The organism is Acidobacteriota bacterium (assembly GCA_020349885.1).
GTDB lineage: Bacteria > Acidobacteriota.
In genome coordinates this window covers 2,238,938-2,294,370 of the sequence record CP070701.1, presented here as the reverse complement: position 1 = coordinate 2,294,370, position 55,433 = coordinate 2,238,938, and the positions used below count along the sequence as shown (strand labels likewise).

The window sequence follows — 55,433 nt, the reverse complement described above, 5'->3', positions numbered from 1 at the left end:
GCGAGACTCGAAGGGAAAATCTTGACGGCCGTCTCGTAGAGGTTGATGGCCTCGCGGTACATGCGCTGGCTGATGAATTTGTTCGCGAGCGCGCAGAAGTCCTCCACCGTGATGCGGGACTCGACCGGGGAAGGCGCTTTGGCGCCCTCGGCAATGGGCACGACGTCGGCGTCGGGTTGCTTGGGTTCCGTTTGATTGGCCACGGCGTCTCTTGCTCCGGCAAAAGCGTGTCAAACAGGCTTCCCCTATGCTAACGCAAACCGCCGACGGGTGTCAACGCGGCGCGTCTATCCCCTAATCCCGACTTAGGAAAGAGGAACGAGAAGGCAATGCCTCATAAGATAAGGATTTTTAGAACAAGACACGCTACGCACTCGTCGAGGGGTGGGGCGAGGCGCGTTTCTATGCCGGGATCAGGGACTGGTTTGCTTGCTTTTCTCGTGTCGGCTATCATGCGCCGCCGTGACCGAGTCCCACGGATTTCTGCTAACAACGGCGTTTGCCACGGCGGGTATCCATAGTCTTATCCCGGAGCACTGGCTGCCGGTGGTGCTGGTGGGTCGAAGGGAGGGCTGGACGCTCGCTCGAACCATGGAGGTCGCGGGACTTTCGGGCCTTCTGCACATCGTGCTTTCGCTCGGCCTCGGTGCGGGGGCCTTTTTCCTGGGTGAAAAGACGGCGCACAGCCTCGGCTCGAAGATTGAGCCGCTGAGCCACCTGTTTCTCATCGTGTTCGGCCTCGGATACATCCTCTACGACTGGACGGCGGGCCACGGCCGCAAGCTCATGCGTGCGCCTGACCACGACGAGACCGAACACCTGCCCCCTCGCTTTCGAGGGGGCGCCGTGCCGTGGGTTTTGGCCTCGGTGGTGGGCTTCCATCCGTGCGTGCTCGCGGTGCCGGTGCTTGCTGCGGCCATGGCCGTGGAGGGCCTTCTATGGGTTGCGGTGCTCGCCGTCTTTTCGCTCACCACGGTGGCCACGCTGCTTCTCGCCGTCGCCCTAGGCCATAAGGGCGCCGAGCGGCTGCATTTTCTCTGGCTCGAACGCTACGGCGGCCTTCTCTCAGGAGGCCTCATCGCGGCGGCCGGCCTTGTGCTTTGGCTGCGATGATAAGAGGTTTACTTCGTATGGCGTGTGGTGTATATTGCATGCGGTCGAATGCACAACACACTGTACGCAACTTGCTCGTGCCATTTCCCGGCCGATTTGACTGAAAGGCCCCCTAGGAACTGGCTGGCGAGGCGGGTGAGCACGGAATACGCATAAAGGAGCACTACTATGGGAAAATTGCTTTATGGCGCCAAGGTCGCGGAGGCACTTCGGGAAGAAACGCGCGTCGAGGTGGGGACCCTCAGTGAGCAGCATGGCATCGTGCCCAAGCTCGTGGCCATCCTCGTGGGCGACAATCCCGCCTCGCGGACTTACGTTGGGGCGAAGCGCCGCGCCTGCGAGGCTGTGGGAATTGCAAGCGAGACCGTCCAGCTTGCCAGCGACATCACGACGGAGACGCTCCTTGAGGTCGTCCAGAACCTCAATCGCGACCCCGTGGTGGACGCCATCCTGGTGCAGCTGCCCCTTCCGTCGCATGTGGACAAGGTGGCCGTTCTCAACGCCGTGGAGCCCGCAAAGGACGTGGACGGATTTCATCCAGTCAACGTCGGGCGCACGTGCATCAATTCCGCGGGCGTCGCGCCCTGCACGCCGGCGGGCATAGTGGAGCTTCTCAAGCGCTATCGCGTCCGCATCGCGGGCGCCCGCGCCGTCATCGTGGGTCGAAGCGACATCGTGGGGAAGCCGCTTGCCTTGCTTCTTCTTCATGAACACGCCACCGTCACCGTCTGCCACTCCAAAACCAAGGACCTGCCCAAGCAGACCCAGCGCGCCGACATTTTGGTGGGCGCCATGGGGAAGCCGGCCTTCATCCGCGGTAAGCACATCCGCAAGGGCGCGGTCGTGGTGGACGTGGGCGTCAACCGCGTCGACTCGCGCAAGGAGGTCTTGAAATTGTTCGGCAAGCAGGGAAAGGAGTCGCGGGAGCGATTGAAGAGATTCGACGAGAAGGGCTACGTCCTAGTGGGCGACGTTCACCCCCGTGAGGGAAAGGCCAAGGCGCGCTCCATCACGCCCGTTCCTGGTGGCGTGGGGCCGCTCACCGTGGCGATGCTTGTGCGCAACACGCTGACCCTGGCGAAGATGCGCCGCGGCCCGGGGCAGGCGGCCGCGGCCCGTCGTTAGGAATCAGGGGCCAGCAGCCAGGGATTAGGGGCTAGGGTTTAGGGATTAGCAAGAATTCCTTTTGCTAACCACTGACGGCTGATCCCTAACCCCTTCTTATTTCTGGCCTCCGGCCGCCTTCTCGTCCCGCCGGCTCTCCTCCACCTCGCGCGCGAGGGCCTCGGCCTCCCGGACGAATTCTTCCACCACCTTGTCGGCCTCGACGCGGCGCAGTTTCTCGCCGTGCTTGAAAAGGTAGCCGTAATCCCTTCCGAGCGAGATGCCCAGGTCGGCCGCCTTGCTCTCGCCGGGGCCGTTCACCTCGCAGCCCATGACGGCCAGGTTGAGCGGCACCTTGATGTGGGTGACGCGGCGCTCGATCTCCTGCGCCATCTCGATCATGTCGGGCACCTGAAGGCGGCCGCAGGTGGGGCATGCGACGATGTTCGGGCGCTGGTTTCGCAGCCCGAGCGACTCGAGAATGTCCTGCCCGACGCGCACCTCGTCCACGGGCGAGCCGGCGAGGGAGACGCGGATGGTGTCGCCCAGCCCCTCCGCGAGGAGAATGCCCAGGCCGGCGGCCGACTTCACCGAGCCCGTGCCCAGCGTTCCCGCTTCGGTTATGCCCAGGTGGAACGGATAGTCCACCTTGTCGGCGAGCAGCCGGTAGGCCGCCACGGTGCGGGCGATGTCGGTCGCCTTGACGGAAACCTTGATGTCGAAGAAGCCGAGGTCTTCCAGAATGCGTATGTGGTGGAGGGCGCTCTCGACCATGGCCTCGGGCGTCGGATGGCCGTGCTTCATCAAAAGCTCGGGCTCCAGCGAGCCGGCGTTCACGCCGATCCGGATGGGCACGCCGCGCGACTTGGCCTCGTGCACGACGACGCGCACCTTCTCGTCCCCCGGCATTTCGATGTTGTCCGACGTGGGCATGCCGATGTTTCCGGGATTGAGCCGCAGGCAGGCGACGCCCGCCTCGAGGGCCGTGAGCGCCAGGCGGTAGTCGTAGTGGATGTCGGCCACGACGGGGATGGGGGAGTGCAGAACAATTTCCCTGAGGGCCTCGGCGTCCCCGGAGCGGGGCGCGGCGCAGCGCACGATGTCGCAGCCGACCGCGGCGACTTCCTCGATCTGCCGCAGCGTCGCGCGCGCGTTGTGCGTCTCGGTCTTGGTCATCGTCTGCACCGAGACTGGCGCGCCGCCCCCCACCGCGACGTTTCCCACGGTGAGGCGGCGGGTCTTGCGGCGTGGCTTCAGAAACGAGCCGTTCGTTGGCATGCCCTTCTCCCAAGCGCCCTTGCTTTGCCGGGGAGCATCAGCGTTTCAAACCTTTTTCGAGCGCCGTGTCCCAGCGGGCCATGCGCGCCAGGCTCTGGTAGTGTGTCAAGTCGTGGTGGATGGGCGTGATGGATATGTAGCCCTCGCGGACGACATGGTCATCGGCGGTGCCGTCCTTGTTCGGGTGCTGCATTTCGCCCGCCTGCCAGTAGTAGACGGCGCCGTGCGGGTCGCGCCGCTTGTCGAATTTCTCGATGAAGACCGACTCGGCCTGCCGCGTGACGCGCACGCCGCGCACGGGGGGCCGGGGGACGTTGACGTTGAGGAGCGTGCCGGGTGCGAGGCCCTCCCGGAGGACGAACCGGACCAGGCGACGCGTGAAGCGCGCCGCAAAGCGGAAATCGGCCGCGTCGCTTGGACGCAGCTCGGCGCCCGCGAGCGAGACGGCGATCGAAGGAATGCCCAGAATCGCGCCTTCGGTCGCGGCGGAAACCGTGCCCGAATAGATGAGGTTGCGGGCGATGTTCGCGCCGCGGTTGACGCCCGAGACGACGACATGGGGATGCGCGCCCTTCATGAGGGCGCGCACGGCCAGCTTGACGCAGTCGGCCGGAGTGCCAGTCACGGAATAGGCGCGCGCTCTGGGATGAAGCTGCTCCCCGCGAACTCGAAGCGGGTCCTCAATGGTTATGGCGTGGCCCGTGGCGCTCATCTCGCGCTCCGGCGCCACCGTCCACACCTCGCCCAGGCGCACCATCTCGCTCGTGAGCGCCCGGAGCCCTATCGCATGGATCCCGTCGTCGTTCGAGAGAAGGATGCGCAGGCCGCCCGCTCCGGGCCTGCTGGTCGGCCTGGTCGGGCGACGGGGGCGTTTCGCCTTCTTCACGACGTCGGGCCGCCTTTGGAGGCGGTGCCCAGCACGCTCACGACCACATCCCTCTTGCGGGGGCGGTTGTCGAAATCCACGAGCACAATCTGCTGCCACGTGCCGTGGAGGAGTTTCCTCTGCTCAAATGGCACGGTGAGCGAAGGGCCGAGCATCGCGGCGCGCACGTGGGAAAAGCCGTTGCCGTCCCCCCAGCGGTTGTTGTGTTCGTAGTCGTCGTTCTGGGGAGCGACGCGCTCGAACGCGCGCTTCAGATCCTCGAGCGCCCCCGACTCGTATTCAACGGTCGTCACGCCGGCCGTCGAGCCCGGCACGAACACGTTGACCAGGCCGCTCGATGCGTTCGACGCGGCCACGACGCGCTGCACCTTCTCCGTGAGGTCCAGGATGTCCGCAAAGCCGCGCGTGGAAACCACAAAGCGTTCGTTGTACATGGGCAGGTTCGGAGTTCCTCTAAGAAGCTTTCGCAGTGGGCAGAACAATAACCTGGGGGGCCTCCCCCTCGGGCTGCTCCTCTTCTTCCACGGGCTGTTCCTCTTCTTCCACTGGCTGCTCCTCTTCTTCCACTGGCTGTTCCCCTTCTTCCACTGGCTGTTCCCATTCTTCCACGGGCTGTTCCCCTTCTTCCACGGGCTGTTCCCCTTCTTCCACGGGCTCCACAGGCGCTCCGAATTCATAGTAGACCCGAAGCGAAGAGTCGAGCTCGCTGGCTTCGTTCCGACCGAGGACGAGATAGGCCGCCTCCGTGAGCGTGTATTCGTAAGGGCGGCCCCAAGGGTCCGTGAGGTCGGAGGCTCCGACGAAGTCGCGTTCGTAGAGCGACTCAAGCTCGTCCGGATACCGCTGGTAGTTCAGGTAGAAAGCCTTGAGGGCCCAGTCAATCTTTTCCAGCCGGTTCCGGCTTACGCCGTAGTTTGCTTCATTAAAAAGGCTGCGGTAGCGCTGCGCGAAGTAGAACGTATTGAGCGGGTTGAGCCACGAGGTGGCCAGGGAGGCCGCAACGATCAGAACGCCCATGGCCGCGGCGATGCGCACCAGAACGGGACTTTCTTCATCGCCTCCCTTCTTCCGCTTCAATCCAACGCCGGGGGCAAGCTGGTCGAGTTTTTCCTCAATGACGCCGCGCTCGAGGAGAGCATAGAGCACGTGGCAGACCTCGAACTCCGTAAGCGGCACACGGTCGATGATGTCCCGCACCGAGTTTACGCCGTCGACGCGTGCCAGAACCAACGCCTCCTCACGGGGCAGGTTCCCGGCGCCCGAAGCTCCCTCGGCAGATTCGGAAAAGTCGAAGCCGCCCGCGGGCGTCATCGGCGGGGCCGCCTCCCCGCCTTCGAGCAGCGCGTCGTCGTCGGCCGCTTTCCGAAACACTTTTTTGAAATTGGGAATCTTTTTCTCAATCTGCGGCCACTCATCGAGCATTCGCATCCCTTCCATCAGAATGTGGTCGGAACGGATGGGATCGAAGTTTTCGCGGTCGTAGTCGATTTCCTCCTCCTGCAGGAACTTGAACTCGCCCTCGCTCCAGCGGAAGAGACGGTAAATGATTTGCAGGACCTGCGTCCGCAGCGCCTCCCGGAGCGCCTTCTGATTCACGAACTGGTGCTCGATGAGCACGGCGCCCAGGCGCTGGAGCGTTTGCTTCTGGAGCTCAAGCGCCTCCCGGAGGCGCGCTTCCGTGAGGGCGCCGGAGCGCACAAGCACGTAGCCCAGCCGATCCTCGACCTTCTTGGGCTGGGTGTCGGCCCAAACGACCTGGCCTTGAATGAATGAAATTTTAATTCTCTCGTCCTGGGCGCTCTCGAGGGTCAGAACACCCGTGTTGCGGTTGTTGGCGATAAGCTGAAAGATGGCGTCCAGCCCGAAATCCCTTAAATTGCCTTCGAGCGCCATCGTTCTACTCCTCGCTCCCCGCTAGCCAGCTCCACGGGTTCGCCACAAGCCACGGCAGGGCCATCACGGCTGCGCCCACATAAAGCGTAGGAACCTGAAGCGCCGCAACAAGCGCCATCGGATCGCTCAGAAACCACGGCCGGGCCGCGATCATGGCCGCTCCTACGCTCCAAAACACAAGCAGCGTCACGCCTCTGCCAAACGCGCCGACATACAGGGCGCCGCCTCCTGGAATCAACAGGTTGAGCGCAAATCGCAGCATGCGCTGCCGGCGCTGATAACGCTCCGCTTCGTACATCTTGCGGCTGCGGATGGTGGGCGAAACCCCTTCCTTCTTGATAAAAAGATGCGCGCACTGCGAACAGTACGTCTCCGACTCAAGCCCTACGCGGCACCGGTCGCAGTAGGGTCGTCCGCATTTGATGCAGGAGCGCGCCTCGGGGTTCAGGCGGTTGAACATGGCGTAAAGCGCAATCGCCGCGGCGGTTACGAGCGCGAGCAACATAAAGAGATTCAGAAAGGCGGTCCCCGTGAAGGCCGCCGACGCGGTCTGCTGTCCGTTGCCGGCAGGGCGGCGGACCCTCAGGAACTGAGAAAATAAATCGCGGGACTTTGGATAGGCGTCCACCACCAGCTCCTGGGGGCTTGTGCCCTTGTACTGCGCGTAGACGGCGACTTCTCCGCTGTCGAGAAGCGTGGCCTGGTCGAGGGCGTCCACGGCTTCGGTGAATTTAAACATGCTGTTGTAGACCTGGTGCATGTTGTAGTAGGCGAGCGCGGTCGGCATAATCTCGTTGGCCACTTTGTAGTGGTGGATGGCTTCCCCGGGCTCCTGTGCCTGGAAGCGCACGTTCCCCAGATTGATGCGGGCTTGAACAAAATCCGGCTCAAGCTCAATGGCGTGCTCGAAGTGGCGCTTGGCCTCGTCCGAGAAGCCGCCGTTTTTGTATAGCATGCCGAGCGTAAACGCGAGCCATGGACTGTCGGGATCCTGTTCCATGAGCTCTCGGAGGAATTTAATGCGCGACGCGTCGAAATTGCCGGTGATGGCCGAGATGGAGGAATGCACGTAGGGATCGGTGGCCGTCAGGGTGAGGTGCTTGACAACGCCAAGGGCCGGCACGAAGCACCCCAGCACCACAAGGAGAGCCCCCGTTGCGATCCGCTCGACCACGTTAAAATACCGCCAGAAGAGCACCGCCCAAAAGAGAGCAAGCCACAGCGGCCCGAGCCACAGAAAGGCCGGCAGGAAAACAATGCCGCCTGCAAGGAGCACGGAAGCCCCCGGGGGAAGGATGCGGCGGCATTTTTCTTTCGTTTCGTGATAGACGAGCCGCATGTTGCGCAACACGCCCACGGCCATGGTTGCGAGCGCCCAAATTCCCGCGGCCACGTAGAGGACGATAAGCACGTTGCTTGCCAGGTAATACGCGCTCCAGAAGTTTTGCAAGCGGCCGCCCAAGGCGCGCAGCACCTCCAACGTATAGGCGAACAGGTTGTAAGGACTCTGCCGAAAATAGACGTGCGCTTTGCCCAGGTGGGCCATGTAGAGCGCCGGGTTGAAATCGAGCGCCCGGTCGAAGGCATGGAGCGCCGCCTCCGCGTTGCCGATCTCGTATAACATATAGCCTTCGTATAGAAGGGCCTGCGCAAGCAGGGGCGATTCGTCCACCATGGCGGTGTGGCTCAATTCCTTGATGTCCTTGAGCGCCTGTTCGGCGCCCTCCATGCGTTTCTCCTGAAGGTGAAGGCGATGCTGGAACCAGAGGCTCACGATTTCATTGCGCGCCTGCGTGACCTCTTCCTTGCGCCCGCCGACCTGCATGACGAGCGCCTGTTCGCGCAGCTGCTCGGGATCAAGCTCGATCACGACCTGCGCGCCCGCCGGCTCCGCGAGCAGCAGCGCCGCGCCTACGACAACCGTTGCGAAGCGTAGGCGGTGCGAGAGAACCTTGCGTGGAACGGGATGCCTGCTCACGTGCGCGGCGCGAGGATTTCCTGCTGGCGCGCGACGTAACGCATGTGGAGCTCGTAGAGGACCGAGCGCAGAATGCGGTCCTCGTCCGGCGTCAGGCGGCCTTCGGTTTTCCGCTGCAGGTCTTCGAGCATGTCAATGTAGCCGTGCGCCTCCTCGATGTTCACGTAGCGGTCGCCTCCGGAAGGACTCTCAACGTCGCCCAGGGCGATCTGGGCGGACGTGGCAAGCGAGAGGATGAGCGAGAGAAGGGGCGTGGGGCGCACCGAATCCGCCGCCTGTTCTTTGGAGGAGGGTTCCGACGTCGAGTCCACTGCCTGTTCTTCGGGAGAGGATTCCGGCGCCGAGTCCTTTTTCGACGGCTCGGGCTGCGAGGCCTCGGAGGACGGGCGCTCCGCTTCGGCTTCCCCGCCGGGCGCTTTGGCACCGTCATTCCGGCGGAAGGAGCCGTCGCTGTTAAACTTGCGGCGGTCCACCACCTTGATGCCCGCGTCATGGGAGAATCCTTCGCCGTGCTCTTCCATCTCTCGTTCGGCCTCAAAATTGTCCGGTAAACAACCCAGTATAGCCTCCGTGTGCGGCAAAAGCAATATGCCTTCTGCCTGAGGTAACGGAAGGTGCGGAGGGTTCGGAAGGTGCGGAAGATGCAGACACCGTCACGCACCTTCTGCACCTTCCGCACGCGGTTCACGCGCGCGGATGGTGCGCTTCGTACACGCGGCGCAGGCGCTCGCGCGCCACATGGGTGTAGATTTGGGTCGTCGTGAGGTTGGCGTGCCCGAGCATCATCTGGATCGAGCGCAGGTCGGCGTCGCGCTCCAGAAGATGCGTCGCGAACGAATGGCGCAGCACGTGCGGCGAAATTTTCTCCTTCGCAATTCCCGCCTCCCGCGCATGGAGCTTCAGGCGGTGCCAGAACTGGACGCGCGTTATGGCCGCGCCGCGATTGGAGAGAAAAAGGGCCGGCTCGCCCTCGCGCCCCTTTTTGAGTAGCGCGGGGCGCGCGTGCTCGACGTAATCTCTCAGCCTCCCAAGCGCCGTCTCGCCAGTGGGCACCATGCGCTCCTTCGCGCGCTTTCCCACGACGCGTGCGACTCCCGCTCGCCAGTCCACCTGGTCGAGCCGAAGGCCCACGAGCTCCGAGGCGCGAACGCCAGTTGCGTAGAGGAACTCGATCATCGCGCGGTCGCGCAGGCCGAGGGGCGTCGCCGGGTCGGGCGCGTCGATCAATTTCTCGACTTCGTCGAGCGAGAGCGTGCGTGGAAGCGCGCTCCAGCTTCGCGGCGACTCGATCTCCGCCAGGGGATCGGAAGAAACTTCCTTTTCGAGAAGGAGGAATTTCCAGAGCGTGCGCAGCGCGCTCAGGCGCCGGGCCTGCGTGCGCGGCGAGAGGCGGTCGTGCTCCGCCCGGAGGAACGCCTCGACGTCCTCGGCCTTTACATCTTTGGGAAACTCCGTCTCGCGGCGCGCGAGACATTCCAAAAATTTCTCCACATCGCGCCGGTAGGCGCTCACCGTGTTTTCGGAAAGCCCCCGCTCGACGCGCAGGTGCTCGAGGAAGCGGACGACGCGCGGTTCCACGGGGACATGATACTATGATGAAGGATACGGTGCTCCGTACCCCTCTAAGCCGAGGAGGCGCGGCGGCGGGAGGGATTTCTACTGGAGCGTGAACCAGACAACCGCCGTGAACGACAGGCTGATGGGCATGCCGTGAAGGGTGCTGGGTTCGTATTTCCACTTCCAGACGGCTTCGACGGCCTTTTCGGTCATACCGAGCGGCCCTCCCTCGATGACGGCCACATCGGCGACGTTTCCCCTTTCGTCAACGGTGACATTCAGGATGACGTTGCCCTCCAGGCCCACCCGCTTGGCCTCTTCGGGGTATTCCGGCTCGACGTAGTGAACGCGCATCGGTTGCGTGGTACCCGCTACGCCCGCGGTGAGGGGGCGTACGGGCGCGGGCGGACCTTTGGGTATGCCGATGACGACGTCCACGCCCGGCGGGATGATAATTTCCGGAGGCTCCGGCTCGCGGATGGGCTCCGGCTCGTCCGGCGTGGGGTCGGGAACGGGCCTGCGATCTTTATTCACCTTCTCTTGGGGAGGAGGGGGAATCTTGGGCGGGGGAATGATCTTGATGAGGGTTATCACGTGCTTAATGGGTTCCTTCGTTTCTTGAACCACCTCTTTACTCTCAATGAGGAAAAACAGGGGGAGCAGAAGATGGAACAGGAGGGCGACTATGGTAACGCGCCTGATGCGTTTGGGCGTCTTGGGGTCGATCGCGAGAAGGAGCGAAAGGTCAACCCTCGAGGTGGGTGACGTCTTGTCTCCGGCCTGGGGCCGGGAAGTGTCGCCGGTCTTTTCTTTGTCGGCCATCGATGCCGTCGGTATTTCGGAATAGACGAATCTTTTTTTCTTGAGGCTCATGGGTTTAACTCCAGTCATTTTCCGAAAGCTTCTTTTTCCGCCGGCACGACTACGGGTCCATTCTCCGCTTCGAGGAGCTTGTGCGCCTTGGCAACCAGACTGGCAAGCTCGATGACCTTGGCGTCGTGCTTAAAGGGCGCTTCCGCGGCCTGCACCGTGTCGAGCACCGCACCCAGATCGCTCTCCCTGGCCCAATAGCTTCGGCGCAGAATCTCGGCAAACTCCGCGGACGAGGCGGCAATGCGGAGAGCGGGCGAAGCGGCGTCGAACGAGTCGCGGAAGTCGGCGGCGGTAATATCTTGCGAAAACTCGCGTACCGAATTTTCCCGGTCCACGTCCTTGTAGCGCACATAGACCGTGGCGAGGCGGCCCTTGGGCGCGTCCTCGTGGAGCTTGAGCTCATAGAGCGCCGTGACCGTGTGCCCGGCGCCGACTTCGCCGCCGTCCACCCGGTCGTTTCGGAAGTCCTTGTCGGCCACATCGCGGTTTTCATAACCAAGCAGACGATAGCTCCGCACCCTCTGCGGGTTGAAATCCACCTGGATCTTCACGTCCCTGGCGATGACTTGCAGCGTGCCAGTGAGGTTCTCGACAAAGATGCGCTTCGCCTCGCCGAGCGTATCCACGTAGGCGTAGTGACCGTCGCCCTTGTCGCCGAGTTTTTCCAGCAGAACGTCGTTGTAGTTGCCCATGCCGAAGCCCACGGACGTAAGGGTGATGCCTTTTTCGGCGTACGCCTTAATCTTTTCGAGAATCTGCTCGGCGCCGGTCTGGCCCACGTTGGCCACTCCGTCAGAGCAGAGGATGACGCGGTTGACGGTGTTTTCCCGGAAAGCCTTTGCCGCAAGCTCGTAGCCGAGCCGCAGGCCGGCCTCGGCGTTTGTGGCACCCTGCGGCGCGAGCCACTCGATGGCCGTGAGAATCTTCCCGCGCTCCTGGAGTCCGGTGTGCTCCAGAACGACGCGCGCGTCGCTGCCGTAGACGACGATTCCGACGCGGTCGCGCTCGGTGAGCTCGTCGAGCAGGAGACGCAGCGCCTTTTTGACGAGCTCGAGCCGGTTCTCGCGATCCATCGAGCCCGAGACGTCTATTACAAAGGTCAACACCGCGTCCTTGCGGTTTTCGGGGATTATCTTCTTGCCCTGGACGCCGATGCGCAGGAGCTTGTGGCGCGGCCCGCCGAACCTCGAGGGCGCCCCCTCGGCGTAGACGGCGAACGTCTTCCCGCTGGGCGGTTCGTAGCCGTAGTCGAAGAAATTCACGAATTCCTCGACGCGCACCGCTTCCTTGGGCGGCAGAACCCCCTCCGTGAGATAACGCCGCGTCACCGTGTAGGATGCCGTGTCCACGTCCGTGGCGAACGTGGAGAGGCGGTCGTCCTCGGTGTCGATGAAGGGGTTGACGCCGTACGTCTCAAAAAACATCGCGTCAAAGGCCGCGTTGTTCGGCGGACGTGTTCCGCCGTGCGCGGGAGGGTAGCGGCAGCCGGTTGTTCCGACTGTTAAGCCTCCCACGTATCCGAGGCTATTCAGCGTCTGCACGCCGGAATAATGTTGACCAGGCGTCGGATCGGGTACGGCAATTCGGAGCTTCTTGATGTGGGGGCTTGCCGGTATCGGTTGCCCCGTGGACTGCAATTCGTAGCTCCGGACGGACAGTTTTTTCTCCATTTCGGGCGAGGCCCTCGTGGCCGCTTTGCGGCTTTCCTCGACGGGCTTGCGCCGGGGCGCAGCGGCCGCTTCGGCGCTCTTTTCCGGCTGGAGCATGACGTCGTGTTTGGTGCTCTCGCCGCTCAAGACACGGACGTCCGCTTTCAAGGGAGAGAATTTCGGAATTTCCACTTCCAACGTGTAGCGGCCCGGCTCGAGGTTCGTGAATCGATACAGGCCGTCTTGCCGTGTGGTTTGCGGCCCGATGCGCTCCACGAATCCCGGATGCTTAAGGTACAAGCAGCACGCGCCCGGAAGCGGCGTTCCATCGGGTGTTGTTACCGTGCCTTCGAGTGTGCCGCGTTCGAAAGCGGCGCCTCTGACCGTATCGGTTGAGGCGTTCATCATCCAGAGCCCGCTTCCTATGAGCGCCGCGAGCACAAGACACGCCGACGCCGTACGAATGCTTTGTCGTTTCATCGCTTTTCCTCCGGTTTCTTGCCTGTTTGTCTCACGTCTCTGTCTCATACCTGCATTACGCAGGAGGAGGAAAAACGTTTATCGGGAATTTCCGAAAGAAACCCGCTTTTTCGCCGGGCAGAACCTATCTGAAGAGGCGCGGGGCCAAGGGGGCGTGATACGCCTTAGGGTGGGATGATGCACCCCACCGCCTGGCTTTGGTGGCACAGACCCCTGGCGTGTCCGTCAGGACAAGCTTGGCTGCCGCCAGGCAAGCTTTAGTCTGTGGTGATGAAGTGGCACAGGCTGAATGTCCCGATAAATCGTGGATCCTCGCTTCGCGGGACCTGTGCCACCGCAGGAGATGTCCCCCTCTACCCCCTGAGTTTCTTGATCTCCTCCGTGAGCGCCGGCACCACCTCGAACAGGTCGGCCACGATGCCGTAGTCGGCAACCTTGAAGATGGGGGCTTCGGGGTCCTTGTTGATGGCGACGATACACTTCGAGGTGCCTATGCCGACGAGGTGCTGGATGGCGCCCGAGAGGCCGCAGGCGATGTAGAGCGATGGCGAGACGACCTTGCCCGTCTGCCCGACCTGGTGCCCGTGGCCGATCCAGCCGGCGTCCACGACGGCGCGCGACGCCCCGACGGCGGCCCCGAGGGCGTCCGCCAGCTCGAAGAGCATCTCGAAGTTCTTGGGCTCCTTGAGGCCGCGGCCGCCAGAGACGATGATGTCGGCCTCCGAGACGTCCAAGGTTTTCTTTTCCGACTCCGTGAACGCCTTCGCGTGCGCCTTGATCTCCGGCAGCTCCGGCGTGTAGGTCTCGACCTCCGGAGCAAAGCCCGCGCGCGGGGGGTCGAGAAGGGGAAAAACGTTTTTGCGAAGCGCGGCCATCTGGGGCGAGCCAGTGAATTTGACCGCCGCTATGACTTTGCCTGAATAAATGGGGCGCTTCGCATGAAGGGCGTCCCCCTCGACCCAGACTTCCGTGCAGTCGGAGGCGAGGCCGGCCCGGAGTTTCCCCGAAACGCGCGCGGCCACGTCCTTGCCCTGAAGCGTCGCGGGGAAAAGGACGATGTCCGCTTCGGCTTTTTTCACCGCGTCGGCCACGATGCCTGCATAGGCGTCGCTTGAATATTTTTCGAGGTTCTCGCCCACGGCGCAAAGGACGCGGTCCGAGCCGAACTCGCCGAGGCGCGCGGCATGCGACTCGACGCCTTTTCCGCCGATGACGACGCTCAGCACCCGGCCGCCCGTTTCTTCCGAAAGCCGGTGGCCGCAGGAGGTGACTTCGAGCGAGGATTTCTTTACGCTGCCGTCGCGGTGCTCAACGAAGGTAAGTATGTTTTTCGCCACTAGATAAATTTCCGCTCTTCATGAAGGATGCGTGCGAGCTCCCGGGCAGCCTCTTTGGGCTCGCCTTCGAGAATGCGCCCCGGCTCCTTGGGCGGCTGGAGTTCGAGTCTGACGATTCTGGTTTTTGCGCTGGCTTCGCCCGCCTCGTCCGGCGAGAGGCCGATGTCGGCGAGCGATTTCTCGGTGATTTCTTTCTTCTTTGCGGCCATAATGCCCTTGAGCGAAGGATAGCGCGGCTCGTTCAATCCTTTCTGGGTGATGACGACAGCTGGCATCTTGCATTCGATGACCTCGTGGCCGCCCTCGATTTCGCTCTCCGTCTTCAGCGTGTTCCCCTCGATCTCGAGCTTTACGACCCAATTAATATGCGGCAAATTGAGGAACTCGGCGACGAGCGCCCCGACCTGCGACTGGTCGGTGCCGACGCCCTGCTGGCCGAATAACAGCAGATCGTAAGGCTGCCCTTCGATGGCTTTCGAAAGCGCACGCGCCGTCGTAAGCGGATCGCTCCCCGCCCGGGCGGTGTCTTTGACGAGCACGGCCTTGTCGGCGCCCGTTGCGAGCGCCTTGCGAAGCGATTCCTTGGCGCTGTCATACCCCAGCGAGACGACGGTGACATCGCCCGAGCCGGCTTTTTCCTTGAGGCGCAGCGCCTCCTCGAGGGCTATCTCATCGTAGGGGCTGATGACGTAATTGAGCCCCTCCTGCACCACGGACTTGCCATCGTCGGCGATGCTAATCCTGCTGTCGGTTGCGGGAACGTGCTTGAGGAAGACTATGAGGTTCATGGTGCGGATGGCGAGGGGCAGGCGGTGGACCCAAAGGCGCTTTTATCGTTCATGGGTCACTTTAAACCTTTTTCAGCAAAAGGCACGCGTTCGTGCCTCCAAAGCCGAATGAGTTGTTTAGCGCGACTCGGATGTCGCGCTGCACGCTTTCATGGGGCACGTAGTTCAGGTCGCAGCCTTCGTCGGGATGGTCGAGGTTCGTGGTCGGGGGCACGGTGCCGCGGTGAAGCGCAAGGGCACAGACGGACGTTTCGATGCCGCCCGCGGCTCCAAGCGCATGTCCCATCATGGACTTCGTCGAGCTTACGAGCAGCTTCTTGGCGTGGTCTCCAAAGACGCGCTTGATGGCCATGGCTTCGACCGTGTCGCCCTGGGGCGTGGAGGTGCCGTGGGCGTTGACGTAGTCCACCTTGTCGGTCGTGATTTGCGCGTCGCGGAGGGCGGCCTCCATGGCGCGCACGGCTCCGTTTCCGTCCTCGTCGGGGGCTGTCAGATGGTAAGCGTCGGCCGACATACCGTAGCCCGCCACCTCGGCGTAGACGCGGGCGCCGCGGGCCTTGGCCGCCTCGCGCTCTTCCAGCACGACCACGCCCGCGCCCTCGGCGATGACGAATCCGTCGCGGTCGCGATCGAAGGGGCGACTCGCGCGCTCGGGCTCGTCGTTCCGGCGCGAGAGCGCCCGGAGCGAGGCGAAGCCCGCCACCGAGAGCGGCGAGACCGCGGCCTCCGCGCCTCCCGCCAACATGGCGTCGACTTCCCCGCGCTCAATGAGCTTCGCCGCGTCGCCGATGCAGTGTGCGCCCGTCGAGCAGGCCGTGCAGACGGCGGAGTTGGGCCCTCGCAGGCCGTGCTTGATGGAAACCTGCCCCGAGGCAAGGTTGACGATGATGGCCGGGATGAAGAAAGGAGAGACGCGGTCGGGGCCGCGTTCGAGGAGAATTTTGTGCTGGTCTTCGATCATCGGAAGGCCCCCGATGCCCGAGCCGATTATGACGCCGATGCGGTCGCGGTTTTGATCCGTGATGGAAAGCCCCGAGTCCCGCAGGGCGCTGCCGGAGGCCACGAGCGCGTATTGGATGAACGCATCGCCCTTTCGAGCCTCCTTTCGGTCCATATAGCGGAGCGGGTCGAAGTCTTTGATTTCCCCCGCGATGCGCGAGGTATAGGGCGAAGCATCGAACCGCGTGATGGGGCCGATTCCACTTCGGCCTTCAACGAGGGCGCGCCACGTCGTGTCAGCGTCGAGCCCGAGGGGTGTGAGGAGGCCGATCCCGGTGATAACCGCCCGGCGGCGCGCCACGAGCCCCTATCCCTTTTTGTGATTCTCGATATACGCGATGGCGTCCTTGACCGTGGAGATGCCCTCGGCTTTCTCGTCGGGAATTTTAATTCCGAAATCGTCCTCGAAAGCCATGATAAGCTCAACGGTATCAAGCGAATCGGCACCCAGGTCCTCAATGAAGCGCGCCTTGGGTGTTACCTGCGACGCCTCGACGTCGAGTTCCTGCATGATGATTTCTCGTACGCGTTCTTCTACAGAAGACATAGTCTATAGCTCCCTTCGTGTTTATGGCTTAGGTATTCCGTATTCGGAAGGCCATTGTAGCATGATTTTGTGCCGCAGCACACAAGCTTTTCGCGGCTTTTTTTAGAATTTTTTTCGACTTCCAAAACTTCCCCGTGCTCACATGTAGAGGCCGCCGCCAACGTGCAGAACCTGCCCCGTGATGTAGGACGATTCCTCCGAGAGCAGGAAAAGGGCCGCGTTCGCCACATCCTCCGGCGAGCCCAGTCGGCCCGCGGGAATCATGTCCTTGAGGTGCTCCTTGGCCTTCTCGTCGAGCGCCTCCGTCATGGCGGTCTCGATGTAGCCGGGGGCGATGGCGTTGACGGTGATGCCGCGCGAGGCCACCTCGCGGGCGAGGCTTTTCGTAAAGCCGATGATGCCCGCCTTTGACGCGGCGTAGTTCGTCTGGCCGGCGTTCCCCATCTCGGCTACGACGGAGGCAATGTTCACGATGCGCCCGTAGCGTGCCTTCATCATGCCCTTCAAAACGGCACGCGTGACGCGGTATGTGCCGCTCAAGTTCGTGTCGAGCACCGCATGCCAGTCTTCGTCGCGCATCCGCACCAGAAGACCGTCGCGCGTGATACCGGCGTTGTTGATCAAGAGGTCCACGCGCTTAACGTCCCTCTCGATGCTCCAAAACGCCTTGGCGACGCTTTCGACGCTCGTGATGTCCATGGTGTAGACGCGTGCCATGCTGCCTGCCTGCGCCAATTCGGCCTGCAGTTCCTTGAGCGGCTCGAGGAGGATGTCGGCGAGGAGCACCTCGGCGCCTTTCCCGGAGAGCGCAAGCGCGATGGCGCGGCCAATGCCCCGCGCGGCACCGGTAACCAATGCGACTTTTCCATCAAAGCTCAAGACCATTCCCCGGCACCCTTATTCCTTCCAGGCTTCCACTCAGTATGCAACGATGTGAAACTCGCAGCGGCGGTTCTTGGCCCAGGCCTCCTCCGTGTGCGCCGCATCGAGCGGGCGCTCCTTGCCGTAGGAGACGGTCGAAAGACGCTCCGGCGCTATCCCCAGGTCGGCCAGGAACTGCTTGGCGCTTGCGGCGCGGCGCTCGCCGAGGGCGAGGTTGTACTCCACGGTGCCGCGTTCGTCGCAGTGGCCCTCGAGGCGCAGCTCGACCGTCGGGTTCTCCTGAAGCCAGCGCCCATGCGCCTCAAGGAGCGCCAGAGCCTCCTCCGTAAGGCCGTATTTGTCGAACTCGAAGCGAATATTAACAAGGAGGTTCTCCTGCGCCCATGCAATTTCCTCCTCCGATAGGCGCGGCGGGGGCTCCACAGCGGGCTTCGGTGGCTCAGGCTCGGGCTCGGGGGGTGGTGCCTCCTCGACGACGGGCTCGGGAACGGGTTCCGGTTCGGGGGCCTTCTTGGGACAACCCCAAATTGCCGCAAAAAGTGCCATAAGCGTGATGGCGAAAAGCAGTCGTTTCATAGGGCTCCTTTTCTCATGGATTTCACAAAGCTGTCCATATTACCACATTGCTCTCCGCGGCGGCAACGATGTTCCGGGAACCCTGACCCCGATATAGAAACGTGCTTCGCCCCCCACCCCCCTCGTTTTCCTATATCGGGACCTGGAAAAAGCCTAGGCCCGCCCATTTTTTTCCTTACAGGGCTTACACTTGACATTCGGTGCAGTTTGGTATATAAGGATATTAGGGGGGGGCGAAAGCATTGCATTATGCTGAACGACAGGAAGTACAGCTTTATCGTGTTTTCGGACGAAGGTGGCGCGCCGCGTCGGTGGACGTTTTCGCGGCGTACGCTCCGCGCCGCCATGTGGATGGGTGCGGCGGCCGTGGCCCTCTTTGGATACTTCGCGCTGCACTACACGCGAACCTATCACATGCCGGGCGGCATCGAAAACCTGGAGGTCGAGTTTCAGGCGCTGGAGGATGAGAACACACGCTACGTCGCGGAGATCGGTGCGCTTCGCAACGCGCAGGAGGCCATCGAGGAGCGCATCGCGAAGCTTGCCACGATGGTGGGCGTCGAGACGCTTTCCGACGCAAGCTACGTAGGCGGCGCGGGAGGTGTAAGCGGCGCAGAGCGCGTCTTCCCCGCCCAGGAATTGCCCCCCGCCGCGGCGAGGCAGATCGTGGAAATCGAGTCCCAGCAGTCTCTTTTCGGGCAGAGCCTTACGGAACTCGAGCAAACCTATGAGAAAAAGCAGCACCTCCTGAACTTTATCCCCTCCATCTGGCCCGTGGACGGCATCATTACCGGAGGCTATGGCTGGCGGCGCGACCCGTTCACGGGGCGGCCCGACTTCCACGCCGCCGTGGACATCTCCGCTCGCACGAACACGCCCGTAAGAGCCCCCGCCGACGGCATCGTCTCGAGCCGCGGCTACAGCTCGGGCTACGGCAACTCTATCGTCCTCTCCCATGGCTTCGGCTACGTGACGCGCTACGGCCACCTCCACCGCTCCGTCGCAGAGCAAGGCCAGCGCGTCCAGCGGGGCGACGTTATTGCCTACGCCGGCTCCACGGGCCGGAGCACGGCGCCCCATCTCCACTACGAGATTTTGGTCAACCAAAAACCCATCAACGCCCGCAATTTCGTCCTCGCGGAAACGCGGCGGTTTTAGAGCTCGCAAGCGGCGGCTCATCCTTGAGGGCCGGCTCTCCGAACCCGTCGGGGTAGCCTTCCTACGGCAGACAAACCCTCCCCGAGGGACAAGAGCACGTTTTTTCTGTTTCAATTCGAAACAATTGTGCCTGTCAAACCCTCCTTGGCAGGACGATTCCGTCGAAAAAAGGCCCTCATAAGGCCTATTTCTGAGATTTTAGCTTATTTTAGTTAGGCGATATTTGCAGTTCCTCCGCCTGCCGATTTTATTTCGGTTGACTTGGCCGGAAAGGTGTGTTATGCTGGTTGCGGTGGATGCCCTTGTGGCTTCCTTTCTTGACCCGGGCTGGCCGAGAATTCTGGGCGCTCGTATGGATACCACCAAACATAGAGCGGAAAGGTGTTTTAATTTGTGAACAGGAGAAACGATTGGCTACTATAGATCTGAGAGACGGCGAAACGCTGGACTCCGCGATTAAGCGGTTCAAGCGCATTGTTCAACGCGAGAACATTTTGCGCGAGTACCGGCAGCATACGTTTTTCGTTCGACCTGCCGAGCGGGAGCGTATCAAGCGCAGCGTAGCTCAGAAAAGAAGCCATAAGCGTTTCAGCAGGTTTCCTCGCACGGCACAGCGAAGAATCGTTCACCGCCGGCCCGACCTTCCTTCCATCGCCTACGAGGAGCCGTCCGAAGCAGCCTCGGCGCAGCCTTCCCTGGCTGGGCCGCCCCAAGCCCCGGAGGGGCAGGTGAAAACCGCGGAACAACCTTCCGAGACGGTTTCGGCCCCGCTTTCTCCTCCCGAAGGCTCACAACAGCCGTCACCCCCCAACGACTCCCCGGCAAACGATAGCCAGGTCCGAACAGCCAAAACCGCTTAACCAGGCGTCAGGCAGCGGGCAGCCGACGCACAGGGGGCGGGCGGCTTGCTGGACTGTGGCGCTCGGGGTTTGGACCCTCGGTTTCGCCGCTTCCCAAGAATTGGCCCCCTTGGAGTGGCCCCTTCCCAAATCCAGGGCCTTGACCGCGACCTTCGGAGAATACCGTGGCCTTCGCCTCCATGCGGGCATCGACCTGAGCACGTTCGGCCGCACCGGCTTGGAAGTCCGCGCCGTCGAGCGAGGCCGCATCGTTCGCCTCAAGGTGGAGCGGCGCGGCTACGGCCGTGCGCTCTATGTGGAGCATCCAAACGGACTCGTTAGCGTCTATGCCCATTTGGAGCGGTTCGAGGAAGATACGCTTGGCCTCGAAACGCTCGTTCGAACATATCAGCGGGCGCGCGACACGCCGTATCCCGGGGACATCTATCCGGAGCCGTCCCTCGCGGTTGAGCGTGGCCAGACCATCGGCTATTCGGGAGAAAGCGGGGCGGGGCCGCCACATCTGCACGTGGAATTCCGGCGGGGCATGGAAACTCTCGTTCATCCCTTCGCGGCCAGGCTGCCTCTCCCCTCCGACTCGGCACCGCCTCGCGTCGAAGGGCTCATGTTCCTGCCCCGGAGCGCGGACGCGCGCATCAAGGGGCTTCCGCTTCCGCATCGGGTGGACTTCCGCCGCAGGCAGGTTCCCGCGATGAGCCTATGGGGAGAGTGGGAGCTCGTGCTGTTGGCGTACGACCCGTGCGCCCGGGGGGCCCGGTGTGGTCTTTACACGTGGGGGGCGAAGCTCAACGACCGCCCCTTTTCTGAAGCGAAAGTCAGTTCGTTTTCCTACGATGACCCCTCGGCCGGAGGCTTGCTTCACCATTTGGCGTTCTGCTTTCCCCAACCGGCGGTCTACGGGTACCGCCTTGGAGCCGTGCCCCCCGATTCGGAGGGGTTTCAAAGGCTCGTGCTGCGCGAAGAGGGCGAATTTGTTCTGCGGCTCCGGGCGGAGGATTTTTCGGGAAACGCCTCGGTGCGCAGCGTCATCCTGCGTGGCGTTCGGCCTTCCCCGGCCGGGGAGGGGGCCGGCGGCAAAAGCGCCTCTTTTTCCGAAGAATCGCCGCTCCCAACTCGCCTGCACGAGTCCCGACAAGTCGAGGATCCTCGCTCCGCGGGACAAGTTACGCTCCACCCTTCCGCCCGATTCCTGGCGCTCGAGGCCGATTCCTCCCTTCCCCTTACTGCGTCGCTGCATCAAGGCGGGCACGTGCTTGCGGAGGCAGCTTTTTTCCGGGCCGGGGAGCGCGCCTTCGCCACGCTTCCTCTTGGAAACGACGCAGCCGGAGGCATGGTGCAGGTGCGCCGTCGCGGCCGCTCCGTCTTTGAAGCGCCGCTCTTGTTCGCTTGGGCGGGGCGCGAGCCTGTGACCCTTGCCGCGCCGCCCCGGTTTCAGCTGCTCGTCCCCGCAGACGCTGCATGGGAGCCCGGCGCGGTATGGGCGCGCGTCGTCGAGGACATCCCTCCCGCAGAAGAGCTGGCGCCTTTCGCGGCGCTCGACGTTCTTCCCGAAGGTATGCCGTTTCGGCACGCGCCCCGCCTGACGGGCCTACTGCCTTCCGTGTGCCGGGAATCGCGGCGAATCGGGTGGTATCGAAAAGCCTTTCGTGAGGAGCGATGGATCTATCTTGAGGGCGAGTGTGAGGGGCGGGAAACGAGCGTTTCGATTCCCTATGGAGCGCGCTACGCCCTGATGGAGGACCGGGTGCCTCCCGTGATCGAGCCGCGACATCCCAGGCCGGGGCAGAGCGTCCCTGCTTCCGCCGTGGAATGGCATGCCCGCGCCTGTGACCGGGGAAGCGGCGTCGACTACGAGAGCGTGCGTTTTGTTCTAGACGGCGTCGCCCGTCGGGGCGATTACGACCCGGACCGCTTCAAGGTTTTTTTGAACCTGGCGTACGAGGAAATACGGCCTTCCCGCGGCGAGCATACGCTGCGCATCGAGGCGGCCGACCGCGCCGGGAACGCCGCCACGCGGGAGTTTCGCTTTACGGTGCGCTAGTGCCGTTTCAGCTTGAATTGCCTAGTGAAGCGGACGCCAAGCGGCGCGAGCGATGCTTGGAAAACAGGAAAGGGCAAACGGCGCTCGCGGCGGAGGCCCGCCATGCGGTTCATTGGAGCGGCACTAGGAAGCAGAGGCCGCTTACTGGCGCCCGAGCAGGACGCGCATCCCCATGAAAATCTCCCAGCGCTCCGGAGAAATTTCCCCTCCCTTAAATTGCCAGTATTCCGGGAGGTACCCGGCGGGGCTAAATCTGTTGGCTGACAGCCACATCGTGTCCCCCTCCTGATAGAATAAACAATTCGTAACCCTCGTTTTTTGGATGGGGTCGGCGACGCTGTGATCCAAGCATAGCCCGTCGTATTCCTCGCTTCCGGATTCGTCGCGAAAACCCTCAAGGGGATGCGACAAGGAGACTCGGATTTTCTCTTGGGACCAGAGATAGCGCGTGTTCACGTTGAGAGCCCACCGCGGCGTCAGATGGAGATTGACTCCCATGAACGTAGCGTATTGAAGGCCGTCCTCGACGCTCGTTTTGACGGTGGGAGGCGGGATGATGCATCGATCTGTGTTGCACCAAATTCCGGGGTACTGGGTATTTATAGCTGCATTAGCCTCGTTAAGCATTTGCGCGTGCTCGGGACCAACGGAGCAATCCCCGAAAATAAAATCATGCTTTGCGCCTGAACAACTGTCCCGCTCCGGGTCATTCCAGAAGGGGGGACACATTCCTTTGGAAGGGTCCCCCGGACTACACGGCCTGAGAGGGTTAAGAACAAAGAGCGTTTCATTGACGTTCCCCTCGCTAAACTTCATTGCCGCGTAGCCTACGCTCACGCCAAGGTAAGGGCGCAGCTTTTGCTTGAGTCGGAAATGACGCTTGAGCGAAAACAGGATGGGAATTTCCTCCAGCTCGCCCAGGTCGAAGGGGTCGGTGTAGATTTCGTTGGCGTTCGCCTCCGGGATGCAGAGATTCTCGATACAGTCCCTCCTGCACTCGAGATTCTCATCAACCAGCGGCGTCGCTGGGTCGTCTAGGACGCCTGCGCATCCCCGTTCGCAGAAGGTATTGCAACGGCTAGACTTGGGATAGAGGCCGCCGTCTTCGAACTCAAGCAAAGCGCCGTAATTTCCCACTGACCCCTCGTAGTGTTCCACGGCAAGCGAAAACTCCCACTTGCCGAAGAAGCGTCCCAGGGAAAGGCGATACGTGGCGTCCCCTACGTTCCGCGACTCCTCCAGCATGGCGCGGCGCTCCGGGATGACAAGCTCGTTGAGCGCGTTGCCCCACGCGATTCCGCTTTGGGAATAGCGGGTGCCGATATTGAACTCAATCGACCATTGAAACGACTTCTCGAGCATACCTTCCTCGTCCTGCGCCGCGGCGGGTACGGCCGCAAGCCATACCACGGCCGCCGTTGCGGCGAGCACCCGGCCCGAGCCACCCCGGAAGGACTGCCTTACGCTTTTCCCTATCTTTAGCATTTTACAGGTCAAGATAGCACGGGGGCGTGGAATGTGTCAAGCGACACCTCTTTCCACCTAATCCTGACATAGAAAAGCGGATTGAAACGTAAGGCCTTACGGGATAAAGGTTTTCCGTCCACAAACAGGGTGGCGAAGGCGCCTGCCCCACCATTTTCTTGCTTCTATGTCGGGACCAGGGCTGTTCAAGCGCCGCCCGTCGTTGCTCTTTCACCTCCCCCTCCTGTCAAACAATTTCAAGATCACCAGGCGCGCCTCGAAGTCGCCCTCGGCGGGCTCCACGTCGGAGCTGATGCCGTAGGCGGCCTCGAAATTTATGATGGTGTTCTTGGGGCCCATGAAGTTGGCGCCGAGGCCTGCGCCCGTGTGTTTCATGTACTCTCCCGTCATGGACTCCCGCGTTCGGGCGACATCCACGCCGGCGTCGAGGCCCACGGCCTCGCCCACACCGAATCCCCAGCCGAGGCTCGCCACAGCGCCGCGGTCGAAGCGGATGCCCGAGCCGCTGAAGCCCCGCACGCGCGTGCCGAAGAAGGTCAGGCGGTACTGGCTGAAGCGGTCTAGGTCGCTGCCGGCCATGCCGTCGAGCGCGAACATGATTTTATGGAACTTGGGCAGGTAGAACGTTTTCGCCAGGGACGCGCCGTACTTTTCGTAGGACTTGTGCTCCGGGTCATAGCCCGGGTTGCCGGGAAGGCCCCACGCGGACCATTTGGCGCGGCGGCTCAGCGCTCTCCACGCTTCGAGGTTCCAGCCTTTCCGGTCGTAGCGCGCCGCGAGGCGCCCCGTGTGCGTCAGGGTGTTTTCGGGAAGCACGAAGGCCGAGTCGGTCTCCTCGTCGCGCTTGAAGCGCTCGTAGGACGCTTCGTAGGTGCCCCGGGTCTTGAAATAATCGGCAAACGGAAGGCCCAGACCCAATTCGGCCGACGCGGAGCGGGACTTGAGGCGCTCGGCCCTCCGCTCGACGCCGTCTACGTAAAAGCGGTCGCTGGTCGCTACGCCGATGGCGAAAAGGTCGAGGCTTGCTTCCAGGTCGGTGCCCCAGAGTGAGGGGCGCGTGGCGTTGAGCGTTCCGAACACGCCCGCGTAAAAGAGGTTCACCTGCGTGCCCGTGCCGTGGAAATCGAACGAGAAATAGTTGACGCCCGCAAGCGGAATCGGATAGTCGAGACTCGCGTCGTAATAGGCGCCGCCGAGCAGAAGGAGCGAGTCGCGCGTCTCCCCCTTCTTCACGACGCGCTCCCCCGTTTCTCGGTCCTTGGTGAGGTAGCGAAAGCCTTTTTCGGTGTCCTGGAGCATCTGGTGGTCGGACTCGTGGGAGGCGCGGCGTTTTTCCTCGAAATCCGGCGCGTTCACTCGAAAGTCCGAAAAGACCACTTTCCGCTCGAGCACCGTGCTCCGGCCCGCGGTCGTAAAGACCATCTGCCCCTCAATGCGCCGGAGCAGCCAGTAGTCGAGGCCGTCGGGCGCGACGACGGAGCCGAAGACGTTCGTTTCGGTGTTCGAGGTGATGGGTTTTTCGAGGTTCGTCTGCGCCGCCGAGGTTTTCATCTTGGCGAAGGTTTCTGTGTCAATCCAGACCGTGCCCTCGTAAAGCGAGAGCGTTTTGTCGATGGGGTGGAACGCGATGCGGTAGCATTCGCGCCCCTCCGCCGCGCCGCGCCCGAGTAGCCTGTACTCGTAGCGCTTGTCGAAGGAAAGGTCGAGCGGCACGTTGACCACCTTCTCCGGCTGCACGAGCGGCACCTCCGGGAGGCGCGGCGAGCGCCAGCGAACGCCGTTCACGTACACCTCCCGCTGCTCCCATTCCATGCCCGTGTCCTCGGAAAAATAGAATTGGTTTTCGGTCGTAATGTCGATTGAGGAGCGAAACTCGGCGATGCGGAAGTGCATGTCGATTCGCCCAGAAGCCGAATAGTGCCTGAGCTTGGCGCGCTCGCGCCGGTCGAAAACCTGGTGCCGCGCGATAATCTCTTCAACCGGCATCTCGGCCCTGCGGGTTACTTCGATTTCCTCGCGGAGGTCGCCGAGGCCTGGCGTGCGCTTGAAGCGGTAGCTCAAAAAAAGCGGGTAGGGGCGGAAGCGCGTCAGAATTTCCGCCTCGTTCTCCTTCGGGAGGCTGATGACGAAGCGCAGGAATTCCTCCTCGTCCCGCACGATGTCCATGCGCTTTACGTCTTCGAGGTGCGGGAAGACGGCATGGACGCTCGCGTCGGCCTCGCCGTGTGCCGGGTTTTCCGGAAAGAAAGCCACGAGATAGGAATTGTCCTCGGCGTTGTAGAACGCGACGTGAACGGGCCTTGCGCCCGGTTCGGTGCTTTCCACGCGGTGGCGGTCGAAAGCGGGCGAGATGGCAACGTAATCCTCGCTCAGAAGCGACGCGGCGCGCGTGAGGGACTCCGGCGCTTCTTCGCCCGCCCCGTCGGCGAACGTGACCAAGGAGGCTCCGTCCTTGACCGCACGGAGCCAAATTTTAAGCGCTTCCTCTCCCTCTCCCGCCCCTTGGCCGACGAGCCAAATGTGGGCCTTGGGATCAAGGCGGTCAAGCGCGGAGCGGAGCGTCGCCACGCCCTGTGCATCCTCGGTCGCGACGCCGTCCACGTAGGCCGCCATCCCGTAGGTATAGAGTTCTTCGAGCCATTCGGCCTCGCTTGCGGCGCGGCGGGACACGTTAAGAACGATGCCGGCTCCCGGGACGACCGAGCGAAGCACGACCACGGAGCGCTTGTAGAGGTAGGCGCAGGCCATTCTCTCGTGAGGATTCCCTCCGCCGACGCCCACCTCGAAAAGGCGCACATCCCGCTTGGCGGCCGCGTCGGCCGCGTCGCGCAGGAAAAGCTCCCACGCTTCCAGGGTTTCCGCGTCTTCCGGGGCGAGGCAGTCGCTTCGCGCAAAAACAACGACGGGCTCCAGGCCGCGCCCCCGCAGCGCGCGAAGCGAGCGCGCCAGGGCCTCGGGGTCGAACGCTTCGTAAGGCACGTGAAGGCGGAAATAGAACGTCGCTTTGGCCTCAATGGCGGGAGGATGGAACGCCTCCACGGTGCCGTCAAAGCCCGCGGCCATTCCCGGAAGCGGCCCTTCCTTCGCCCATGCCGCCGGCGCCGAGAGCAGAACGGCGAAAGGCAGAAGGAACAAGGAGCGAAAGACGCGAACGGGCGCTTCCCCCCGCTTCTTGTTCTTGCGGGATTTCAGGCTTACGGAGTGCGGTTCTTGAAGGTGTTTTGCCACAGGGGGTTCTCTTGCCGGTGCGTTACGGCTCGGGCTTCGACTTGATGACGCGAACGGGCTCAACCTCCTCCCACCCTTCTTTTTCTTCCGCGTCGTCCGGTTCCTGCACAAGAAGGGCAGGGGCATCGCGCTCGGCCGCCCGGCTCCGCATGTCCGCCGACAGGGCCACGAACTGCGGCTCAAGCTCACGATACAGGGAGTGGGCCATTTTTTGAAGGGCCTCGCTCATCGCCTGCTGGTAGTGGCCGACGGAAAGGGGCTCCTGCGTGGCGACGCGCCCGAAGCCGGCTGCCTCGCCAGAGACGGAAAGGGCCGGAAAGAAGCGGCTGGACGATTCGTAAGAAGCGAGGAGGTAGATCTCGATTGTGTTCTCGCGCGAGAGAAGCGGCGTTTCCTTGGTTTTAGGGCGAAGCTCCGCCACGTCCACGTAAAGCTCCACCTCGGCGGGAAAGGCGTCGTCCACCTCGCTGAAGAGGCGCGTGCGTTTGAAATACTCGATCATGTATTCGGTGATGGATTCCGCGCTTCGGCCCGAGAAGACCGAAAAGAACATCGGATGCCCCTTAGAGGAGTCGGTGACTTGGACGGCGAGGCGCACGGGAAGGGGCTCGCCCTGGTGCACCTTGGCGGGAATGGGCACGAGGTACGTGTGATATCCGCATGCCAGCCAGGGAAGGGTTGCGACAACGAGGAAAAACAGCTTCACGGGACTGATCCAGCTTTCTGCGGCGTACAGTGGGTCATGAAGGAGAGACCTTGGCTGCGAACCGGAGTCCTTTCCATGCGCATAGCACCGTGCCGCGTTCGCGCCGGGGCGACGCCAGAAAGCGCGCGAGGGCCTCGTAGAGAAGGCGGCGGTCGGGACTCTTTCCGAGCGCATGGGCCTGCCGGGTAGCCGCCCGCGTCGTCTCGATTATGTTTGCGACGACGGAGGCCTTCGTCGCGGGGTCGTCAAGGGCGTGGCGGACGAAAAATTTCTCGAGCGCGTCGACGCCGTGGTTTTCGAAAAAATACCGCCGCACCAGAAGCACGGCTTTTTCCGGAAATCGGTGCAGGCAGGCGTCCTTGATGCCGCCGAGGAGCGTCTCTTCTGTCTCGCCCCCGGCGGCCCTGGCGGGGCCCTCGCCGTCGGGCGCCGCGAGGGATCCCAGGGCGCCAATGAGGTGCGCTTCGTACAAGAGAGCGCGCGCAAGCTCCGGCTCGGGATGACGCAGCCAGAGCTCCCGGACGGCGTTCGCCACGATGAGCGCCTGCGTCACGTCGTCCCACTCCTTTCCTTGGGCTGGGTCGAGCTCGATGGAAAGGTCGAACGAGAGCATCCGCTCCGCCGCGGCGAGCGCCATCGAGGAGGCGATGCGCTCGACGGAGGCACCGCCGCGGAGCGCGCGGAGAAGGGCTTCGTTCGACGCGCAGGGGTCGCCGCCCAGAAGAGTCTTTCGAAACGCCACCTCGTTGAAATCCTCCTTCGCGGCCTCGCCTCGCCGCTCTAGAAGTCTGTTCCACTCGCCGGAGGAAATTTTTTCCAGGAATTCCGACGTCGCTTTCATGGGAGGGAGTTTGTCTTTGCGCGTCGCGCGGACGAGGGCCGGAACGAGCGGGGGTAGAATCCAACCGGCCTCCCGCCGGCCCAGCATATCGAGCAATTCGGAAGCTTTCAGAACGTAGAGAAGGGAATCGCCGTCGTCGAGAAAGTGGTCGCTCGCCGCGACGATCAGGGCGCGCGCTAGCTCGTCGCCCTCAAGCGCCGGAGCGCTTCCTGAGGTGGCGGCGCGTAGGAGCGCCTCGGCGGCCTCGGCCTCTTCCTCCTCGACGAGGCGTCGGAAATTTTCCAATACCTTTTCCTTCGAGGCGTACGCCGACAGGTCGGCGGGCTCGGGAATCTCGCGCGGCTCGCGGCGGACGTTCGGCTCCGCCGCAAGCGAGAGCGCCTGCATGAGCGGAAAAATTTTCTCCTCGTCCCCGTAGAGCGCGAGGGCGTGCGCGCAGTCCACGGCGGCGCAGAGCTCCACGCTCCAGCCCTCCTCGCCGCACGTGCAGCCGTGGCGGGCGGCCTCGCGGACCACGTCGCGGGGACTGGCGCCGAGCTTGAGGAGCTGCACCGCGGCGCGCGCCATGCGCCCGCCCTTGTTCTTGCGGAGCGCCTTGCGCAAGTTTTGCCGGAGATTCTCGCGCGGGTCGGGCTCCCCGAGGTCGAGGAAAACGCCGTCGCCCTCGACACGCGCCGGGTACGCGCGCACGTCCTCGCCGCCCATGACGCACCGGCCTTCGGGAAGGGAGAATTTCCAGTTGTGCCACACGCACGTGAGGACGCAGCCCTTCTCGCCGCGGTCGTTCTCCCGCGCAGCGACCTCGCCCTGCACGAGGGGATGGCCCTGGTGCGGGCAGGCGTTCTGGCAGGCGTAAGCGCGGCCTTCGACAAGAAACAGCGCGATGTCCCTCCCGCCTGCCTGAACGGCCGCGCGCCCCTCGGCGCGAAGCGCGTCGAGGGAGGCCGCGCGCACCCAAGGCGAGGGGGAAGGAGCGGACGCCGCCGGGCGGCAGCTCTTCGACTGGCTCATGGTGCGTTTAGGATACTTGAGCCGGGAGGGGATGGCAACGCCGGGCCGGGGATCAGGGGTTAGAGATTAGCAAGAATTCCTTTTGCTAACCCCTGGCGACCGGAGGCTACCTTAGATACAGCTTCCGATGCTCTGCGCGTGGCACGCCCCGGCGGCGGGCGGCCTCTCAACGGCGGCGCTGTCCGTTCCGTAGGAGCCTTCCGAGGTGCCGTTATGGGGCACGACGAGAAAATAGAGCGTCGCCCCCGCGGGCGCGATCGTCTCCGTCAGGTCGCCGCCCGCGTCGGTGCAGACCGAGGGCGCGTGGTTGTAGCCCGAGCCGAGCGTGCTCAAATCGCCTACCATGACGGCGTAGTCCGTGGCGTTGCATGCGGCGTCCCACGTCAAAGTGACGGCTCCGCCCCCCGCGTCCGCCACCATGAGCGGCGTCCCCGGCACGGCGCCCCCGTCGGGGACGGCGGCGGGATCCGCACTCGCCGGACACGTGCACCCGCTCACGTCGCATTCCGCGCCGCTGGTTATACTCAGCGTCCCCGACGAGATGGTCGCACTGCCGCTTCCGCACCCTTTGCCCGCTTCCGTCAGCTGAAGCTCGTAGGTGCCTATTCCGATGTAGGAACCGGTTACGTCAACGGGCTTGGGCGGGTCCGCCACGCCGAAGTCTTTTATCAGGGTCGGCCCCCCCACTGGGTCGAGAAGCTCCACCTTCGCGCAATCCAGCACGTCCGCGGCCCCGCCCTCATGGGTCAGCGTGTAAGAAAGCTCGGCCAAGGCCACGGGGAGCGCGAAGGGTAACGCGGGCGCAAAGAGCGAGCTTGCCGTTGCGTTCTTTGCCGCCAGCGGGTCCGTCGCCTGCACCGCGGTCACGGTCACCTGGCCCACGGTGACGCCGAACGCCGCAGTCTCGTCAGGATACGCCCCCTCGTCCGAGACGATGCCCGTCACGTCGAACAGGACATCGTTCACGCAGACCGCCAGCGAATCCACGACGAAGGAATACGTGTACTGCGCCGTGCCGAGCGGGGGGATGCTGCCGTAGGCGCCCGGGTTGTTGCACACCGCGGCCGCCACCGCAGAGCCCGGGTTGACCGTCAAATCCGCCTCGACGTTGTTCACGGTGCACCCGGCGTTGTTAACGAGCCGCACCGTCGCCTGCCATTCCTCGCCCGGCTCGGCGAGCAGGTCGCCGTCGCCGCACGCCTGCACGAGCGCAGTCGTCGCGTCGTAGGCCACGTCTGGCACTGCGACTGTGATGGGAATCGTGGAAAGGCACGTCTGCGGCCCGGGAGCGGTGCAGGAGTCGGTCACCCGAAACGCCGCCGTGTAGGAGCCGGCCGCCGGGTAGGTGTAGCCCACGGTCGTGCCCGAATCCATCGCGGTAAAGGTGACGCCGTCGTAGTCGAAGTCCCACTCGAAGACGAGAGGAGCGACGCTGCAGCCGGGGAGATTTCCGACGAAGGTCTGCGCCGCGCCGAGGCACACCGCCGCCGCGTCCACCGATGCCGAGCACGAAAGCGGCGGGCAGCCGCTGCTCCCCGCGCACGGCTCCGTGACCACCGAAGGCGCGACGATGCCCACGGCGGAGTTGTTCGCAACCGTTAACGTGAAAAAGGGGTCTTCCGCTAAACCAGAGGAGTGAACATTTGCCGAGGTATCCGTAGCCTTGGCCGATGTATCCGAAATGAACGTGCAGGAAGGATCGATGTTTCCGTTTGCGTCCAGTCTCAAAATCCAGAAATCCGCCAAGCCTGCGCCGAAAGCTTGAGTATATCCCGCCATGGCGAAACCGCCGTCCATGGTCTGCCGGATGGAGTGGGGGGTGTCTCCATAGCTCTTCTGCCACTCGATATTGCCGTAGGCGTCCAGCTTCAAAACCGGCATATTGTCTCCCGTCGCGATGAAGTTGCCGTCCGACGTCTGCTGGACGGAACGGGCGATACCACCACCGTACATCTTCTCCCACTCGATTTTGCCCAACGCGTCCAGCTTCAGAATCCATGAACCGGTTCCCCCCACGATATAGCCGCCGTCCGTGGTCTGCTCAATGGAGTAGGCTGTATCACCGCCGCCGGTGTAGACCTTCTCCCACACGACGCTTCCCGAGGCGTCCAGCTTAAAAACTAGGAGACCGCAGACCGCTCCGCCACAGTAGTCTCCCGCCGCGACGTAGCCGCCGTCCGTGGTTTGTTGAATGGCGTAGATGTCCCCTCCGCCAACCAAAATGTTAAGGTCGCTGTAGGTTTTATACCACTGAATCTCCCCCCAGGCATCCAGCTTCGCAACCAAGGCGTGGCCACCTGCGTTCACCCCTCCCGCTATGATGTAGCCGCCGTCCGTGGTCTGTTGAATGGCTCGGTCGGAATGACCCCCCCCAAACGACGAGAGGCCGGGATAGTCCTTATACCATTGCGTCTCCCCCGAAGCGTCCAGCTTCAAAATAAGAAAAAGGCTGGATTGGCCCCACGCTATGACACAGCCGCCGTCCGTAGTCTGCTGGATGGAGTAACGTTCAGTCGTCGGCCAACTTGGACCAGGGTAGTACATCTTCTCCCACTGGACGTTCCCCAAAGCATCCAGCTTCAATACCCACGTATCAAAACCGTCCCAGGCGAAGGAATACATGGTTCCCGCCACGACGTAGCCGCCGTCCGACATCTGCTGGACGGCGTAGGAAACGTCATAGTGAGGGTGCCCGTACGTCCGCGCCCAAGTGGGGCAGCCCTCCACCGTCACCGTCTCGCTCGACAGGGCCGTGCAGCCCTTGGAATCGGTCACCGTCACCGAATACGCCGTCGTGACCGCAGGGTCTACCGTGATGACCCTCGCCGTCTCCCCGGTGCTCCACGAGTAGCTGTAGGGCGGCGTCCCTCCCGACGGATTCGCATCGAGCGCCGCGCACGCGCCCGCGCAAATCGCCGGCGCGTCCGGCAGAATGTCCGAGCCCGCCGAGCAGCCGCCGCACGCCGCCGGGCTGCAGACCAACTCCTGCACCGCCACGTTGTCCACGGCCCAGAACAAATCGTCCTGGGCTTTCCCGTAGCGCCACTCAAACTGGCAGTCCGCGGCCCCCGCGCACTCCGCCGTCGCGTCGAGCACGATCGTCCCCTTGTTGGTCTGCGTCTCGTCCCACTGAACCAGGGTAGACCATGCGCCGCCCGTGTTGATGCTCCGCGCCTTCACCGCGGCCGTCTCCGCGCCGACGCCCCCCCCGCCTGCAGCGCCTCGGAAATGGTGGTCGAAGATGAGCGTCACGTTGGTTGCGGCCGAGGCGTCGATGGGCGGCGTGATGAGCTCGGTGTCGGTGGTCAACTGCCAATTCTGGCAGGGGTCAAAGCTGTTGTTAACGGCGTAGTTGGTCGGTAGGACATATTTCGGCCAACACCCTAACGGGCAGCTCGGGCCGTCGGGCTCCCATCCCAGCGTCGTATCGCCGTTTTCAATCTCCGTCCACCCGGGCGGGGGAACGGTGCACGCTTCGAAGTCTTCCGAAAAAAGCGGCGCCAGATACCGGCCGACCTGCACCTGAAACGACGCTGCGGCGCTGGAGAAGGGATTCCCCCAAGTGTCCTGGTAGGTCAGGTCGAGCGTGAAGTCCACGAGCGTCCCGCAGGGCACGCCGGCGTCCATGATGAATTGGAACGGCGTGAGCGACGTTCCAGAGCCTCCCATGGAAACGTCGGGGAACGAGGCGTTGTTCACGAACACCGTGACCCCCGGCGTCGACGTGGAAAGCTCTCCGCTTACGCTGAAAGCGCCCGCATTGCCCGTGTTCTGCGCCGTGGCGTCGAGGTTGATTGTCTCGCCTGGATCTATGAAGCCGTCCGCGTTCCCGCAATCGGCGAACGTATGGCCGATGTAGTTAAGTCCGGGACACTGAACGGTTACGGAGCCTAACGGTATCCAGGCCGCTCCCGCCAGGCATCCGGTGCCTACACGCACCTTGGGCGAATAGTCTCCCGGTGCGGGATATGTGTAACTCGTCGAATCGCCCACCGTGACCGAATCGACGTTGGAATCGCCGTCGAAATCCCACTCCGCGACATAGGGCGGCGTGCCGCCCGTGGCGTTCAAGGCGAAGGTGTGCGCCGTGCCGCACGCGGCCGGATTGGGAGTCACTGTCGGCGCCGCGGCTGGAGACGTGCAGGGATCGCAAACATTCGCCGCCGTATCCGCGTACGATGCGGTCGTATCCGCGGGTGTAACCGTGGTATCTTCTACAATCGCCGTCGTGTTTTCCACGGTTGCCAAGCTGTCGACGCCCGCCACGTCCGTATCCGAGATGAACGTGCAAGCGGGATCAATGTCTCCGTTGGCATCCATCTTCAAAACCCAGAAATCCACGAGGAAGACCGCCTCGTAGGATTCCTTATATCCCGCCACGACGAAGCCGCTGTCCGTCGTCTGCTGAATAGAGCGGGCCGACTCATAATCAGCGCCACCGTAGGTCTTCTGCCATGTTCCAGGAAATAACGGGCCAACATTCCCATCGGCGTCCAGCTTCAAAACCCAGAAATCTCCACTGCCCGCACCAAAGGATCCTGTATGTCCCGCCACGACGTAGCCGCCGTCCGCGGTCTGCTGGATGGAGCCGGCGGAATCACTAGAGGTGCCGCCGTAGGTCTTCTGCCATGTTCCCAGCGGACCAAGGTCCCCGTTGGCATCCAGCTTCAGCACCCAGAAATCATTCGAGCCCGCGCCAAAGGAGGACGTACTTCCCGCCACGACGTAGCCCCCGTCCGCCGTCTGCTGGATGGAGCTGGCGGAATCATTAGAACCGCCGTCGCCGCCGTAGGTCTTCTGCCATGTTCCCGGCGTGCCAAGGTCCCCATTGGCGTCTAACTTTAGAACCCATAGATTAGGATGCGTTGGGGTGCCCGCGCCGAAGGAATACGTATATCCCGCCACGACGTAGCCCCCGTCCGCCGTCTGCTGGATGGAGGTGGCACTATCAACGTAAACACCGCCGTAGGTCTTCTGCCATGTTCCAGGATATGCCGGGCCAACATTCCCATCGGCATCCAGTTTCAGAACCCAGAAATCAGAACCGCCACCGACGGAGACCGTCCTTCCCGCCACGACGTAGCCCCCGTCCGCCGTCTGCTGGATGGATCTGGCAATGTCAGCACCAGTGCCGTACATCTTCTGCCACGTTCCCGGCGGACCAAGATCCCCGTTGGCGTCCAGCTTCAGTACCCAAGCATACTGACTTCCCGCGCCGAAGGACTTCGTACATCCCGCCACGACGTAGCCGCCGTCCGCCGTCTGCTGAACGGAGGACACAGTGTCATCGTCAGCGCCGCCGTATCTTTTCTGCCACACGACGTTGCCCGGGGCGTCCAGCTTCAAAATCCAGAAATCCTCGAAGTAGTCTGCCTCGAAGGACATGGTGTGCCCCGCCACGACGTAGCCGCCGTCCGAGGTCTGCTGGATGGAGTAGGCACTTTCGTCTAAGGTACCGCCGTAGGTCTTTGCCCAGGTCTGCGCGAAGGCGGCGTTTGGAAGGCAGAAGAGGAGTAAGAAGCAAGCAGCGAGGAGCAAGAATCGGAAATTAAGCCCCCCGGTGCGAGCCGTCCCCTTGCGCCCTTTCACCTCCTCACCTCCCCGGCGGCGCCCCGGACGCACCTCCCCCTCCCGCTCCCGGAGCACTCATACCGCCTTTCGAAGCCCTCCCTGTAAGGCATCGTTTTGTCTCCTTTTCCAATAATATATATAAAGCTTTCTAATCGAAAAATCAAGCGAATTTGCGGGAATTTGCGGCCAGAGACCAGTAGCCAGCCGTTGGCGGCTGGCAGTTAGCAGTTAGCGACTGGAAATTAGAAAAATTGAATTCCGCCCCCGCTCCGCCGAAGCCTCTGCAGCGTTTGCGCATTTGCATAACGAACTACGCGAAGGCGAGTCGCCAACGGCCAAAGGCTAACGGCCAACTGCTTCTTAAATCCCCTCGTACTTTCCGTGCGCGAGTTCCAGGAATTCGGCGCGGGTCTCGGGCCGCGTGAGGAACAGCCCGCGCATGGCGTTCGTCACGGTAATGGCGTTCTGCTTTTCCACGCCGCGCATCGCCATGCAGAGGTGCAGCGCCTCCATGAGGACGCCCACGCCCTGGGGGTTCAGGGCCTCGTTTATGCAGTCGGCAATCTGGACGGTCAGCCGCTCCTGCACCTGGAGGCGGCGCGCGAAGGCGTCGACGATACGGGGAATTTTCGACAGCCCGATGACCTTGTGGCGGGGGATGTAAGCGACGTGGCACTTGCCGAAAAAGGGGGCCATGTGGTGCTCGCAGATGCTGAAAAAGGCGATGTCGCGCACCAGGACCATCTCGTTGTATTCCACTTCGTAGAGGGCGCCGTTGAGGATTTTCTCGATGTCCACCTTGTAGCCCTGCGTATAGGTGCGAAGCGCGTCGGCGATGCGCTCGGGGGAGTGCCGAAGTCCCTCACGGTCGGGGTCTTCGCCGAGCTCCTTAAGAAGGTTTCGAATAATTTCCTGAAGGGCGTCCGGCATGGCAAAAAGGCTCGTCACCCGGCGCGGCGGGGGGCGATGTTTTCGGCGGCGGGGATGATGTTCTCGAGGAAATCCACGTCGAGGTTTTGGGTTCGGCGAAGGACTTTATTTCGAAGAAGCCTGCCTCATCCCAACGACCGGCCCCGCCGCGCTCGGCTCGGCGGAGGCTCCGCCGGAGCCGGGGCCGGAGCGTCCATCCTCCGACCCGCCTTCCGAAGCCGTGCGGAGGGCAGGAGTCGGGCGGAGGGCGGGCTTCGGAGCGGCGAGGAACGACTGGCTTTCTTGGGCGCCGCGAGTCTTCTTCTCGCCGGACATGTAGCAGCGGCCCTCGAAGAAGGCGCCCTCTTCGATGGTGAGCGTCGGGGCGTGGAGGTCGGCCGTGACTCTGGCGTCGCGAAGGATTTCCACGCGCTTCTTTGCGCGCACGGTGCCGCGCACGCTGCCCCCGAGCGTGGCGTGCCCCACGTCAATCTCGCCCTCCACTTCGGCGCCCCGGCCGACGACGAGATGCGAGTCGGAAACAATTTTCCCTTCCAGGCGCCCGTCGAGGCGCAGCATGCCGGTGAAGTGGAGCTCGCCCTTCACCGTGACGCCGCGGTCGAGGAATCCGTTTATGTCTTCCAGTTCTTTCTTCATGGGAGAACCTTATTTTAGTGTGCCCGATTGGCGCGGTTTTGTCAAACGAGCCGGAGCTTTTTCACCCCGTCGCCTCCGCGCGCGTCTCGCGGACGACGGTCACGACGATCTTTCCCGAGTATTCGATTTCCTTCTCGATGCGCTGGGCGATGGCGGCCGAGAGCGCCTCGGCCTTTGGTTCGTCGATCGAACCGGGGTCGACGATGACGCGCACCTCGTGGTTGCTGTGAACGGCGTAGGCTTCCTCGACGCCGGGGAATTCCTTCGCGAGGCGCTCCGCTTCCTCCATGCGGCGGATGGGATCGGCCGCCATACGGGTGCGCACGCCCGCGCGTGAGGTCGAGATGACGTTCGCCGCCGCAACGAGCCCCGCGACGAACGATTCGGCGGGCGCGTCTTCATGGTGCGCGGCGATCGCGTTCACCACCACGGCCGATTCGCCCAGGCGCGCGGCCTCTTCGGCGCCGACCTCCGGGTGCGTCCCCGGCTTCTCGTGCGTGAGGGCGTAGCCAACGTCATGAAAGAATCCGGCGCGTCGCGCCGCCCGCCCGTCGAGCCCCATCTCGTCGGCCATAATGCCCGCAAGGTGCGCCACCTCGATCGAGTGGTGCAGAAGATTCTGGCCGTGGACGTTCAGGAACTTGAGACGTCCCATGAGCCGCAGGAGACCGGGATTCACCTCGGCCTTTTCGTCGAGCACGGCTTCGAGGAACGCCTCGTGGCCCGCCTCCTCGACGGACGCTTCGAAGCCGGTGCTCACCTCCGCCGTGAATTCCGTGATAGCGTCGGGATGGAAGCGGTCCGTCTCGATCATTCTCAAAAGCACCTGCCGCGCCGCTTCGCGCTGCTCGGGGTCGAAGGCGGACAGAAGGATGCGGCGCGGCGCGTCGTCAATGATGAGCTTGACGCGGGTTTCGCTCTCGAAGGCGCGGATGTTCCGGCCCTCTTTGCCGATGATTTTTCCTTTGTAAGACTCATGCGGGAGGATGACCTCATGGAGCATGAGATCACGCGCGGCGTCAAGGGCAAGACGGGAGACGGCCGTCGAGAGGATGCGGCGGGCGTCCCTGTCGGCGCGCGCAAGGGCGAGGCGGCGCGCCTCGGCCGCGGCTTTTTCCGCCGCCCTTTCAAAATGCGAGCGAAGGCTGCGAAAAAGCTCCTGCTTGGCCTCGTCGGGCGCGAGGCTCGCAGCCTTGCCGAGCGCTTCTTCGTAGCGCGCGCGCGCGGCGGCGATGGATTCGCGCTCCCCCTCCACCTCGGCGCGGCGTGCCTCGAGCGCCGCCGTCTGTGCGTTGAGGTCGCTCTTTTCTTCCTTGAGGCGCTTCTCCTGCTCGCCCAGAGCGTTCGTGCGCTCCCGGAGCTTACGTTCCCGCTCCTCGAGAGCCAGCTCGCGCTCCGAAAAAGCGAGGTCTTCCTTAATCAGCGCCGACGGGTCCGGCCGCGTCGCGGCTATGGAGGGCGCTTCGTAGGGTCTTTTTTTCTTTAGGGCGTCTTTCGGCTCGGTATCCTCGCGGCTGCGCAGCCGCCAGCCAAGGCCCAAGAAGAGAAGGGCCGTCGCCGCAACGATAACCATCAAGGGCAAATATTCCATGGTTTTCCCCTCTTTTAAAAATGTTTCCCCGTCAGAAAAGGATTCGTTTGGCGTTCTTCGTCGACGGTGGAAAAGTCGTTGTGGCCGGGAAGAACGAGCGTTTCGTCGGGAAGCGTCAAAATTTTCGAGTGGATTGATTTGATGAGCGTCGAAAAGTCGCCGCCCGGCAAATCGGTGCGGCCGATGGAGCCGCGGAAGAGGGCATCGCCCGTAAGAACGGCGGGTGCGGGGCTTCGGGCCTCGGGTTTTTCCGACGTGTCCGCCATGGAGGAATTCCCCGCCACGACGGCCGCCGGCACGTAGAGGCATGTGCTTCCCTCGGTGTGGCCGGGGCAGTGAAAGACGTGGGCTTCCTCGCAGCCGAGTTTGAGGACCTGCGCGTCGCGGACGTTTTCGTCCGCGGACGGCGACTCGGGCGCCTCGACGCCACACGCCGTCCCCTGCTTGCCCTGCTGCTCAAGCCACGCGTTGTCGTCTCTGTGAACCAAAAGTCTTGCTCCGGTGAGGCGGCGGTAGAGGGCGTTCTCGAAGCAGTGGTCGAAGTGGCCGTGCGTGTCGAGGATGGCGAGAATGTCGCAACCGATGCCCTTGACCCAGCCTTCCAGGGCGTCGCTCCCCCACGCCGGATCCACCAGAATGCCCTCGCGGCCCTCATCGTCCGTGACGACGAAAACGTTGTTTTGAAGGGGGCCGACCTGCCGCGTATGAATCTTCATATTAAACCAGCGTAGCATGCGGCGCAGCAGCGGGGCAAACGCGGAAGCGATACCGACATTACCCGGAGCCCTACAGGCATTGACACTCCAGGCGAAACCTGCTATACTCTGCGCCTCATGAGTCCACGCTCTTATTGTGAAAAGCCTTTCTGGACGGGAAGGGGTGTGCTCTTTTTTTTCCTTTCCATACTTCTTTGCGTGACTGCGTTGGGCCAGGAAATCGAGGGCATCGGGGAAATCGAGGGTGAGGCTCCCGAGGCAGAGGTAGAGGAACCCGAGGGCATCGGCGAAACCGAGGGCGAGGCTCCCGAGGCGGAGGTAGAGGAACCCGAGGGCATCGGCGAAACCGAGGGCGAGCTCCCTGAGGCGGAGGTAGAGGAACCCGAGGGCATCGGCGAAACCGAAGCCGAGGCTCCCGAGGCAGAGATAGAGGAAATCGAGGGCATCGGGGAAATCGAAGAGGAGGCCCCGGAGATAGAGGAAATCGAGGGCATCGGGGAAATCGAAGAAGAGGCCCCGGAGATAGAGGAAACCGAGGGCATGGAAATTGAAGACGAGGTTGTGGAGATAGAGGAAATCGAAGAAGTGCCTCTGGAGGAAGCCGTCCCTTCCTGGCGGCAGTGGGAGTTGGGCCTTCAAACGGGGCGTATGGTTCTCACGGGGAGCGCGTCTTCGAAAGACACCCTAGCGTACGGTTTCTATATTTTGTATCGCCTCCGCGGAATAGGCGAGGCCGACGACGGTACGTCCGTGGAAGTCCAAGGACGACACGGCTTCGAACTCAACGTTAACCAATTCAAAACCGATTACAACCGCACCTTTGGCGTCTCTTCGGGAAGTGATGCCCTGCCCGTGTCTCTCAATTTCGGTGGCACGAAGCTGACCCTCCCCATGGGATGGTACGGCCTAGAAGCGGAGGGCGAGTACGCCTACACGACCGTGTCCGTGAATTACATCTACACCCAACTCAACAAGCGCCAACGACTGCGCCCGGTCACCTTCTACGCTGTGGGGGGAGGGGGCTATGTTTTCGGCTCCAGCGACAGTTTCCTCCTTCGAGGCCACGTACGCCAACTTTGCGATCCCAGTGATTCAAACGCTCTAACCGATCAGAGATGCTTGAATCAATTCGGCCAATTTAACGAATTTCAAAAACTGGCCGGTTCTGTGGACGAAATGGGGAACGGAAGCGGCATCTGCGATGTTAGTGATCCCCTCTACAACGCAACCGCGTGCACGAACGCGCAAAAAGCCCTGAGTTTTTTTGACTTCGAGTTCCACGATGCGACCGTCATAACTTTCGGTGGGGGCGTGCGCTGGCAGATGAGTCCCCGGTGGGTGGTTAATTTCGAGGTTCGCGATTTCTTGATGCCCTTTGACGACAGCGGCTTTCTCGCCACGGGGAAAAAGGCGGTGGGCGAAATGGGGACGCGGTCGGAGTGGACGTTCGACAAGCAGGATGCGAAAGGCCACTCGTTCCTCATCCGCATCAGCATCGCCCGCAACTTCCAGCGCTTCTTCGGCATCGGAGGCGGACCAAAAAAGCAGTAAACTAGCCGCGTTTGGCTTCCGGCTTGCCTTCTTCCGTCTTCTCCGTCGGAGGGACGAGCTCAAGAAGGGCCATCTCTGCCCGGTCGCCGCCCCGGGGGCCGAGCTTCAGGATACGGGTATAGCCTCCCGGGCGCTGGGCATAGCGCGCCGCCAAGACGTCAAACAGCTTCTTTACGGTTCCGCGGTCGTGGATGTGGCTGGCCACCAAACGCCGATTGTGCAATCCACCGTGCCTGGCCTTTGTGATAAGCTTCTCGGCGAAAGGTCGCACGGCCTTCGCCTTGGCGCAGGTGGTGCGAATGCGCTCATGGCGGAGAAGAGACGTCGCAAGGCTGCGCAGCAGAGCCACGCGATGGCCCGCCGTGCGCTTGAGCTTAAAGTGTCGCTTCCGGTGCCGCATCGTGTTGGCTCCCGCTAGGAATCAACTTTCACGCCAAGGCTCAACCCCATATCGCGAAGGCGCTCCTTGATTTCCTTGAGGGATTTCTTGCCGAAGTTCTCGATGGAAAGCAGTTCGTCCTCCGTATGCTTCAGCAGGTCGCCGACGGTGCGCACCCGAAGCAGTTGCAGCGCCCGGCGCGCCCGCGAAGACGATATATCAAGCTCCTCTATAGGGCGCGCGAGCTTGTCCAGCGCTCCCAGACCGCCGTCTTCAGGATGATCGGGATGCGCGCTCACGTACTCGCTTTCCTCCACATTGATGAAAAGTCCCATGTGGTCCTTGAGAATGATGGCGGCACGCGCCAGGGCCTGCTGAGGCGTGACAGCCCCGTTGGTCCAGATTTTGAGGGTGAGCTTGTCGTAGTCTGTTCTCTGCCCTACCCGCGCGTCCTCCACCGTGTAGGCCACCTTGCGCACCGGCGAGTGTGACGAATCCACGGGGATGTAACCCAGGGGAAACGTTTCGTCGAAGTTGGCTTCGGCAGGCACGTAGCCGTATCCCATCCGCACCACGAGTTCCATGTTGAGCGCTCCATCCGCGTTGAGCGCCGCGATGTAGCGGTCGGGCTCAAGCACCTCCACGTGCGGAGTGGTCTCGATTTGGGCCGCGGTTACCTTGGATGGACCCTTGGCCTTAAGGGTCAAGGTCTGGGGCTCCGGTGAGACAGATTTAAAGGAAATTTGCTTGAGATTAAGAATAACATCCGTGGTATCCTCAAGCACCCCGCCCAGAGAGGTAAACTCATGCGCCGCGCCTTCAATGCGCACGGCGGTGATGGCCGCGCCTTCGATGGAAGAAAGAAGCACGCGGCGAAGCGCGTTTCCTATGGTCGTGCCGAAGCCTCGTTCCAGAGGCTGCGTGTAAAACTCCCCGTAGCGGGGCGTCAACGCTTCGGTGTTGCACTCCAACCGCTTGGGACGCTGAAAACTCTGAGTGAACATACGGTAAGGGACCTCCTGAAATTATCTCGCCGAATAGTGCTCGACGATGTACTGCTCGGTCACGGGGAGCACCACGTCCTCGCGCACCGGAAGGCGCTTGACCACGCCCTTGCCTTCCTCGCGGTGCGCCTCAAGCCACGAGGGGACGTCACGACCGATCGCCATGGCGTCGGCCACCACCGGATTCTTTTGTGCCTTTTCCTTGAGCACAACCACATCGCCTTCCGAAACCAGGTACGAAGGGACGTCAATGCGTCGCCCGTTGACAAGAACATGCCCATGGCCGATGAGCTGGCGCGCGTGGAAACGCGACGCGCCAAATCCCAACGCGTAGAGAACGTTGTCCAGCCTCCGCTCCAGAGTCGTAAGAAGCGCCTCGCCCGTAATACCCTTGAAGCGATCGGCCTGCTTGAAATATTTTCGGAACTGCCGCTCCAGAACACCGTACACGCGTTTGGTCTTTTGCTTTTCGCGCAACTGCAGGCCGTACTCGTTCTGCCGAGTGCGCCGGCGCCGCCGGCCATGCTGGCCGGGGGCATAGCTTCGGCGCTCGATCGCACACTTTTCGCCGTAACAGCGCGCCCCTTTAAGAAAAAGCTTCAGTCCTTCACGCCGACACAGACGACAAGCCGAACCGCGATATCGAGCCAAGAAAAACCCCCTTCCTATACCCTGCGGCGCTTCCTGGGCCTACACCCGTTGTGGGGAACGCCGGTGGTGTCCTTGATGGACGTAACGCGAATTCCAACCATTTCAAAGGCACGAATCGCGGACTCGCGACCCGCGCCCGGACCCTTTACGTGCACGTCCAGACTCTTTATGCCGTTCTGCACCGCGATTTGACCCACGTGGAGCGCCGCCTTCTGGGCAGCGTAGGAAGTGCCCTTTTTGGAACCCCGAAACCCCATGCGGCCAGCGCTGGACCAGCAGACGGCGTTGCCTTTAGGGTCTGCAATCATGATCAGGGTGTTATTAAACGTCGCCCGGATGTGCGCCACCCCGTGCACGATGTTCTTCTTCGGCGATTTTTTTGCGCGGGTCCGTGTCGCCATAAGCTTTACTCCGTCTTTCGCTTGGGACGCAGCTTCATGCGCGGCCCTTTCCGCGTGCGGGCGTTCGTATGCGTGCGCTGCCCCCGCGCCGGCAATCCTTTCTTGTGGCGAAGCCCGCGGTAGCAGCTGATTTCAATCAGCCGGGAAATGTCGTTGCGAACCTGTTTTCGCCGCTCGCCCTCAATGTCTCCCTCCTCTTGTATCTTGCGCTGGATGAGCATCACCTCATCTTCGGTAAGGTCTTTCACTTTCTTTTCCTTGTCCACGCCCACGGCCTTCACAATCGCGTTCGAGCGAGTGCGGCCGATGCCGTAAATATACGTCAGGCCAATCTCAACGCTCTTTTTGGCCGGTAAATCAATTCCCGCAATGCGCGCCATAACTCTTTCTCAGCCTCAGCCTTGCCGCTGCTTGTGCTTCGGGTTCTTGCAGATCACCCGCACCACGCCCTTGCGGCGTACGATCTTGCACCGCGAGCAGAATTTCTTGACGGAAGGTCGCACTTTCATATCGGATCACCTCGTTATTTGTAGCGAAACATAATACGCCCCCGCGTCAAGTCGTAAGGCGAGAGCTCCACGAGCACCTCGTCGCCCGGGAGGATGCGTATAAAATACTTTCGCATCTTTCCTGACGCATGGGCGAGCACGACGTGTCCGCTTTCATGCAACTTTACGCGAAACATGGCATTGGGCAGTTTTTCTTTCACGATTCCTTTCGCCTCGATAGCCTCTTCCTTCGGCATCACCCTTCTTGACCCAAAATCCAGGGACCGTTTTCCGTAACGGCGACCGACCGCTCGAAATGGGCCGCATAGCCGCCGTCCCGCGTGCGCGCCGTCCATCCGTTGCCGTCCACGAACACCTCGCTGTCTTTCTCCGCAACCATAGGCTCTATGGCAAGCACCACGCCGGGCTCCAGGCGCGGACCGCGCCCGGGAGGGCCGTAATTGGGCACCTGAGGATCCTCGTGCAGAGCGGTGCCAATACCGTGGCCTACAAAGTCCCGCACGACGGAAAATTGGTGTGATTCGACGAACGTCTGCACAGCATGGGAAATGTCCGAAACATGCCCCCCTGCCCTCACCTTCTCGATTCCCCGCTGAAGCGACCCGCTCGTGACGTCGATGAGGCGCCGCCGCTCTTCGCTCACCTCGCCCACGGGCACTGTAACGGCCGAATCTCCGTAGTAGCCTTTCCACACCACGCCAAAATCCATACTGACGACGTCACCACTGCGCAGGGCTCGCTTCTTGGAGGGAATCCCGTGCACGACCTCGTCGTTGAGGGAAACGCACAAGCAGCATGGGAATCCCCGGTAGCCCTTAAAGGCGGGCTCGGCCCCGGCTTCTCGAAGGCACGCCTCCGCCGTCTGTTCAAGGTCATACGTTGTAACTCCCGGCTCGATGACCTCGGTAAGCCGCTTGAGGGTCTTCCGGACGATGCGGTTCGCTTCGTTCATAATGGCAAGTTCTTCGCGCGTCTTGTAAACAATCATATTAAGTTAATATTATACCATATCCACCGACCGCAGAATTCTTTCCGCCACCTCTTCCGGATTGCCCGCACCGGATACCCGCCGAAGCAAACTCCGCTCGCCGTACAGCCGAAGCAGCGGCTCGGTCTGCCTCTGGTAGACGGCAAGGCGTTCCCGAATCACGTCCGGAGTGTCGTCCTTTCGCACGACGAGCGCCCCACCGCACCCGTCGCATCGCCCCTCCACGCGCGGCGGCTGAAAGCGCACATGGAAATTCCGTCCGCAGGAGCCGCAAACCCGCCGCCCGCCCAAGCGCACCACAACCTCTTCCTCGGGCACCTCGATGGCCACCACGGAGGCCAGGGTGCGCCCCGTGCGCCCTAAAATGGACTCGAGCATTTCGGCCTGCTCGACATTGCGCGGAAACCCGTCCAGGACAAACCCCCCGTCACAGTCCCTCTCGCGCAGCCGGGCTTCCACCATGCTTGCGACAAGGCTGTCCGGCACCAATTCTCCCTGCTCCATGAGGCGCTGCGCCTTGAGGCCCTCCTCGGTCCGGCGGGCGACGGCATCGCGCAGGATGTCGCCCGTCGAGACGTGCGGCACGTCCTGCCGCGCCGTGAAGGCCTCTGCCTGCGTCCCCTTGCCGGCCCCCGGAGGGCCTAAGAGCACCACGCCTCCTGTCACCGGCGCCCCTTGATGCGGCTGCCCTTCAGAAACCCGTCGTAATGGCGCATGACAAGCTGGGCCTCCACCTGTTGAACGGTATCCATGGCGACGCCGATGACGATGAGCAGCGAAGTGCCGCCAAAGTAAAATTCCACTCCCAGCCCTTGCGTAAACCAAGACGGAAAATAGCTGTGTAGGGCCTGGCCGATCCCGGGAATGTACTGCACCTGTAAGCCGTTCATAAGGAAATCCGGAAGAAGTGCCACGGCCGCAAGGTAACAGGAGCCCGCGAGCGTGAGGTGGTTGAGCACTTCGCTGATGTAGTTCGCCGTGTGCCGGCCGGGACGGATTCCGGGAATGTAGCCGCCGAATTTTTTCAGGTTGTCCGCCACGTCCGAAGGGTTGAAGATGATGGACACGTAAAAATAGCAGAAGAACATGATCATCAAAGCGTAGGTCAGCACGTAGAGGGGACGCCCCATTTGAAACTGCTCCGCTATGCCCCGGATAAGCGGCACGTCCTGTAAAGTGTCGAACTGGACGACGGTCTGTGGAATCATAATCAGGGACACGGCGAAGATGACCGGGATGACGCCGGCCACGTTGACCCGGATCGGCAGGTGGGTCGCCTGACCGCTCATCATACGGCGCCCCGCAAGGCGCTTGGCATAGTGGACTGGGATCCGGCGCTGCCCGCGCTCCACAAGGACGATGAAGGCGCACACCGCGACCATAAAAGCTACGAGGATGACGATGGTAAAGAGGTCGAGCGTTCCGGACCGGTAGCTCTGCACCGTCCATTGGATCGCGCTCGGAAGTCCCACGACGATGCCCGCAAAGATAATGAGCGAGATGCCGTTTCCTATTCCGCGCTCCGTAATCTGCTCTCCGAGCCACATGATGAAGATGGTGCCAGTGGTGAGCGTGAGCACCGTCATGAAGCGGAAGCCCCACCCGGGCGAAACGGCGATGGGAGAGCCCCCCGGCCCCTTTGGCATGTTCTCGATCCAAAAGGCGATGCCCGTTCCCTGGATGGCGCTGATGAGAACGGTTCCGTAGCGCGTGTACTGCGTGATCTTTTTCCGGCCTACTTCCCCCGACTTTTGGAGCTGTTCCATATAGGGCCATACGACAGTGAGAAGCTGAAGGATGATGGAGGCGCTGATGTAGGGCATGATGTTGAGCGCAAAGATGGCCAGGCGCTGGAACGCCCCCCCGGTGAACAAATTCACGAACCCGAGGAGCGAGCCGCCTCCGGCCTGCCCGAAAAATTCCGAGAGCGCCCGGGCGTCCACGCCCGGAATGGGGATGTGCGACCCGATGCGAAACACCGCGAGCAGTGCGAAGGTGAAGAGCACCCGCTTGCGGAGGTCGGGAATGCTGAAGATGTTGCGAAAAGTTTCGAGAATGCGAAATTGCTCAAGCACGGGGAATAACCTCCACGCGCCCGCCAGCTTTCTCGATCTTGGCGCGGGCACCCGCACTGAAGGCATGCGCCCGAACGACGAGCGCCGTTGCGATCTTCCCGACGCCGAGAATCTTGACACCCTCGTACAGGCACAGGTTAGGCACAAGGCGGCGCTCGCGCAACGCCTCGGGCGTCACCTCTGCGTCCTTCGAAAATACGGCCAAATCGCGCACGTTGACCACGGCCCAGCGCTTGCGAAAGATGTTCGTAAAGCCGCGCTTGGGCACACGGCGGACGAGCGGCATTTGTCCTCCCTCCCGCCCCATTTGGCGCCGGTAGCCCGACCGGGACTGCTGCCCCTTGGTGCCCTTGCCGGCGGTCACGCCATGGCCGGAGCCGGGGCCGCGGCCCACGCGCTTGGCCTTGCGGCGGGCCCCCTTCGGGGGCTTCAAATCATGCAACTTCGAACTCATCCTTCCTCAATAATCTTCACGAGGTGGGAAATTTTCGCCGCCATCCCCCGTACCGCCGGGGTGTCCTCGCGCACAACCTCGTCACGGATGCGGCGAAGCCCCAGGCCGCGCAGGACCTCGCGCTGCCCGCGGGTGAAGCCTATGGGGCTGCGCACCTGTCGAATGCGAAGTTTCTTAGAGCTCTTCGCTTGGGATGGTTTCTTGCTCTGAGTCGGAGAGGAGTTGGTTTCGGACATTTTCCGCCAGATCCAGTTCTTCGAATTGCTTGTTCCGCAACTTTGCCACCTCCCGTGGCGACCGGAGCGTCCCAAGCGCCTGAAACGCTGCTTTAACGATATTAATTGCATTGTCGGAGCCAAGAGATTTCGTCAACACGTCGCGCACGCCGACGGCTTCCATGACGGCGCGCACGGCGCCGCCCGCGATGACCCCCGTGCCCGGCGAGGCGGGCCGTATGAACACCCGCCCTCCCCCGTTGCGCCCGTACGCCTCGTGCGGGATTGTCGAGCCGACAAGCGAGTATCGCTTCATGTGGCGCCGCGCCTTGGCCATGGCCTTTTGAATGGCCAGCGGCACCTCCCGCGCCTTGCCCATGGCGTAGCCCGCCTTGCCGTTGCGTTCCCCGACCACAACCATAGCGCTGAAACTGAAGTTCTTGCCGCCTTTCACCACCTTGGTGACGCGGTTGATCCGAACCACCTGTTCGTAAATTTCCTGATCTTTCGTCTCAGCCATCGGGTGTCCTTTTTAAAGTTTTATGCCCTGGCCGCGCACGGCATCCGCCAATTCCTTAACCACGCCATGGTAGGCATAGCCGCTTCGGTCAAACACGACCGAGGCGACCCCCCCGGCCGCAAGGCGCCCGCTCAGGCGCTCTCCGACCCATTTCGCGGCGGCCTTGTTGGCGTGTCCCAGGAAAACGCCGCGTGCCTCCTTTTCAAGGCTGGAGGCCGCGGCCATCGTGCGGCCGTTTAAATCATCCACGGCTTGGGCATAAATGTACTTGTGGCTTTTGTAAACGCACAGCCTAGGCTTCTGGGATGTTCCCACCATCCGCTTTCGCGTGTGGAAATGACGCTTTTTTCGCAGCTCGTTTCTTGAGATAATTTTTATCATCGCGCTAGGCCCCCACTTTCCCCACCTTGCGATGAATAACCTCTCCCGCGTACTTGATGCCCTTGACCTTATAAGGATCGGGCGGCTTGACGCGCCGGAGCTCAGCCGCCACGTGTCCCACTTGCTGCTTATCGGCACCCGCCACCACAATGATGTTTTTCTCCTCAATGGAAAGCGTAACCCCCGCGGGAGGCTCATAGATCACCGGATGAGAAAAGCCGAGTTCCATTTCCAGTTTCCTGCCCTTGAGCGCAATGCGATAGCCGACACCGCTCATTTCGAGGCGGCGCACAAAGCCCTTGGAAACGCCCTCGGCGGCGTTGACCAAAAGGCGCTGCGTGAGGCCATGGAGCGCCCGATGACGCGCCGAATTCCCCTTCCGAGAAACCGTCACCGTGCCGTCCTTGACCACAACCTCAATCCCAGGGGATACCGCGACGACAAGCTCTCCCCGCTTGCCCTTCACGGTGCACACATCGCCCGCCACGCTGACCGTAACGCCCTGGGGAAGTGAAATGGGCTTTTTTCCAACCCGTGACATTTCTACCACACCTCGCAGAGAATTTCTCCCCCGAGGGAGCGGCGGCGGCAGTCGCGGTCGGTCATGACGCCGCGTGACGTGGAAACGATGGAAATCCCCAACCCGCTCTGGATCTGGGCCAGGTTCCGGGCGCTGCAATAGACGCGGCGCCCCGACCTGCTTACCTTGCGAAGATTCCGGATGACCGACGTGTCGCCCTCGTATTTGAGGTGCACTTTAAGGATGCGCTTGGGTGACTTGCCGGAGCGCGATTCCGCCTGGGAGTGCCCCTCCTCGAAATCCTCAATGTAGCCTTCATCCTTGAGCACACGCAGGACGGCCATCTTGAGCCTGGAAGCCGGCACCTCCACATCGTGGTGGCGAACGGCCAGGGCGTTCCGGATTCGCGTCAGCATATCGGCAATGGGGTCGGTCAGCATTGGAAATTCCTTACCAACTGGATTTAATGACTCCCGGAAGTTCTCCGCGGTGGGCCAACTGGCGGAGGCAGATGCGGCACAATCCGAACTTTCGATAATAGCCACGCGGGCGTCCACAGCGGTTGCAGCGATTGCGGCACCGCACCTTGAACTTCGGCTTCTTCTTCGTTTTCGCAACCCAAGCGGTCGTAGCCATTTCTTGCCTCTAAGCCGCTTTCCGTGTTCGGAACGGCATGCCAAGCGCGTGAAGTAGATAGAACGCCTCCTCATCCGTCTTCGCCATCGTGACGACGGTGACGTTCATGCCCATGAGGCGGTCCACCTTCGTATAGTCCACTTCCGGAAAGACCAATTGGTCACGCAGCCCGAGCGTATAGTTTCCGCGCCCGTCAAAGGCACGCGGCGGAAGTCCTTGAAAATCCCGCACGCGCGGAAGGGCGATGTTCACGAGGCGGTCGAAAAACTCGTACATGCGGTTCCCCCGCAGCGTGACGCAGCAGCCGATGGGAAGATTCGCCCGCACGTTGAACGCCGCTATGGCTTTGCGCGAGCGGGTGATTTTCGGTTTCTGCCCCGCGATGGAGGCCAACTCACCGGCCGCGGCGTCCAGAATCTTAATGTCGCTCTTGGCTTCTCCAACGCCCATGTTAACAACAATCTTGTGCAGCCGCGGCACCGCCATGAGGCTTCGGTAGCCGAATTCCTCTTTCATGGCCGGTCGCACCTGCTTCTCGTATCGTTCGCGGATTCGCGGCACCGTCATGGGGTAACAATATGCTCCTTGCAGCGCTTGCACTGACGCACCCGGCGGCCGTCCTCGAGGATTTGAATCCCGACGCGCGCGGGCCTCTTGCACCCCGAACACACCACCATCAGGTTGGAAAGCGGAACCGTCGCTTCCTTTTGCACGATACCGCCCTTGATGTTCCGCCTCGGATTGGGGCGCACGTGCTTCTTGACAAAACGGACCCCTTCCACCACGGCTCTGCCCTCGCGGACAAACACTCGCAGCACCTTGCCGGTTTTTCCCTTATCGGTGCCAGCCATTATGGTCACGGTATCCCCTTTGCGGGCATGCATGCGTGCCATCCTCAGAGCACCTCCGGGGCCAGCGACGCGATTTTCACGAAATTCCTGTCCCGCAGCTCGCGCGCGACGGGACCGAACACCCGCGTTCCGACGGGCTCGCGCTGCTCGTTGATCAGCACCGCCGCGTTATCGTCAAAGCGAATGTAGGTGCCGTCCCTGCGGCGGTGTTCTTTCCGCGTCCGGACGATCACGGCCCGCACGACGTCGCCTTTCTTCACCTCGGCGCGGGGAATGGCCTCCTTGACGCTGGCGCGAATGACGTCGCCCAGCCGACCGTGGCGGCCGGTGCCGCCGCCGAGGGGGTGGATGCACGCGATGACCTTGGCACCCGAGTTGTCGGCCACGCGGAGGCGCGTGCGCATCTGGATCATGACGCCGCCTCCGCGTTTAAGTCGCCGTCGGTACCGCGCTCCAGAACCTTGGCCAGCCGCCACCGCTTGAGGCGGCTCACGGGCCGAGTCTCCACAATGAGCACCTTGTCGCCCACGCGGCACGCGTTTTTCTCGTCGTGAACATAATATTTCTTCGTCTTTCGTATGTACTTTCCAATGCGGCGATGGCGGTAGGTCTGAGACACCGCGACCACCACCGTCTTTTGCATCTTATCCTTGAGCACCCGACCCACTTGGGTTGCACGACGCCCCTTCATGCCGATTTCTCCCTGCTGCGTTCCCTCTCCCGCTCTCGAAGCACCGTCAGAATCCTGGCGTAATCCCTCCGGGCCGCTCGCACTCGCATGGGCGTCTCGAGCTGCCCGAGCACCTTCTGAAAACGGAACTTAAAAAGCTCCTGCTGGAGCTCCGCTGCCCGGTCGCGCAGATCCTTGTCGTCGAGTTCCCGCAAATCTTTCGCCCGTGCCATAATGGTCACCGCACCTCGGCCCGGCTTACAAAAACGGTTTTGACCGGCAATTTGTGGCCGACGCGCCGGAACGCTTCCCGCGCCTCCCTCTCCGGGATGCCCTCCACCTCGAACAAGACGCGGCCAGGCTTGACGACCGCCACCCATTCCTCGGGGGGGCCCTTACCGCCGCCCTGGCGCGTCTCGAGCGGCTTTTTGGTCACCGGCTTGTCGGGAAACACGCGAATCCAGAGCTTTCCACCCTTGTGAAGATGGCGGGAAAGCGCCACCCGCGCCGCCTCAATCTGACGCGCCGTCAGCCAGGCCGCGCCGAGCGTCCGCAGGCCGAAGTCCCCGAAATCAACGCCGCTGCCGCGCCAAGCCTTGCCCTTGCGGCGGCCCCGCTGCTGTTTCCGGAATTTAACTTTCTTGGGCATCAACATGGCAATATCTCTTCGCTACAGCCCCGCATGGTGGGCCTCCTCCACGTCCATAATATCACCGTTGTAAATCCAAACCTTGATACCGATGACGCCGTAGGTGGTATACGCCTGCGAAAACCCGTAGTCGATGTCCGCACGGAATGTGTGAAGCGGCAGCTTCCCTTCGAGATACCACTCCGTGCGCGCGATTTCCCTTCCGCTGAGGCGCCCTGCCACCATGACCTTGATGCCCTTGCAACCGCCTTGGTGGGCGGTCTCGACGGCGCGCTTCATGGCGCGCCGGAACATCACGCGCTTTTCGAGCTGGACCGCGATGTTCTCGGCAACGCACTGCGCGTCGGCTTCCGGCCGCGCCACCTCCTGAATGTTCACGTAGACTTCCCGCTTGGTGAGTTTTTCCACGTCCTTGCGGAACTTCTCCACCTCCGCGCCCCTCCTTCCGATCACCACGCCGGGGCGCGACGTATGGATGTTGATTTTGAGCTTGTTCGCGGCGCGCTCGATGATGACGCGCGAGACGCCCGCGCGCGGGTAGCGCTTGTGGGTAAAGTCGCGGAGCCACAGGTCCTCGTGAAGAAGGCCCTTGTAGTCCTTCTCGGCGTACCACCGTGACTTCCACGTGTGGATGTAGCCCAGGCGGAGCGACTCGGGATGAACTTTCTGTCCCATGCGTCAGGCCTTTCCCCGGTGCTCGGAGGCCGAGCCTTTTTCCGGACGCTCCCCCAGCTCCAGGCGAACGCGGCACGTGCGCTTGCGCACCATCCCCGCGCGCCCCAAGGACATCGGCTGATACCGCTTGAGCGTCGGCCCCTCGTCCACGACAAGGAGCGACACGTAGAGGCGCTCGTCGTCGTAGTCACCCTCTCCTTTCGCCTGAAGGTTGGCCACGGCGGACTCGAGGAGTTGAAGCAGGTCCACCGCCGCGCGCTTCTTCGTGTGGCGCAGAAGCGAGAGGGAGTGACTCACGCTCTGGCCGCGCACCAGGTCCGCAACCTCGCGCATCTTGTAAGGCGACTGGCGCAGGTGATTCAGCTTGGCTTTTGCAATCGCTTCAGGCATATTTCCTTACTTTTTCGTATGCTTCTTCACCACCGCCGCTTTTTCTCCCGCCCCGCCGTGGGCCCTGAAAATGCGGGTCGGAGCGAACTCGCCGAGCTTGTGGCCGACCATGTTCTCGGTGATGTAGACGGGAATGAATTTCCTGCCGTTGTGCACCGCCAAGGTGTGCCCCACCATCTCGGGCACCACGGTCGAGCGGCGCGACCACGTCTTCACGACCGACTTGGTGTTCGCCTCGTTCATGGCCATCACGCTGCGCATCAGGTGCGCATCCACCCAGGGGCCTTTCTTGAGCGAGCGCGGCATGGTTTCGATACTCCTTACTTCAAGTGAAAGCGTTTCGTGCGTTTGTTCCGGCGCGTCTTGTAGCCCTTCGTCGGCGCGCCCCAAGGGGTGCTGGGATGGCGCCCCCCGCTCGCCTTGCCCTCGCCGCCGCCCAGGGGATGGTCCACGGGATTCTTGGCCACCCCGCGCACATGGGGCCTGCGGCCCAGCCAGCGGGAGCGCCCGGCCTTGCCCGACGTGACGCCCTCATGGTCGAGGTTCCCCACCTGCCCGACGGTCGCGCGACACCGCAGCAAAATAAGGCGCCTTCGCTTGGACGGAAGGCGCACCACCGCATAAGCGCCTTCCTTGGCCTCGATGGTGGCCGCGTTGCCCGCGCTTCGCACCAGCTGGCCTCCCTTGCCGGGCCGCAGCTCGATGTTGTGAATCTCCATGCCCGGCGGGATATGCTCCAGGGGCATGGTGTTGCCGATCTTGGCGTCGATGGCCGCGTTGCTCGAGAGCACGGCGTCGCCCACCTTGAGGCCGTGGGGAGCAAGGACGTAGCGCTTCTCGCCGTCTGCGTAACACACAAGCGCGATGCGCGCGCTCCGGTTCGGGTCGTACTCCACCGTCGCCACCTTGCCCGGCACATCGAATTTGTCGCGCTTGAAGTCTACGACCCGGTAAAGGCGCTTGTGCCGGCCTCCCCGCGACCGCACCGCGATGCGGCCCCGGCGGCTGCGGCCCGCGCGCTCCTTGAGCGGCCTCGTGAGCGGCTTGTGCGGCTCGCGCGCCGTAATCTCTTTGCCCGACGCAAGCGCTCTCTTGCGAAGTCCCGGCGAGGTGGGCTTATAGGTCTTTAGCGGCATCAGCCCTTCTCCTCTGCCACAAAGTCCTCGAAGCTGATCATCTTCTCGCCTTCCTTCAGAATCACGTAGGCCTTCTTCCAATTGGGGCGCTTGCCGACCGCCAGCCGAAACCGCCGCATCTTGCCGCGCACTGTCATGGTGCGCACCTTCTGCACCTTTACGCCGAAGAGACGCTCCACCGCCTGCCTAATCTCAATCTTGTTGGCGTCCCGGGCCACCTGGAAGCAAAGGGTTCCTTTTTCCTGCTTCGTGGCCGACTTCTCCGACAACAGCGGACGGCGCACAATCTGGCGCATGCGAGTGACGTTCATCGCGGCATTCCCTCCGTAAGCGCAAGGAGCGCCTGCCGCGTAAAAAGCACTGCGTCGGCGTGCAGCACGTGCACGCTGCGAAGCGCCATAGGGCGCGCCACATCGACGCTGACGACGTTGCGCGCCGAAAGCGCCAAACACTCATGGTTCTCTTCATCCACGATAAGCACTTTCCTCTCTCCAAGGCCTAGGTTCGCCAGCACGCCCAGCAAATCCTTGGCCTTCGGACGCTCCAGCTCAAGCCGCTCCACCACGGCGAGGGCATCGTCCTGAACCTTCTGCGTAAGGGCCGAGCACAGCGCGCCCCACCGCTTCTTCTTCGGCAGGCGGTAGCCGTAATCGCGGGGCTTGGGGCCGAACGTGACGCCGCCCCCGCGCCAGAGAGGCGAGCGCCGGCTTCCGTGGCGCGCGCGCCCCGTGCCCTTTTGGCGCCACGGCTTCCGACCGCCGCCCCTGGCCTCGGCCCGCGTCTTGGTCGAGGCCGTGCCGGCGCGCCGCATGGCCAGCTGGTGGCGCACGTCCTCCTCAATGAGCCCTTCGTTCACGCTGGCCGAGAAAATCGCCTCGTCGAGCGCGACGCGCCCCACCGACTGATTCTCCACGTCCTTGACCACCACTTCAAGCATGCTTTTTTACCGCACGGCAAATGAACACGTAACCCTTGCGATGCCCGGGCACGGCCCCCCTCACGAGCAAGAGGTTCTTTTCCGGGTCCACTTTAATCACTTCCAAATTCTGCGCCGTGGCCCGCTTGTTTCCATAGCGGCCTCCCATCTTCATTCCCCTCCAGACCCGCGACGGGAACGACGAGCCGCCGATGGAGCCCGGCGCGCGGTGAAACATAGAGCCGTGGCTCTTCGGGCCACCCTTGAAGCCCCACCGCTTGATCACGCTCGCAAAACCGCGCCCCTTGCTTGTGCCGGAAACGTCCACGTACTTCATGTCCTTAAAAATTTCAACGGTGACCTTCTCCCCGGGCTCGGGCTTCGTGTCGTAGGCGAACTCTCGAACGATCCTTGCGGGAGACGCGCCGTGCTTCTTGGCGTGGCCCTCCTGGGGTTTCGTGACGCTCTTGTTTTCCAGAAGCCCGAGCTGGGCGGCCTCGTAACCGTGCTTCTCGCGCGTTTTCACCTCGAGCACCACGCAGGGCCCCGCCTCAAGCACCGTCACGGGCACGGCCGCCCCGTTCTCCGAGAACACCTGCGTCATGCCGGCCTTGCGGCCGATCAGCCCCGCGATCATCAGGCGTGGTCCTCCCCGAAGGCTTTGATCTCCACGTCCACTCCCGCGGGCAGATCGAGCTTCATCAAGGCGTCGACCGTCTGCTGGCTCGGCTCGTAAATGTCAAGCAAGCGCCGGTGGGTCCGTATCTCAAACTGCTCGCGCGACTTCTTGTCCACGTGCGGTGAGCGGTTCACGCAGAACTTGTTAATCTTCGTCGGCATGGGAATAGGCCCTCGAATGACGGCCCCCGTGCGGCGCGCCGTGTCCACGATCTCCCGAAGCGAGCGGTCGAGGCTTCGGTAGTCGTAGGACTTGAGCTTAATGCGAATGCGTTCCTCGGGCATCAAATCTTCCTCATTTAATCACCTTGGTAACGGCGCCTGCCCCAACCGTCCGGCCCCCCTCGCGTATCGCAAACCTCAACCCCTCCTCCATCGCCACCGGCGTCATCAACTCCCCTCCCAACTGCGCCATGTCCCCAGGCATCACCATCTCCACTCCCTCCTTCAGCTTCACCCCTCCCGTCACG

The 55,433-nt window shown here is 62.5% G+C and carries 62 protein-coding genes and 1 pseudogene (1 of these 63 cut by a window edge); 6 read left to right on the top strand and 57 right to left on the bottom strand.

Going from position 1 to position 55,433, the window contains the following annotated elements:
• Positions 1–203 carry the 5' portion of a cyclic nucleotide-binding domain-containing protein gene (locus JSV08_09790; protein ID UCF80774.1) on the bottom strand. It extends 1,624 nt beyond the left edge of the window, so only the first 203 of its 1,827 coding nucleotides appear in the window; its start codon is at positions 201–203; its stop codon lies off the left edge, out of view.
• A 259-nt stretch (positions 204–462) separates the two neighbouring features.
• Here JSV08_09790 and JSV08_09785 point away from each other — a divergent pair, with 259 nt between their 5' ends.
• Positions 463–1,113, top strand: a complete 651-nt coding sequence (locus JSV08_09785) for a hypothetical protein (GenBank protein UCF80773.1) — start codon at positions 463–465, stop codon at positions 1,111–1,113.
• Positions 1,114–1,281: 168 nt separating this feature from the next.
• The gene (locus tag JSV08_09780) at positions 1,282–2,238 is read left to right on the top strand and encodes a bifunctional 5,10-methylenetetrahydrofolate dehydrogenase/5,10-methenyltetrahydrofolate cyclohydrolase (protein UCF80772.1); all 957 of its coding nucleotides are present in this window, start codon (positions 1,282–1,284) and stop codon (positions 2,236–2,238) included.
• 96 nt (positions 2,239–2,334) lie between these two features.
• Here the strand turns inward: JSV08_09780 and ispG are convergent, their stop codons facing one another.
• The 15 genes from ispG to pal all read right to left on the bottom strand — a co-directional run bounded on the left by ispG (position 2,335) and on the right by pal (position 17,940).
• Positions 2,335–3,495 carry a flavodoxin-dependent (E)-4-hydroxy-3-methylbut-2-enyl-diphosphate synthase gene (gene ispG / locus JSV08_09775; GenBank protein ID UCF80771.1) on the bottom strand — a complete coding sequence of 387 codons (1,161 nt, stop codon included), beginning with the start codon at positions 3,493–3,495 and terminating at the stop codon, positions 2,335–2,337.
• 37 nt (positions 3,496–3,532) lie between these two features.
• Positions 3,533–4,318 carry a 5'/3'-nucleotidase SurE gene (gene surE, locus JSV08_09770; protein UCF81883.1) on the bottom strand — a complete coding sequence of 262 codons (786 nt, stop codon included), beginning with the start codon at positions 4,316–4,318 and terminating at the stop codon, positions 3,533–3,535.
• Positions 4,319–4,377: 59 nt separating this feature from the next.
• Entirely contained in the window at positions 4,378–4,815 is a 438-nt protein-coding gene (locus JSV08_09765; GenBank protein ID UCF80770.1) for a YjbQ family protein, read from the bottom strand.
• A 19-nt stretch (positions 4,816–4,834) separates the two neighbouring features.
• Complete coding sequence (locus JSV08_09760; protein ID UCF80769.1) at positions 4,835–6,274, bottom strand: DUF4388 domain-containing protein; 1,440 nt, start codon at positions 6,272–6,274, stop codon at positions 4,835–4,837.
• Between the two features lie 4 nt (positions 6,275–6,278).
• Entirely contained in the window at positions 6,279–8,252 is a 1,974-nt protein-coding gene (locus JSV08_09755) for a tetratricopeptide repeat protein (protein UCF80768.1), read from the bottom strand.
• A complete protein-coding gene (locus JSV08_09750; GenBank protein UCF80767.1) occupies positions 8,249–8,773 on the bottom strand; it encodes a DUF1844 domain-containing protein in 525 nt (174 codons plus the stop codon). The genes JSV08_09755 and JSV08_09750 overlap by 4 nt, the downstream gene beginning before the upstream one ends.
• Before the next feature lie 163 nt (positions 8,774–8,936).
• Positions 8,937–9,830, bottom strand: a complete 894-nt coding sequence (gene xerD / locus JSV08_09745; protein ID UCF80766.1) for a site-specific tyrosine recombinase XerD — start codon at positions 9,828–9,830, stop codon at positions 8,937–8,939.
• Positions 9,831–9,908: 78 nt separating this feature from the next.
• The gene (locus tag JSV08_09740; GenBank protein UCF80765.1) at positions 9,909–10,700 is read right to left on the bottom strand and encodes an energy transducer TonB; all 792 of its coding nucleotides are present in this window, start codon (positions 10,698–10,700) and stop codon (positions 9,909–9,911) included.
• Positions 10,697–12,811 carry a von Willebrand factor type A domain-containing protein gene (locus JSV08_09735; GenBank protein UCF80764.1) on the bottom strand — a complete coding sequence of 705 codons (2,115 nt, stop codon included), beginning with the start codon at positions 12,809–12,811 and terminating at the stop codon, positions 10,697–10,699. The genes JSV08_09740 and JSV08_09735 overlap by 4 nt, the downstream gene beginning before the upstream one ends.
• 353 nt (positions 12,812–13,164) lie before the next feature.
• Positions 13,165–14,148: an electron transfer flavoprotein subunit alpha/FixB family protein gene (locus JSV08_09730; protein UCF80763.1), complete on the bottom strand. Its 984-nt coding sequence runs from the start codon at positions 14,146–14,148 to the stop codon at positions 13,165–13,167.
• Positions 14,148–14,936, bottom strand: coding sequence for an electron transfer flavoprotein subunit beta/FixA family protein (locus tag JSV08_09725; protein UCF80762.1), 789 nt, complete (start codon positions 14,934–14,936; stop codon positions 14,148–14,150). Before JSV08_09725 ends, JSV08_09730 begins: the two co-directional genes overlap by 1 nt.
• 61 nt (positions 14,937–14,997) lie before the next feature.
• Entirely contained in the window at positions 14,998–16,236 is a 1,239-nt protein-coding gene (fabF, locus tag JSV08_09720) for a beta-ketoacyl-ACP synthase II (protein ID UCF80761.1), read from the bottom strand.
• A 6-nt stretch (positions 16,237–16,242) separates the two neighbouring features.
• Positions 16,243–16,482 (bottom strand): acyl carrier protein, encoded by a 240-nt coding sequence (locus JSV08_09715; protein UCF80760.1) that lies wholly within the window; start codon positions 16,480–16,482, stop codon positions 16,243–16,245.
• A 138-nt stretch (positions 16,483–16,620) separates the two neighbouring features.
• A complete protein-coding gene (gene fabG / locus JSV08_09710) occupies positions 16,621–17,361 on the bottom strand; it encodes a 3-oxoacyl-[acyl-carrier-protein] reductase (GenBank protein ID UCF81882.1) in 741 nt (246 codons plus the stop codon).
• 39 nt (positions 17,362–17,400) lie between these two features.
• Positions 17,401–17,940, bottom strand: a complete 540-nt coding sequence (gene pal / locus JSV08_09705) for a peptidoglycan-associated lipoprotein Pal (protein UCF80759.1) — start codon at positions 17,938–17,940, stop codon at positions 17,401–17,403.
• Between the two features lie 249 nt (positions 17,941–18,189).
• On the opposite strand from pal, the gene JSV08_09700 reads away from it, so the two are divergent.
• The 3 genes from JSV08_09700 (at position 18,190) to JSV08_09690 (ending at position 21,999) form a co-directional block, all read left to right on the top strand.
• A complete protein-coding gene (locus JSV08_09700) occupies positions 18,190–19,098 on the top strand; it encodes a M23 family metallopeptidase (GenBank protein ID UCF80758.1) in 909 nt (302 codons plus the stop codon).
• 296 nt (positions 19,099–19,394) lie between these two features.
• Positions 19,395–19,958, top strand: coding sequence for a 30S ribosomal protein S21 (locus JSV08_09695; protein UCF80757.1), 564 nt, complete (start codon positions 19,395–19,397; stop codon positions 19,956–19,958).
• A gap of 109 nt (positions 19,959–20,067) precedes the next feature.
• Positions 20,068–21,999 carry a M23 family metallopeptidase gene (locus JSV08_09690; protein ID UCF80756.1) on the top strand — a complete coding sequence of 644 codons (1,932 nt, stop codon included), beginning with the start codon at positions 20,068–20,070 and terminating at the stop codon, positions 21,997–21,999.
• Positions 22,000–22,140: 141 nt separating this feature from the next.
• Here JSV08_09690 and JSV08_09685 read toward each other — a convergent pair whose 3' ends face one another.
• The 9 genes and pseudogenes from JSV08_09685 to JSV08_09645 all read right to left on the bottom strand — a co-directional run bounded on the left by JSV08_09685 (position 22,141) and on the right by JSV08_09645 (position 38,714).
• Positions 22,141–23,484, bottom strand: a complete 1,344-nt coding sequence (locus tag JSV08_09685) for a hypothetical protein (protein UCF80755.1) — start codon at positions 23,482–23,484, stop codon at positions 22,141–22,143.
• 210 nt (positions 23,485–23,694) lie between these two features.
• A complete protein-coding gene (locus tag JSV08_09680) occupies positions 23,695–26,712 on the bottom strand; it encodes a hypothetical protein (GenBank protein UCF80754.1) in 3,018 nt (1,005 codons plus the stop codon).
• 22 nt (positions 26,713–26,734) lie between these two features.
• Positions 26,735–27,418, bottom strand: a complete 684-nt coding sequence (locus JSV08_09675) for a hypothetical protein (GenBank protein ID UCF80753.1) — start codon at positions 27,416–27,418, stop codon at positions 26,735–26,737.
• Positions 27,419–27,452: 34 nt separating this feature from the next.
• Positions 27,453–29,270 carry a Rieske (2Fe-2S) protein gene (locus JSV08_09670; GenBank protein UCF80752.1) on the bottom strand — a complete coding sequence of 606 codons (1,818 nt, stop codon included), beginning with the start codon at positions 29,268–29,270 and terminating at the stop codon, positions 27,453–27,455.
• A gap of 4,302 nt (positions 29,271–33,572) precedes the next feature.
• Positions 33,573–34,808, bottom strand: a pseudogene (locus tag JSV08_09665) (hypothetical protein).
• Positions 34,809–35,201: 393 nt separating this feature from the next.
• A complete protein-coding gene (gene folE / locus JSV08_09660) occupies positions 35,202–35,771 on the bottom strand; it encodes a GTP cyclohydrolase I FolE (protein UCF80751.1) in 570 nt (189 codons plus the stop codon).
• A gap of 105 nt (positions 35,772–35,876) precedes the next feature.
• Complete coding sequence (locus JSV08_09655; GenBank protein ID UCF80750.1) at positions 35,877–36,407, bottom strand: polymer-forming cytoskeletal protein; 531 nt, start codon at positions 36,405–36,407, stop codon at positions 35,877–35,879.
• A 61-nt stretch (positions 36,408–36,468) separates the two neighbouring features.
• Complete coding sequence (locus JSV08_09650) at positions 36,469–37,998, bottom strand: DUF3552 domain-containing protein (protein ID UCF80749.1); 1,530 nt, start codon at positions 37,996–37,998, stop codon at positions 36,469–36,471.
• Positions 37,999–38,012: 14 nt separating this feature from the next.
• A complete protein-coding gene (locus JSV08_09645; GenBank protein ID UCF80748.1) occupies positions 38,013–38,714 on the bottom strand; it encodes an MBL fold metallo-hydrolase in 702 nt (233 codons plus the stop codon).
• 117 nt (positions 38,715–38,831) lie between these two features.
• On the opposite strand from JSV08_09645, the gene JSV08_09640 reads away from it, so the two are divergent.
• Positions 38,832–40,265, top strand: a complete 1,434-nt coding sequence (locus JSV08_09640; GenBank protein UCF80747.1) for a hypothetical protein — start codon at positions 38,832–38,834, stop codon at positions 40,263–40,265.
• 1 nt (position 40,266) lies between these two features.
• Here the strand turns inward: JSV08_09640 and rplQ are convergent, their stop codons facing one another.
• The 32 genes from rplQ to tuf all read right to left on the bottom strand — a co-directional run.
• Complete coding sequence (gene rplQ, locus JSV08_09635; GenBank protein ID UCF80746.1) at positions 40,267–40,665, bottom strand: 50S ribosomal protein L17; 399 nt, start codon at positions 40,663–40,665, stop codon at positions 40,267–40,269.
• Between the two features lie 14 nt (positions 40,666–40,679).
• Complete coding sequence (locus JSV08_09630; GenBank protein UCF80745.1) at positions 40,680–41,648, bottom strand: DNA-directed RNA polymerase subunit alpha; 969 nt, start codon at positions 41,646–41,648, stop codon at positions 40,680–40,682.
• Positions 41,649–41,669: 21 nt separating this feature from the next.
• Entirely contained in the window at positions 41,670–42,299 is a 630-nt protein-coding gene (rpsD, locus tag JSV08_09625; protein ID UCF80744.1) for a 30S ribosomal protein S4, read from the bottom strand.
• 14 nt (positions 42,300–42,313) lie between these two features.
• On the bottom strand, positions 42,314–42,700 hold the full coding sequence (gene rpsK / locus JSV08_09620; GenBank protein UCF80743.1) for a 30S ribosomal protein S11: 387 nt from the start codon (positions 42,698–42,700) through the stop codon (positions 42,314–42,316).
• A 5-nt stretch (positions 42,701–42,705) separates the two neighbouring features.
• Entirely contained in the window at positions 42,706–43,080 is a 375-nt protein-coding gene (rpsM, locus tag JSV08_09615) for a 30S ribosomal protein S13 (GenBank protein UCF80742.1), read from the bottom strand.
• Between the two features lie 15 nt (positions 43,081–43,095).
• A complete protein-coding gene (rpmJ, locus tag JSV08_09610; GenBank protein UCF80741.1) occupies positions 43,096–43,209 on the bottom strand; it encodes a 50S ribosomal protein L36 in 114 nt (37 codons plus the stop codon).
• Between the two features lie 14 nt (positions 43,210–43,223).
• On the bottom strand, positions 43,224–43,445 hold the full coding sequence (infA, locus tag JSV08_09605; protein UCF80740.1) for a translation initiation factor IF-1: 222 nt from the start codon (positions 43,443–43,445) through the stop codon (positions 43,224–43,226).
• Complete coding sequence (gene map / locus JSV08_09600) at positions 43,445–44,197, bottom strand: type I methionyl aminopeptidase (GenBank protein ID UCF80739.1); 753 nt, start codon at positions 44,195–44,197, stop codon at positions 43,445–43,447. Before map ends, infA begins: the two co-directional genes overlap by 1 nt.
• A 12-nt stretch (positions 44,198–44,209) precedes the next feature.
• Positions 44,210–44,851 carry an adenylate kinase gene (locus JSV08_09595; protein ID UCF80738.1) on the bottom strand — a complete coding sequence of 214 codons (642 nt, stop codon included), beginning with the start codon at positions 44,849–44,851 and terminating at the stop codon, positions 44,210–44,212.
• A gap of 8 nt (positions 44,852–44,859) precedes the next feature.
• The gene (gene secY / locus JSV08_09590) at positions 44,860–46,338 is read right to left on the bottom strand and encodes a preprotein translocase subunit SecY (GenBank protein UCF80737.1); all 1,479 of its coding nucleotides are present in this window, start codon (positions 46,336–46,338) and stop codon (positions 44,860–44,862) included.
• Complete coding sequence (gene rplO, locus JSV08_09585; GenBank protein UCF80736.1) at positions 46,265–46,726, bottom strand: 50S ribosomal protein L15; 462 nt, start codon at positions 46,724–46,726, stop codon at positions 46,265–46,267. Before rplO ends, secY begins: the two co-directional genes overlap by 74 nt.
• Positions 46,723–46,962, bottom strand: coding sequence for a 50S ribosomal protein L30 (gene rpmD, locus JSV08_09580; protein UCF80735.1), 240 nt, complete (start codon positions 46,960–46,962; stop codon positions 46,723–46,725). The genes rplO and rpmD overlap by 4 nt, the downstream gene beginning before the upstream one ends.
• Entirely contained in the window at positions 46,901–47,461 is a 561-nt protein-coding gene (gene rpsE, locus JSV08_09575; protein ID UCF80734.1) for a 30S ribosomal protein S5, read from the bottom strand. The genes rpmD and rpsE overlap by 62 nt, the downstream gene beginning before the upstream one ends.
• 12 nt (positions 47,462–47,473) lie before the next feature.
• Positions 47,474–47,842, bottom strand: a complete 369-nt coding sequence (locus tag JSV08_09570) for a 50S ribosomal protein L18 (GenBank protein ID UCF80733.1) — start codon at positions 47,840–47,842, stop codon at positions 47,474–47,476.
• A gap of 4 nt (positions 47,843–47,846) precedes the next feature.
• Positions 47,847–48,383: a 50S ribosomal protein L6 gene (rplF, locus tag JSV08_09565; protein UCF80732.1), complete on the bottom strand. Its 537-nt coding sequence runs from the start codon at positions 48,381–48,383 to the stop codon at positions 47,847–47,849.
• Positions 48,384–48,385: 2 nt separating this feature from the next.
• The gene (gene rpsH, locus JSV08_09560; GenBank protein UCF80731.1) at positions 48,386–48,802 is read right to left on the bottom strand and encodes a 30S ribosomal protein S8; all 417 of its coding nucleotides are present in this window, start codon (positions 48,800–48,802) and stop codon (positions 48,386–48,388) included.
• Positions 48,803–48,812: 10 nt separating this feature from the next.
• Entirely contained in the window at positions 48,813–48,998 is a 186-nt protein-coding gene (locus JSV08_09555) for a type Z 30S ribosomal protein S14 (GenBank protein UCF80730.1), read from the bottom strand.
• Positions 48,999–49,007: 9 nt separating this feature from the next.
• Positions 49,008–49,565 carry a 50S ribosomal protein L5 gene (gene rplE / locus JSV08_09550; GenBank protein ID UCF80729.1) on the bottom strand — a complete coding sequence of 186 codons (558 nt, stop codon included), beginning with the start codon at positions 49,563–49,565 and terminating at the stop codon, positions 49,008–49,010.
• A complete protein-coding gene (locus JSV08_09545) occupies positions 49,562–49,891 on the bottom strand; it encodes a 50S ribosomal protein L24 (protein UCF80728.1) in 330 nt (109 codons plus the stop codon). The genes rplE and JSV08_09545 overlap by 4 nt, the downstream gene beginning before the upstream one ends.
• A 2-nt stretch (positions 49,892–49,893) precedes the next feature.
• Positions 49,894–50,262 (bottom strand): 50S ribosomal protein L14, encoded by a 369-nt coding sequence (gene rplN, locus JSV08_09540; GenBank protein UCF80727.1) that lies wholly within the window; start codon positions 50,260–50,262, stop codon positions 49,894–49,896.
• Positions 50,259–50,540: a 30S ribosomal protein S17 gene (gene rpsQ / locus JSV08_09535; GenBank protein ID UCF80726.1), complete on the bottom strand. Its 282-nt coding sequence runs from the start codon at positions 50,538–50,540 to the stop codon at positions 50,259–50,261. The genes rplN and rpsQ overlap by 4 nt, the downstream gene beginning before the upstream one ends.
• Entirely contained in the window at positions 50,537–50,752 is a 216-nt protein-coding gene (gene rpmC, locus JSV08_09530; GenBank protein UCF80725.1) for a 50S ribosomal protein L29, read from the bottom strand. Before rpmC ends, rpsQ begins: the two co-directional genes overlap by 4 nt.
• Positions 50,753–50,757: 5 nt before the next feature.
• The gene (gene rplP / locus JSV08_09525) at positions 50,758–51,174 is read right to left on the bottom strand and encodes a 50S ribosomal protein L16 (protein ID UCF80724.1); all 417 of its coding nucleotides are present in this window, start codon (positions 51,172–51,174) and stop codon (positions 50,758–50,760) included.
• Positions 51,175–51,189: 15 nt separating this feature from the next.
• Positions 51,190–51,843 (bottom strand): 30S ribosomal protein S3, encoded by a 654-nt coding sequence (gene rpsC, locus JSV08_09520; protein UCF80723.1) that lies wholly within the window; start codon positions 51,841–51,843, stop codon positions 51,190–51,192.
• Between the two features lie 3 nt (positions 51,844–51,846).
• Positions 51,847–52,233 (bottom strand): 50S ribosomal protein L22, encoded by a 387-nt coding sequence (gene rplV, locus JSV08_09515; GenBank protein UCF80722.1) that lies wholly within the window; start codon positions 52,231–52,233, stop codon positions 51,847–51,849.
• A 6-nt stretch (positions 52,234–52,239) separates the two neighbouring features.
• Entirely contained in the window at positions 52,240–52,539 is a 300-nt protein-coding gene (gene rpsS, locus JSV08_09510) for a 30S ribosomal protein S19 (protein UCF80721.1), read from the bottom strand.
• 14 nt (positions 52,540–52,553) lie between these two features.
• Positions 52,554–53,369 carry a 50S ribosomal protein L2 gene (rplB, locus tag JSV08_09505; GenBank protein ID UCF80720.1) on the bottom strand — a complete coding sequence of 272 codons (816 nt, stop codon included), beginning with the start codon at positions 53,367–53,369 and terminating at the stop codon, positions 52,554–52,556.
• Positions 53,369–53,680: a 50S ribosomal protein L23 gene (locus tag JSV08_09500; protein UCF80719.1), complete on the bottom strand. Its 312-nt coding sequence runs from the start codon at positions 53,678–53,680 to the stop codon at positions 53,369–53,371. The genes rplB and JSV08_09500 overlap by 1 nt, the downstream gene beginning before the upstream one ends.
• Positions 53,677–54,306: a 50S ribosomal protein L4 gene (gene rplD / locus JSV08_09495; GenBank protein ID UCF80718.1), complete on the bottom strand. Its 630-nt coding sequence runs from the start codon at positions 54,304–54,306 to the stop codon at positions 53,677–53,679. The genes JSV08_09500 and rplD overlap by 4 nt, the downstream gene beginning before the upstream one ends.
• Positions 54,299–54,922 (bottom strand): 50S ribosomal protein L3, encoded by a 624-nt coding sequence (gene rplC, locus JSV08_09490; protein ID UCF80717.1) that lies wholly within the window; start codon positions 54,920–54,922, stop codon positions 54,299–54,301. Before rplC ends, rplD begins: the two co-directional genes overlap by 8 nt.
• Positions 54,922–55,248: a 30S ribosomal protein S10 gene (rpsJ, locus tag JSV08_09485; protein ID UCF80716.1), complete on the bottom strand. Its 327-nt coding sequence runs from the start codon at positions 55,246–55,248 to the stop codon at positions 54,922–54,924. Before rpsJ ends, rplC begins: the two co-directional genes overlap by 1 nt.
• A gap of 10 nt (positions 55,249–55,258) precedes the next feature.
• Positions 55,259–55,433: elongation factor Tu (gene tuf, locus JSV08_09480; protein UCF81881.1), on the bottom strand; the 175-nt coding region annotated here is incomplete at its 5' end.

Excerpts from the sequence above, each read along its gene's own strand:
- JSV08_09715 (UCF80760.1), bottom strand. The coding sequence starts at position 16,482 with ATGTCTTCTGTAGAAGAACGCGTACGAGAAATCATCATGCAGGAACTC.
- rpsJ (UCF80716.1), bottom strand. The coding sequence starts at position 55,248 with ATGCCCGAGGAACGCATTCGCATTAAGCTCAAGTCCTACGACTACCGA.
- JSV08_09545 (UCF80728.1), bottom strand. The coding sequence starts at position 49,891 with ATGGCACGCATGCATGCCCGCAAAGGGGATACCGTGACCATAATGGCT.
- rpsH (UCF80731.1), bottom strand. The coding sequence starts at position 48,802 with ATGCTGACCGACCCCATTGCCGATATGCTGACGCGAATCCGGAACGCC.
- rpsE (UCF80734.1), bottom strand. The coding sequence starts at position 47,461 with ATGGCTGAGACGAAAGATCAGGAAATTTACGAACAGGTGGTTCGGATC.
- JSV08_09750 (UCF80767.1), bottom strand. The coding sequence starts at position 8,773 with ATGGAAGAGCACGGCGAAGGATTCTCCCATGACGCGGGCATCAAGGTG.
- rpsM (UCF80742.1), bottom strand. The coding sequence starts at position 43,080 with ATGGCGCGCATTGCGGGAATTGATTTACCGGCCAAAAAGAGCGTTGAG.
- rplP (UCF80724.1), bottom strand. The coding sequence starts at position 51,174 with ATGTTGATGCCCAAGAAAGTTAAATTCCGGAAACAGCAGCGGGGCCGC.
- JSV08_09650 (UCF80749.1), bottom strand. The coding sequence starts at position 37,998 with ATGGAATATTTGCCCTTGATGGTTATCGTTGCGGCGACGGCCCTTCTC.
- folE (UCF80751.1), bottom strand. The coding sequence starts at position 35,771 with ATGCCGGACGCCCTTCAGGAAATTATTCGAAACCTTCTTAAGGAGCTC.
- rpmJ (UCF80741.1), bottom strand. The coding sequence starts at position 43,209 with ATGAAAGTGCGACCTTCCGTCAAGAAATTCTGCTCGCGGTGCAAGATC.
- infA (UCF80740.1), bottom strand. The coding sequence starts at position 43,445 with ATGCCGAAGGAAGAGGCTATCGAGGCGAAAGGAATCGTGAAAGAAAAA.
- secY (UCF80737.1), bottom strand. The coding sequence starts at position 46,338 with ATGCCTTCAGTGCGGGTGCCCGCGCCAAGATCGAGAAAGCTGGCGGGC.
- JSV08_09765 (UCF80770.1), bottom strand. The coding sequence starts at position 4,815 with ATGTACAACGAACGCTTTGTGGTTTCCACGCGCGGCTTTGCGGACATC.
- JSV08_09645 (UCF80748.1), bottom strand. The coding sequence starts at position 38,714 with ATGAAGATTCATACGCGGCAGGTCGGCCCCCTTCAAAACAACGTTTTC.
- JSV08_09700 (UCF80758.1), top strand. The coding sequence starts at position 18,190 with ATGCTGAACGACAGGAAGTACAGCTTTATCGTGTTTTCGGACGAAGGT.
- JSV08_09655 (UCF80750.1), bottom strand. The coding sequence starts at position 36,407 with ATGAAGAAAGAACTGGAAGACATAAACGGATTCCTCGACCGCGGCGTC.
- ispG (UCF80771.1), bottom strand. The coding sequence starts at position 3,495 with ATGCCAACGAACGGCTCGTTTCTGAAGCCACGCCGCAAGACCCGCCGC.
- rpsQ (UCF80726.1), bottom strand. The coding sequence starts at position 50,540 with ATGAAGGGGCGTCGTGCAACCCAAGTGGGTCGGGTGCTCAAGGATAAG.
- JSV08_09570 (UCF80733.1), bottom strand. The coding sequence starts at position 47,842 with ATGATAAAAATTATCTCAAGAAACGAGCTGCGAAAAAAGCGTCATTTC.
- rpmC (UCF80725.1), bottom strand. The coding sequence starts at position 50,752 with ATGGCACGGGCGAAAGATTTGCGGGAACTCGACGACAAGGATCTGCGC.
- pal (UCF80759.1), bottom strand. The coding sequence starts at position 17,940 with ATGAAACGACTGCTTTTCGCCATCACGCTTATGGCACTTTTTGCGGCA.
- JSV08_09555 (UCF80730.1), bottom strand. The coding sequence starts at position 48,998 with ATGGCTACGACCGCTTGGGTTGCGAAAACGAAGAAGAAGCCGAAGTTC.
- rplE (UCF80729.1), bottom strand. The coding sequence starts at position 49,565 with ATGACGGTGCCGCGAATCCGCGAACGATACGAGAAGCAGGTGCGACCG.
- JSV08_09760 (UCF80769.1), bottom strand. The coding sequence starts at position 6,274 with ATGGCGCTCGAAGGCAATTTAAGGGATTTCGGGCTGGACGCCATCTTT.
- JSV08_09735 (UCF80764.1), bottom strand. The coding sequence starts at position 12,811 with ATGAAACGACAAAGCATTCGTACGGCGTCGGCGTGTCTTGTGCTCGCG.
- JSV08_09640 (UCF80747.1), top strand. The coding sequence starts at position 38,832 with ATGAGTCCACGCTCTTATTGTGAAAAGCCTTTCTGGACGGGAAGGGGT.
- JSV08_09695 (UCF80757.1), top strand. The coding sequence starts at position 19,395 with ATGCCCTTGTGGCTTCCTTTCTTGACCCGGGCTGGCCGAGAATTCTGG.
- JSV08_09685 (UCF80755.1), bottom strand. The coding sequence starts at position 23,484 with ATGCTAAAGATAGGGAAAAGCGTAAGGCAGTCCTTCCGGGGTGGCTCG.
- rpsC (UCF80723.1), bottom strand. The coding sequence starts at position 51,843 with ATGGGACAGAAAGTTCATCCCGAGTCGCTCCGCCTGGGCTACATCCAC.
- JSV08_09725 (UCF80762.1), bottom strand. The coding sequence starts at position 14,936 with ATGAACCTCATAGTCTTCCTCAAGCACGTTCCCGCAACCGACAGCAGG.
- rplN (UCF80727.1), bottom strand. The coding sequence starts at position 50,262 with ATGATCCAGATGCGCACGCGCCTCCGCGTGGCCGACAACTCGGGTGCC.
- rplC (UCF80717.1), bottom strand. The coding sequence starts at position 54,922 with ATGATCGCGGGGCTGATCGGCCGCAAGGCCGGCATGACGCAGGTGTTC.
- rplV (UCF80722.1), bottom strand. The coding sequence starts at position 52,233 with ATGCCTGAAGCGATTGCAAAAGCCAAGCTGAATCACCTGCGCCAGTCG.
- JSV08_09630 (UCF80745.1), bottom strand. The coding sequence starts at position 41,648 with ATGTTCACTCAGAGTTTTCAGCGTCCCAAGCGGTTGGAGTGCAACACC.
- rpsK (UCF80743.1), bottom strand. The coding sequence starts at position 42,700 with ATGGCGACACGGACCCGCGCAAAAAAATCGCCGAAGAAGAACATCGTG.
- JSV08_09500 (UCF80719.1), bottom strand. The coding sequence starts at position 53,680 with ATGAACGTCACTCGCATGCGCCAGATTGTGCGCCGTCCGCTGTTGTCG.
- rplO (UCF80736.1), bottom strand. The coding sequence starts at position 46,726 with ATGAGTTCGAAGTTGCATGATTTGAAGCCCCCGAAGGGGGCCCGCCGC.
- rpmD (UCF80735.1), bottom strand. The coding sequence starts at position 46,962 with ATGTCCGAAACCAACTCCTCTCCGACTCAGAGCAAGAAACCATCCCAA.
- rplF (UCF80732.1), bottom strand. The coding sequence starts at position 48,383 with ATGTCACGGGTTGGAAAAAAGCCCATTTCACTTCCCCAGGGCGTTACG.
- rplQ (UCF80746.1), bottom strand. The coding sequence starts at position 40,665 with ATGCGGCACCGGAAGCGACACTTTAAGCTCAAGCGCACGGCGGGCCAT.
- JSV08_09740 (UCF80765.1), bottom strand. The coding sequence starts at position 10,700 with ATGACTGGAGTTAAACCCATGAGCCTCAAGAAAAAAAGATTCGTCTAT.
- JSV08_09670 (UCF80752.1), bottom strand. The coding sequence starts at position 29,270 with ATGAGCCAGTCGAAGAGCTGCCGCCCGGCGGCGTCCGCTCCTTCCCCC.
- map (UCF80739.1), bottom strand. The coding sequence starts at position 44,197 with ATGATTGTTTACAAGACGCGCGAAGAACTTGCCATTATGAACGAAGCG.
- JSV08_09780 (UCF80772.1), top strand. The coding sequence starts at position 1,282 with ATGGGAAAATTGCTTTATGGCGCCAAGGTCGCGGAGGCACTTCGGGAA.
- rplD (UCF80718.1), bottom strand. The coding sequence starts at position 54,306 with ATGCTTGAAGTGGTGGTCAAGGACGTGGAGAATCAGTCGGTGGGGCGC.
- rpsS (UCF80721.1), bottom strand. The coding sequence starts at position 52,539 with ATGCCGCGCTCGCTCAAGAAAGGCCCCTGGGTGGATGCGCACCTGATG.
- rplB (UCF80720.1), bottom strand. The coding sequence starts at position 53,369 with ATGCCGCTAAAGACCTATAAGCCCACCTCGCCGGGACTTCGCAAGAGA.